The sequence below is a fragment of the Aeromonas sp. R7-1 genome (assembly GCF_040908115.1).
Taxonomy (GTDB): domain Bacteria; phylum Pseudomonadota; class Gammaproteobacteria; order Enterobacterales; family Aeromonadaceae; genus Aeromonas; species Aeromonas caviae.
Genome location: NZ_JBFODD010000021.1, coordinates 1 through 53,820, shown reverse-complemented (window position 1 = coordinate 53,820; position 53,820 = coordinate 1). Strand labels below are relative to the sequence as shown.

Below are 53,820 nucleotides of genomic sequence, written 5' to 3'. Positions count from 1 at the left end.
CAGCGGCTGGAGCAGTTGCTGCTGCAGTGCCGTCGCCAGAACGAGCAGAACGGCCGACTGCTGGCAGGCCAGATAGAGACCATCCACACCCTGCTGGGCCAGGAGTCATCCTATGGCAGGCAGGAGCACTTCCCCGACTGACCCTTTACGTTCCCTGCCGGGCACGATGACCCAGTGCGGCGAGTTCGTCGAGCTGCCGCTGCTCACCTGACTCCTGACGCTGACGGGCCTCCAGGGCCCGCTTGTCCAGCAACAGCTCCAGCCCCTTGACCCGACCGAACTGCCTGACGAGCTGCCCCTCGTGATGAGCCAGATCCTGGCTGGCGAGCGCACACTGCTGCAACTGGTGGGTCAGCAGGTGGCGAAGCTGCCCCTGCATCTGCTGCTTGTTCTGCCACAGCAGGGGATGAAAGCTCGACGAGCCCGGATGCATCGTCTCGATGACCTCCTGCAGCCTGAGGGCTCGGTGCTCCTCCTTCATCGCCACCTCGCGCAGACGCTGCCGCTCTTTGCCCATGGCCTCCAGGGCATCCTGCTGCAGACCGAGATAGGATTTCAGCACGCCGCCTCCTTACGCCCTGCCGAGCACATGCTTGAGACCGCCCAGCACCTGGGTGATGGGTGTCTCTTCCTGAATGCCCTGCTGCAGGAAGCTGGCGATGGCAGGATAGCGCTGGACCGCCTCGTCCATCTGGGGATCCGCCCCGGGCTGATAACCCCCCAGGGGCAGCAGCTCACGCACCTGCTGGTAACGGCCCCAGAGCTGGCGCAGATTCACCGCCAGCCCCTGCCATTCGGGAGAGACCACCTGAGGCATCACCCGGCTCACCGAGGCACCGATGTCGATGGCGGGATAGTGCCCCTCCTCCGCCAGGCGGCGGGTCAGCACAATGTGACCATCGAGAATGGCCCTGGCGGAATCCACCACGGGATCCTGCTGGTCATCCCCTTCCGCCAGCACGGTATAGAAGGCGCTCAGGCTGCCCTCGGGGTGCGTGCCGTTGCCCGCCCGCTCCACCAGCTGGGTGAGCAGGCTGAACACCGAGGGCGGATAGCCGCGGGTCGCAGGGGGTTCGCCGATGGCCAGCGCGATTTCCCGCTGGGCCTGGGCGTAACGGGTCAGGGAGTCCATCAGCAGCAACACATCCTGACCCTGTTCGCGGAAATATTCGGCGATGCGGTGGCACAGCTGGGCGGCGCGCAGCCGCATCAGGGGGGATTGATCCGCCGGTGCCGCGATCACCACGGCGCGGGCAAGCCCCTCGCTGCCCAGGCTGTGTTCAATGAACTCCCTCACCTCCCGGCCACGCTCGCCGATGAGCCCCACCACCACGATGCGGGCGCTGGTATTGCGGGTCATCATGCCGAGCAGCATGCTCTTGCCCACACCGGAACCGGCAAACAGTCCCAGACGCTGACCCTTGCCCACCGTCAGCAGGCCATTGATTGCCCGGATGCCCACGTCGAGCGGCTCGCGTACCGGGGTGCGCAACAGGGGATTGGGAGGGGAGGAAAACAGGGGAACCCGTTCCCCTTCCTCTTTCAGGGGACGGCCATCCAGCGGTTGCAGCAGGCCATCCACGACCCGGCCAAGCAGATGCTCGCCGACCCGGATGGTCTCCTCTCCGTCGACGGGCAGCACCCGGGCGCCGGCATAGAGACCGCTCATGGGCTGGAGCGGCATCAGGTAGGAAATGTCCCGGTTGAAGCCGACCACTTCCGCCAGCAGGGCGGCGCCGGTGGCGGTCTCCACCTCGCAGCGCTGCCCCATGATGAGCTGGCACCCCACGACTTCCAGAGTCAGGCCGGTCACGCGCACCAGCCTGCCATAACGACGATAGCCGGGCACCTCCTCCAGGCTATCGAGGGCACAGGTCAGCGCCTGTTGCAGCGCATCATGCATCCGAAGAGAGTTCCAGGGTCTGGTTGAGTTGTTCGATGCAGCGGCCGAGGCGCTCCCCCGTGTTGATCTCGACCACCGCGGCCCGTGTCTCGATGCGGGCGTCCCCCACGGCCAGTGCCGGGTCCACCTGCAACGGCCACTTCTCGCAGCGGGTCACCCCCTGCTCGGCCAGGCGCTGCCGGTCTCCTTCGTTGAGGTAGATCACCAGCTCTTCCGACTCGCTCGGCAGGCTGGCCATGGCCTGCTCCACCTGCTGGAGCACCTGCTGGGGATTGAGGGTGAACTCGGCCTGGATCACGCGCTTGGCCACCTGGGCCACCAGCTGGGCGACCAGGGCCTTCTGTTCCAGCATCCGGGCTCGGGTCAGGGATTCCCACTGCTGCTGCAACGTTGCAAAGGGCACCATGGCCTCATCGAAGGCAGCACGTCCCTCGGCCAGCCCCTGGGCCAGACCACGCACCTGTCCCTGTTGCAGCCCCTTGGCTTCCCCCTCGAACAGGCCACTGGCCAGCCCCTGCTGGTAACCGGCCTGATACCCTTCCGCCTGCCCCTGCTCCAGCCCCTGCTGGTAGCCGTATTCGAACTCTTCCTGCTGGCTTCTGGCCTCTTCCCCGCTCTGGCCCAGTGCCGGGAAGCGGTAGAGACGGGTGGCACCTGCCGCCAGTTTGCGCACATGCTGACTCATGCCTGTCTCCTGTTAACTGACGGTGGGCTCTTCGAACAGCTGGAACTCGATCTCGCCCTGCTCCACCAGCTCGCGCACCAGCTTCATGGCCTCTTCCCGGGCCTGCTCCACCTTGCGCAGGGAGACGCTGCCCTGATCCTGGATCTGGGCCTCCAGTGCCTGTGCCATCCGTTTGGGCATGGCGCCAAGCACCACCTTGCGAAAACCGGCATCGGTGTTCTTCAGGGCCAGGGCCAGCAGATCCGCCGGCAGCTCCTGCACCAGACGTTGCAGGGTATCGTCGCTCTGGCGACGCAGGGCCATGAAGTCGAACATGTTCTTCTCGATTTCGAGGGCCAGCTCACCATCGTGCTCCCGCAGCAGGGTGAGCATCTGCTCCTTGTTCCCCTGATAGCGATTGAGGATATCGGCCACCTGGCGCACCCCGTTGACCTTGGCGCCGGACTGATCGGCCACATAGGCGAGGCAGCGATCCAGGGTGAGCCGCAGCTCCCCCAGCACGTGCTCGCTGACCGAGCTGAGGCTCGCAACCCGCACCAGCAGATCGTCGTGCACCGACCCCGGCAGGGCATCGAGCACGGCAGAGGCGGTCTGGGGGGGCAGAAAGGCGAGCAAGACCGCCTGCATCTGGGGATGCTCATTGCGGAAGAAGCGGGCCAGCACATCCGCCGGCACCCATTGCAGGCGCTGGATGTCCTGGCTCATCGCATCGCCATAGAGGCTGTCGAGCAGGCTGCGGGAAAGCCGCTGGCCCAGCGCCAGATCCAGGGTCTGTTCCAGATATTCCCGGGAGGCGCTGCCGATGCCGCTCTGCTCGCGATACTGGTTGAAGAACTGCTGCAGCGTCCACTTGGCTTCTATCGAACTCACGCCGGAGAGGCTGGCCATCTTGGAGATGAGGCGCTGCACTTCGTCGCGGGACAACTTCTGCATCACCTTGGCCGCCGCCTCGGTGCCCATGCTCAGCAGCAGGATCGCGGCTTTTTCCAGATTGTCGATGTCGATGTCGACCGCGTTCTGATTCAGATTAACGTTGCTCATTGCCACTCACCCATTGTCTGACCACTTCCGCCACCCGGGCCGTGTCCTTGTCTACCAGCAGTTGCAGGTGCTTGAGCTGGACTTCCAGCTCGGAGCCCGGCTCCGGCAGCGCCTCCAGAGCCAGGGAGGAGAACTGGGGCTCGAGCCGGAACTCGGACTGAGACTGGGACAGGCTCTTGCCCGTCGCAGACTCTTCCAGTTCCCCATCCCCTTCCCGGCGCATGGAGAGGCCCATGGTTGGCTCCTGCTCCTCGTCCGGCTCCTGTGCGGCATCAGTGTCGGGATATTGCTGGGTACGCACCAGGTGCTTCACCAGAGGACGGATGCCGAAGAACACCAGGGTCAGCCCCAGCAAACCACCCACCAGGTAACGCAGGGAGTCTTGCCAGTAAGGGGTTTCCAGCCAGCTCGACGCTGGCGGCTCCACCGGCACCGCACCGGTGAAATCGAAGACCTGCAGACTGATCTGGTCGCCACGGGTGCCGTCAAAGCCCACCGAGCGCTCCACCATCTGGCGGATCTGCTCGAGCTGTTCCGGACTCCACCCCTCCTTGGGGGCGCTCTGCTGATTGAGCAGGATGGAGACGTTCATCTTCTCCAGTCGTCCCTGCTGATAGCGGGTATGCACTATGGTGCGGCTGCTTTCATACTGCCTGCTGACTTCCTGCCGCTCGGTGCGGGTATCGTTCTTGGCAGGCTCCTGGGCAGCATTCCCCTCGGTGGCGGCCTGATCGGTCTTGGGAGCGGTTTCGGGCGGTCGATTGGAGAGCGCACCGGGGATACCGAGGGCCAGGGCATCGATGGTCTTGTCCGATTTGTTGGACTCCCTGGTCACCACGGCATTGGGATCGAGCTGTTGCTGGGTCTCTTCCACCGCATTGAAATTGACGTCCGCGGCGATCTGCACCCGGAAGTTGCCCGTGCCCAGCATGGGGGAGAGCATGTCGCTGGCACGCTGGCGAATGTACTGCTCCAGCTTGCGCACATATTCCATCTGCTGGACGCTCTGCTTGCCGAAACCGGCCTTGTCGCCGAGCTCGGCACTCAGCAGCTGGCCGCTTTGATCCACCACGGTGACGGCCCCGGGCTTCATGCCGGAGATACTGCCCGCCACCAGGTTGGCAATCGCCTCGACCTGGCCCGGCTCCATGGTCTGGCCCGGTTGCAGATCCAGCATCACGGACGCGCTGGGTTTTTCCTCGTCGCGCCCCACGAACAGGGTCCGCTTCGGAATGGCCAGATGCACCCGGGCACTGCGCACCGCATCCAGGGAGATGATGGTTCTGGCCAGCTCCCCTTCCAGGGCATGGCGATAGCGCGCCCCTTCCATGAACTCGCTGGTGCCAAGGCCTGTGACGTTGTCGAGCCCCTCCAGGCCGGACGGCATGGCCGCCCTCACGCCCCGCGCGGCCAGCGCCATGCGGATGTGGGCCAACTGGCTTTCAGGCACCAGGATCTGGCCGGAACTTTTCTCCAGCCGGAAGGGTACCTGCTCCTTCTCCAGCATCTCCATGATGTTGGCGGTGTCGTAAAGCTCCTGCTTGCCGTAGAGGGGCACGTAATTCTTGCTGGAGGTCCAGAGGATGACCACTATGGTGGCGGCAACCACGGCGGCCAGCAGCGCGATGGTCAGAATGGATTTGTTGTCGCGAGACAGGGTACGCCAGTTGCGCACCCCGTCCTGCACCCGGGCCAGCAGGGAGCCCGGCGCCCCCGGTGCGGAGGATACCAGTTCAGTCATGATCAACCTCAGAGCGGCATGCGCATGATGTCATCAAAACCCGTCATCAGTTTGTTGCGCACCTGCATCAGGGCGGAAAAACTGAGACCGGCCTTCTGGCTGGCCACCATGGCCCCCACCAGATCGTCGCTCTGACCCGCATCGACGGCGGTCATCAATCGGGAGGCGATGTTCTGCTGCTCGTTGACGCGGCCGACGACGTCGCGCATGGCGTCGCTGAACGAGACGCCTGACGCCTCGTTCGGTTCGATGGAAGGGGGTTGACTGGCGACTCGCTGCATTTCCTGCATCTGCTGCAGGAGCGTCACCTGTGATGACATGATCTCAATCTTCACTCGGTTATCCCTTAGTTTTGTATCTGCTGCTCGACATCGATGCCCTGCTCGCGCATGGCAGCCAGCTTGTATCTAAGTGCCCGGGTCGTCATTCCGAGGGCTTCGGCCGTGCGTGTCCGGTGACCACGGAAACGGCGCAACGTCTCAAGGACGAATTGAAATTCAGCATGCCGCTTGGTCTCGCTGAGCCCCTCGGGGGCCGCAAGCGCCTGCGGTTGCGGGGTGTCGGCTTCGGCGGCGTAATGGGGCAACATCAGATCGACGGCCTGAATATGCAAGCCGCGAGCCATAATTAGCGCTCGCTGAATCACGTTGTCCAGCTCACGCACATTGCCAGGCCAGTCATAGGAGAGCAGTTGCTGACGGGCACTCTCGCCGAGGCGATACCCCTGCTGTGCGGCGTAGCGTTCGATGAAGTATTCCGCCAGAGGCAGGATGTCATCCCGCCTCTCTCGCAGTGCCGGCCAGCTCATGGGGAGCACGTCGAGCCGGTAGAAAAGGTCCTCGCGAAACGCGCCCTGCAGCACCAGCTCCCTCAGGTCCCGGTTGCTGGCGGCGATGATCCGCACATCCAGCGCGATCACCTGATGACTGCCGAGGCGTTCCACCTCTTTCTCCTGCAACACCCGCAGCAACTTGGCCTGCAGCGCCAGCGGCAGTTCGGAGATCTCGTCGAGCAGCAGGGTGCCGCCCTGGGCCAGCTCGAATTTTCCCTGCTGGTTGGCGGTTGCCCCGGTGAAGGCCCCCTTGCTGTGTCCGAACAGGATGGATTCGAGCATGGCTTCCGGGATGGCCGCACAGTTGATGGCCACGAAAGGCTTGCCGGCCCGGCTGGACATCTCGTGGATGTAGCGAGCCAGTCGCTCCTTGCCTGTCCCGGATTCGCCACCGATGAGGATGGTGGCCGATGTCTTGGCTGCCCGCCGGGCAAGCTGCAACACCTGCAGGCTCTGGGGGGACGTGGCGATCAGATTGGGAATGGCCTGGCGCAGGCGCAGGGCCCCTCTCACCACATCGAGGATCTGGCGCTGGCTGAAGGGCTTGATGATGTAGTCGATGGCGCCGGCCCGCATGGCTTCCGCCGCCAGGTAGGCCTGATGCTCGTTGACCAGAATGACGCAGTCGGTCCCTGCCAGCGTCTGCACCATGGCGGGCCCTGCCTCGGTCATGACCGCCATGTCGAGCAGAATGAGATCGACCGCATGGTTCGAGAGAAATTGCTTGGCCAGCGACACGGAATCGACACAGGAAACACGATAACCGGCACTGAGCAATATACGTTCAACATCGTTTCCATTTGATAACGAAGCGGAAACTAATAATAAATGAGCATGCATTTCAATACCGGTCGGTATTGAATTTTCCTTGCTAGATAAATCAGAAAACATATATCCCGAACCTGTGATTGCACATGAATCAATCAACAGAACTGATGCGTGAAAAATAAAGACACACAAATAGAGACCGCACCCGTTATTGAGTGAATGGTCTATATCGGTATAAAAACAAGGCGGGAAATCATGGCCTTGGTAACCCCGCTATCATTAGCATCAATGCTGTTAGACCGGAGGCTTTGCGTCCTGACTTTTCAGTTCAGTTTGCCTTTATCATGCGACGACCCGTATTTGGATGGCATGGCTACGTTGTCCCTGAAGCCATGTGATACATCCGACTATTTCTATTTTTTTCTTAACTGTCAGTATGTATCGCGTCAAAAGTCGTCACATGATAGCGGCTTTATATGACAATTCAAGCAGATATGCGGAATAGGCGCTTCCTGTCCCTGTGACGCCAAGGCAATTCCACTTCAGCCCAGAGTCCCGATGACTTCGACTCGCAAATCTTCCGGTATCTCGTTATAGGAGAGCACCTTGAGGCCTTTCGAGAAGGAACGGGCATAACGGGCTATCAGCGGTCTGAGCTGGGGCATCACCACCAGCACGGGCGCATATCCCTGTTGCTGAAGTTGCTCCTTCACCAGCGGCATGTTCTGCTGCAACTGCGCCAGCAACTGGGGATCCACCGGGAAGCTGTCCAGCTGGATCTTGCCCTGCTGCTGTGACTGGCTCATGGCCGTCAGCAGGGTCTGCTCCAGCCGGTCTTCCAGGGTGAAGGCCGCCAGCACGTCGCGGGACCCTATCGCCTGTCTGACGATCTGGCGCTTCAGTGCGCAGCGCACATCGGACGCCAGCAGGACGGGATCCTTGGTCAGCTCGCTCGCATCCAGCAAGGTGGTGGCGATGGTGCGGATGTCGGTGAGGCTGATCTGCTCCTTGAGCAACTGGCGGAAGACCCGCAGTTGCTGCATCTGGGTCAGGGCCAGATTGAGCTCTTCCGCAAGACGGGGGGACTGGGTCGCCAGATGCTGGCCCAGCTTGCCCACCTCGTCATGACCAAACAAGCCGTCGAGCTGCTCCCTGAGCAGCTTGCTGGCGTGAGTCGCGATGACGGTGGCGGAATCCACCACCGAGTAGCCCAGATTGAGGGCCTTGGCCTTGTTGTCCGGCGAAATCCAGACCGCACTCATGCCATAGGCAGGATCCTGTGTCAGCTCGCCATCCAGGGCGCCATAGGTCTCACCGCTGCTGATGGCCATCAACCGCTGGCAATCCACATTGCCCGAGGCCAAAGGGATGCCGGAGAGCTTGATGCGGTACTGATCCGGCTGCAATTGCAGGTTGTCCCTCACCCGGATCTCGGGCAGCAGGAAGCCGTACTGCTCGGAGAGTGTCTTGCGAATACCGCGCACCCGGGCCAGCAGCTCGGCCCCCTTGTCCGCCTCCGCCAGCGGTACCAGGCGATAACCCAGTTCGATGGCGACCGCGTCCACCGGGGGCAGGTCCTGCCACTCCAGTCCCTGAGGCTCCGGCTGCACCATCTGGCGCGTCAGCGCCTCGGCCGCATCCAGCGCGGGATCCTGCACCCGGCGCTTGCTGACGCTCCAGCCGGTCCAGGCCAGCACGGCCGCAAAGCTGAGGAAGGCCAGCATGGGCATGCCGGGAACCAGCCCCAGGATCAGCATGACGGTCGCCGCCGTGTAGATCACCCGAGGAGAGGCCAGGATCTGCTGGCCAACCTGATCCGACATCTCCCCTTCGTCACTCACGCGGGTGACGATGATGGCTGCAGCCGTGGACATCAGCAGGGAGGGGATCTGGGCGACCAGACCGTCACCTATGGTGAGCAGGGCATAGATGCGGAAGGCATCGGAAACCGGCAGCGAGTGCTGGAAGATGCCGATGGCCAGGCCCCCGACGAGGTTGATGATGAGCACCAGCAGACCGGCGATGGCATCACCACGCACGAACTTGGAGGCCCCGTCCATGGCCCCGTAGAAGTCCGCTTCCCTGGCGATCTCCTCACGTCTTGCCCGGGCCTGGTGCTGATCCAGGGTCCCCGCATTGAGGTCGGCGTCGATGGCCATCTGTTTGCCCGGCATGGCGTCCAGGGTGAAGCGGGCGGACACTTCCGAGATCCGCTCGCCCCCCTTGGTGATCACCACGAAGTTGATGATCATCAGAATGACGAAGACCACCAGACCCACCACGTAGTTGCCACCGATGACCACTTCGCCGAAGGCCTGGATCACCTTGCCGGCCGCTTCGTTGCCTTCATGGCCGTGCAGCAGCACCACCCGGGTGGAGGCGACGTTGAGGGAGAGCCGCATCAGGGTGGCCACCAGCAGCACGGTCGGGAAGACGGAGAAGTCGAGGGGCCGGCGGGCCGAGACGGAGACCAGCAGCACCAGCACCGCCAGCACGATGTTGAAGGTGAACAGGGCATCCAGCAGCCAGCCTGGCAGAGGCAGTATCATCATCGCCAGGATGGCCAGCAGCATCATGGGGATGGCTGTATAGGATTGGGTAAAGACACGCCAGTTCACAACTTACCTCTCAGGTTGACGTAATTCGGGCGGCACGTGCAGGGGGGCAAGGGGATTGGGTTTCCTGCCCTTGCCAGCCTCATAGGCCCGTAGCTGCAATACATGGTTCAATACATAGGCGACCGCGGTGTACAGACCCGCCGGCACTTCCTGATCCACCCGGGTGGAGTAGTAGATGGCCCGGGTCAGCTCGGGCAGGCTCATCACCCGCTTGTCATGGGCTTTGGCCACCTCGCGGATCCGCTCCGCCATGCCGTCCACCCCCTTGGCAATCACATAGGGGGCGTTGGCCCGCTCGGGATCGTACTTGATGGCCACCGCATAATGGGTCGGGTTCACTATGATGACATCGGCCTGGGGCACCCGCTGTTCGATGCGGGCCCTGGCCAGCATCCCCTGCACCTGGCGGATCCTCGCCTTGATCTCCGGACGCCCCTCGCTGTTCTTGTGCTCGTCCTTGACCTCCTGCTTGGTCATCTTCAACTGCTTGTTCAAGGACCAGCGCTGGTAGGGCACATCCAGCACCGCGATGAGCATCTGCACACTGCCTAGCAAGATGAATGCCTGGGAGAGGATCCGCAGCGCCTGTTCCATGGCCGCCTGGGGCGGCATGCGGTTCATCATCATCAGGGTGGGCCACTGGTGCTGGAGCATCATGGCCAGGGTGCCGCCGATCAGCAGCACCTTGAGCAGGGATTTCAGAAGTTCCATCAGACTGTGGGTGGAGAACATCCGCTTGAGCCCCTTGAGCGGGTTGAGCTTCTCCCCGCTTGGCATCAGCTTCTTCCAGACCAGCACCATGCCGCCAGGCACGCTACTGAGCAGCACCAGCAGCAGGGCCAGCACGCCGAACAGAGGCAGCAGCACCCACAGCATCCCGATCAGGGCGTCCGCGGTCCACTGGATCATCATCTGGGGATCCCGTGCCCCTTGCCAGTTGAAACGCTGAGGCTGCTTCATCAGCTCGGCAAAGAAGAGCCCGAAACTCGGTACCATCCACTGCATGACCAGACCGCCGACGAGCAGCAGGCCGGCCGAGCTCAACTCCCTGGAACGTGCAATCTGGCCCTCTTCCCGCGCCTTGCGCCGTTTCTGGGAAGAGGCCTCTTCGGTTTTGTCCTGGGCGCTGTGCTGGCTCATGTCGGCGTCAATGCCCTGAGCTGGGTCAGCACGTAACCGACCAGATCCAGATAGCGGGCCGGGACGCCGCTGATGGAGATGGCCATGGTGAGCAGCCCCAGCAGCAACGTCATGGGGAAGCCCAGAGAGAAGATGTTCAGGGAAGGGGCCGTGCGATTGAGCACCCCAAAGGTGAGGTTCACCATCAGCATGGCCACCACGGCAGGCAGGGTCAGGATGAGGGCGGCTCCGATGCTCCAGCCAAACAGGCCGATGACCCCCTTCAGATCGAGGACGTAGAGCGAGGTTCCCGGCGGCCAGGTCCGCAGGCTCTGCACCAGGACATCCAAAGTCACCAGATGGCCGTTCAGACCGAGGAACAACAGGGAGCAGAAGACCAGCATGATCTGGCTGACGATGGGCGCCGTGTCTCCGTTGGAAGGATCGTTCATCACCGCCATCCCCAACCCCATCTGCATGGAGAGGATCTGCCCCGCCATGGTCATCACCATGAACAGCATCTGTATGCAGAGCCCGAACAGCAGACCGAACAGCAACTGCTCCAGGGTCAGCACCATCATGCCGGCACTGAGGGGATCCAGCGCCGGCATGCCTTTCATCATGGGGGCGATCAGCAGACTGATGACGAAGGCCAGCAGGATGCGAACCTGTGCAGGCACCCGGCCGTCACCGAATACCGGCATCACCCAGAAGGCGGCCGCGATGCGAATGAAGGGCCACCACCACTGTCCCAGCCAGGCGGTCAGCTCGGCCGCACTGAACGACAGCAGGGAGTTCATCCGATAAGCCCGGGGATCTTCTGGAACAGGTCGGCGAACAGGGTGGTGATCTGCGACAGCAGCCAGTTTCCCGTGAAGATGAGGGTCAGCAGGGTCACGATGAAACGGGGCAGGAAGCTCAGTGTCTGTTCCTGGATCTGGGTCGCCGCCTGGAAGATGCTGACCACCAGCCCGACGATGAGACCGGGCACGATCAGCACCGAGACCATGATGACCACCAGGTTCACGGCCCCGCCCACCAGGGCCACACTCTGCTCGGGGGTCACGTCAGCCTCCCCCGCCGAAACTGGCCGCCAGGGTACCGACCGTCATGGACCAGCCATCCACCAGCACGAAGACCATCAACTTGAATGGCAGCGAGATGATGAGAGGGGAGAGCATCATCATCCCCATGGCCATCAACACGCTGGCGACCACCAGATCGATGACCAGAAAGGGGATGAACAGCATGAAACCTATCTGGAAGGCGGTGTTCAGCTCGCTCAGCACGAAGGCCGGCAACAGCACGCCGAACGGCACTTCGCTCTTGGCGAGGGTGGTCGGCTCTCCGGAGATGCGCAGCATCTGCTCGAGATCCGGCTCCCGGGTCTGGGCCAGCATGAATTGGCGCAGCGGTTTTTCGGCGCGGGCCAGCCCTTCCGTCAACGTGATTTCGTTCTGGTCGTATGGCACGAAGGCGTTCTGGTACATCTCGGTCCAGACCGGCCTCATGATCACCAGGGTCAGGATCAGGCTGATGCCGATCAGCACCCGGTTGGGTGGGCTCTGCTGCAATCCCAGGGCCTGACGCAGGATGGCCAGCACTATGATGATCCGGGTAAAACTGGTCATCATCAGCAGCAGGGTCGGCAGCAGACCCAGCAGGGTCATGAAGAAGAGGATCTGCAGCTTGACGCTGTAGTCCTCTCCCCCTGCTTCGCTCGGCGATACCGAGAACAGCGTCATGTCCGCGCCCCAGCTCGGCAACGCCAGCAGGAGCAGGGCAACCAGCAGGTAACGCATCAGTCGTTCATGCCGCCCAGCAATTTGGTGTCCACGACATCCACCAGCCGCAGCCCGTATTTGCCGTTGACCACCACCACCTCGCCCCTGGCCAGCAGGCGCCCGTTGACGCGGACATCCAGCGGCTCGCCCGCCAGCTTGTCCAGCTCGATGACGGCCCCCTCTTCCACCTTCATCAGCTCGCCCAGCGCCACCTCGGTGCTGGCCACTTCCAGGGTCACCTTGACCGGAATGTGGTGAAAGAAGGAGAGATCCCGCTGCTTGGTACTGCTGGTCGGCGCCATGTAGTCGGCCGCACTCGGCATGCTGATGTCGTCCCCAAACAGCTGATCCAGGCCATCCAGATCCAGCGGGTCATTCATGTTGTGCTCGTTCACGATTCGACTACTCCTCTACCACTGTTGCGACCTGGTACACCAGGCTGCCTTTATGTTCGGCAATGCGTCCATTGAAACAGGGGCGCTGGCCGATCAGGGCCGGCACCACCTCGGGTAAATCCAGCGAGAGCACGTCTCCCACCTTGAGGCATTCGAGATCCGCCAGCGTCATGGACATCTGCCCCATGACTACCCGCAGCCGCACCGGCACCTGGATCAGCGCCTCCTCCAGTTGCGCCACCTGCACACGCTGACCTTCAGCGATACCGGGCGCCTCTTCGGGGGGCGCCAGCCAGAACTGCCAATCGTGCTGGCTGCCACCGGCCAGCATACTGGCCTGCGCCTTCCAGAGCGGGCCTGCGGGCAGGGCCTCCCGGGAGATCAGATTCAGCTGCCAGGAGAGGTCTCCCTGACCCTGACAGGTCGACCAGATTTCCACCTGGTACTGGCACAGCCGCAGCAGCAGTCGCTGTTCGGTGTCGGTCAATCCCCTACCATGGGGTGCCGTGGCCCCCTTGTGTTGCAGAGTGCCGCCGAAAAACAGCACGGCAAGCCGATAGATGACCGCAGGAGAGATGGAGAAAAAGGCGACACGCTGGGCATCCAGAGGAGTACGGGCTTCGACCCAGACCTGATGATCATCCTCCTCTTGCGGCAACGCAGAAGAAAAGTCCTGGTAACCCAGATCGCAATCCGCCGCATTGAACAACTGGGCCATGCAGCCCGACGCCTGCTGGGAAAAGACGCTCAGTTGGGTGTTGAGTTGCCTGAGACGGGCCTGATTGGCCCTCTCGACCCCCAGCAAGTCATATTGAGGCAGGGCTCTGCCCCGCTCGGCACAGATCAACCGGGAAGGGGTGTGCATTACGCCGCTTGATGACATTACAAATCCACCTTTGCCATTTTCATCTCGTCCTGCTGCATGGAGACATGCCGGCTCCATGATCGATACCGATAGCCCAGACGACACAGAGCGACCGAAAGGGGGGAGAACTTTATTACAAAACCCCAAAAGGCGCCACGCGACCGCGTGACCAGCCGAAAATAAAAATCCCGGCACCAAAAGGTGCCGGGATTTCGAGGTAATCACTTACCAGAAAGAGGTCGGAGTCGGCCTGTAAGCCGGGTTCTGTACCGGGTTGCCCCGGGTAGCAATCATTCCTCTAGGCCAGCAATCGCTCGCTGGCTCAAGCAACCTACCCGCCCCCAACGCGGGCCGCGCCAATAGGGGCCTATTTGGTCTTGCTTCGGGTGGAGTTTACCGTGCCACGAACTGTTGCCAGTCGCGCGGTGCGCTCTTACCGCACCCTTTCACCCTTACCTGATCCCTTGCGGGCCATCGGCGGTCTGCTCTCTGTTGCACTGGTCGTAGGCTCGCGCCCCCCAGGCGTTACCTGGCACCCTGCCCTGTGAAGCCCGGACTTTCCTCCCCTCCGCCCGTCTGTCCCGAGGGACACAACGACGAAGCAGCGATTGCCCAGCCAACTCCGAGGCGCGGATTATAGCCTCGCGAGACGGACGGGGTAAACCGTCAATTCCGGTTTACGGCAATTAATAGTGCTCAAGACCGTATTTGTAGAGGGCGTTCTTCTTCACCCCGTGGATCTCGGCGGTGAGGGCTGCAGCCTTCTTGAGGGGCAGCTCGCTGACCAGCAGGCCCAGGGTGCGGATCGCCTCCGCAGGCAACTCGTCATCCACCTTGCTGGCACCGGCGACCACCAGCACGATCTCCCCGCGGCAACGGTTATCGTCCTCTCCGAGCCAGGCCAGCATCTCGGAGGCGGGCAGACCGTGGATGGACTCGAAGGTCTTGGTCAGCTCGCGGCACACCACCACCTGGCGCTCACCAAGGATGCGAGCAATCGCTTCCACCGTCTCCTGCACCCGGCGCGGCGATTCGTAGAACACCAGAGAGCGGGTGTCTTCGATGACGGCTTGCAGGCGATCATCCCGCCCCTTGGCCTTGGCCGGCAGGAAACCCTCGAAGGCGAAGCGGTCGGTGGGCAGCCCGGCGGCGGACAGCGCCGTGATGGCAGCGCAGGGTCCGGGCAGCGGCACCACCTTGACCCCGGCTTCACGACAACGGGTGACCAGGTGATAACCGGGGTCGCTGATGAGCGGCGTCCCCGCATCGGAGACCAGGGCCACGCTCTTGCCCTCCTTGATGCGGGCGATCAGCACATCCGCCTTTTGCTGCTCGTTGTGATCGTGCAGGGCAAAGGTCGGTACCGAGATCTGGTAGTGGCTGAGCAGGATCCCGGTATGCCGGGTATCCTCGGCAGCCACCAGATCGACGCTGCGCAGCACGTCCAGTGCTCGCTGGGTGATGTCGGCCAGATTGCCGATCGGAGTGGGGACTATATACAGGGTTGGGATGTCACTCATGGGAGCTCCGAGTGTCCCGACAATTGTGTCGCCATATTGGCCCGTTTACACTATGGAGAATTTCAACACTGGTCGGGGAATGAACTTGAACCGGGTTATAAAGCAGCTAAGTGTATCACGACTCTTCGGCATCCTACTCGCGGCAGTCCTGCTCGCCGCCTGTGCGTCGGAGCCCAATCAATCTTCCGGACAACCCGGCATGCCGTCAGCCTTCTCGGATCTGACCAAGAATGCCCAGTGGTATCTGGAGCAGGTGGATCCCGCCAAACCGGCAGAGGCCTTCGTGTGGCAGATGATGGCGGCGCGCAGCTATCTGGCGCTCGGCCAGGCCAAACCGGCTGCCGCCCTGTATCAGCAGTTGCAGAAGCAGGCGAAGAGCCCGGAGCAGCAGGCGCAGTTGCAACTGCTGCAGGCACACCTGCTGCTCGCCCAGGGCAACGCCAACCAGGCGCTGATCCTGCTGGAAGGCAAGCCGGATGTGGTGCTGGATGCCGATACCCAGAAGGACTGGTACCGCCAGCGCGTGGTGCTGCAGCTCGACATCAACAACAAGTTTGGTGCGGCCAAGTCGCTGATCCTGCTGGAACCTTATCTGGCCAAGAATGAGCTGGCCACCAATCACCAGCAGATCTGGTCACTGCTGAAAAGCATGACCCCCTCCACCCTGCAAGCGCTCGAAGAGGAGCCAGCTCCCGATGTGACCACCGGCTGGCTGCGTCTTGCTGCGCTGGTGAACGAATTCGGGGCACAGCCGAGCCAGCTGGCCCGCCAGCTTGCCGGCTGGAAGCAGAGCTTCCCTAACCACCCTGCCCAGAGCGACATGCCGGCCGGCCTTGGGGATCTCGCTACTACGGACAACGGTTCGCTGCAGCAGATCGCCGTCTTCCTGCCGCTCTCCGGCAACCTGGAAGCCCAGGGCGCCGCCATCCGCAACGGCATGTTGATGTCCTACAAAGAAAATCAGAGCCAGTTCACCCTGAACTTCTATGATACCCAGGGCAAGGCGATGGGGGACCTCTACAAGCAGGCCATTCAGGAAGGGGCCAACATGATCATCGGCCCCCTGCTCAAGGATCAGGTGGAGGAGCTGCTCAAGTCGAGTCCGACCGTGCCGGTGCTGGCCCTCAACGAGCTGGACAAGCCGATCGTCAACGACAACACCTTCTATTTCTCGCTCTCCGCCGCTGCCGATGCGAGCCAGGCGGCCCAGTACCTCTATGGTCAGGGCTACCGCAAGCCGCTGCTGATCGCGGCACAAGGCCGGATTGGCTACAGCAGTATCAAGGCGTTTGAACAGGCCTGGGCCGGCGTCAGCCAGGAGAAGCCCGTGGTTGCCACCTTCGGGGCGCGCAACGAAGTGCAGGGCATGGTCAAGAACGCTCTGAGCGGCCGTTCCACGGCTCGAGCCGGGGAGATTGTCCAGCTGTCCGATGCTGCGCCGCGCAGCATCGACGCCGTCTATGTGGTGGCCAACAGCCTGGAGACCCGGATGATCAAGCCCTATGTGGACATCTCGGTCAATCCCATGGGCAGCCTGCCCATCTACAGCAGCTCGCGGGGATACGACGGCGGGACGACCGAGGTAGCATCCGAGCTCAACGGCATGCATATCTCCGACATGCCACTGCTGCTGGGTGGCTTCGAGACGCAGCGTGAACAGATTGCCCTGCTCTGGCCCCAGACCCAGGGCGACCTGCTGCGCTTGTTCGCCCTCGGCTACGATGCCGTCAGCCTGGCAGGCAACCTGCCGCAAATGCGCAAGGTCAATGCCATGCAGCAACCCGGCATGAGCGGCCAGCTGAGCGTGGATCCCCAGGGCAACATAGTGCGCATGCTGGACTGGGCCACCTACCAGAATGGCAAGCTGGTCAGCGACAGCGCCGCCCCCCAGCTGGAGGATGCGACTCATGAAGAGGCTACTGACACAACTTCACCAGCAGTGGTTGAACCTGTTGCCGTCGGCAGCGACGAGCAAGGGACAACACTTTGAGCAAATAGCGGAACGCTGGTTGCAGGCACGAGGCCTGCAACCCGTTACCCGCAACTACCGCTGCCGTGGCGGCGAGATCGATCTCATCATGCGCCAGGGAGAGACCCTGGTGTTCGTTGAAGTGAGATATCGCGCCAACGCCACCCATGGCGGTGCAGCCAGCTCGGTCACCCGGCGCAAACAGCACAAGATCGTGCTGGCCGCGCGCCACTATTTCAAGCAACATGCCATCAATGAGGCCAACCAGGCCTGTCGATTCGATGTGATCGCGTTCGAGGGCGACCAGCCGGACTGGATCCAGAACGCGTTTTAAGAGGACCCCATGACTGATCCCATCAAAGAGAATTACACCGAAAGCATCCAGACCAAGATAGCTGCCGCCGAAGCACTGCCGGATGCCATCCATACGGCAGCCCAGATGCTGACCATCTGCCTGCTCAATGGCCACAAGGTGATGGCATGTGGCAATGGTCCTTCCTCGGCATTGGCACAGCTGTTCATTTCCGAACTGGTGAACTGCTATGAAACTCCTCGCCCCTCCCTGCCCGGTCTCGCCCTGACGCCCGACATGGCGACCATCAGCGCCATCGCCACGGATCACGGTTTCGAAGAGGTCTATGCCAAACAGATACGTGCTCTGGGACAACCAGGCGACATCCTGGTGGTCATCACCACGACAGGCAACAGCCGCAGCCTCATCAAGGCTGCGGAGGCCGCCCTCTCCCGCGACATGACCATCATTGTTCTCGGTGGCGGAGACGGGGGAGAGATCGCCGGTCTGCTGGGCCCCAATGACGTGGAGATCCGCGTTCCTTCCGCTCGCCGTCCTCGTATTCTGGAAGTGAACCTGTTGACCCTGCACTGTCTCTGTGATCTCATCGACCAGACACTTTTCCCGCAACAGGAAGACTGAAACCATGAAGAAGCCTATTCTCGCTCTTGCCCTGCTGACCGGCGTCCTGCTGCTGCAAGGCTGTGCTGCCGTGGTGGTCGGTGGCGCGGCTGGCACCGCCAAGGCGAGCGGCGATCGCCGCACCCTGGGTGCCCAGTGGGACGATCAGACCATAGAGCTGAAAGCCGCCAACCTGTTGGCCGACAACAAGCCCCTGAGCGCCGCCAGCAAGATCAGTGTCTACAGCAACAACGGCCGTGTGCTGCTGGTGGGTCAGACACCCTCTGACGCTTACAAACAGGAAGCGGGCAGAATCGTGAGCCGGATTGAAGGGGTTCGCCATGTCTACAACGAGCTGCGCCTTGGCAAACCAGTCAGTATCGGCGTGCGCAGCAATGACACCTGGATCACCTCCAAGGTGCGGGCCGACATGCTGGGCACCAAGAACTTCGACAGCGCCAAGGTGAAGGTTGTCACCGAGAATGGCGAGGTATTTCTCATTGGGCTGGTCACCCGCCAGGAAGGGGATCAGGCCGTAGAAATCGCCCGCCACGTCAGTGGCGTTAAGCAGGTGATCAAAGCCTTCGAGTTTGCCCAGAATTGACCATCTGGCAGGATGAAAAAACGCAGCCTTCAGGCTGCGTTTTTTATTTGATGACTTTCAGGGTCGGGCGACCGCTCGGGCGCGGTGGTTCCGGCTCGGGGTCAACCGACGTGGGTGTCTGTGCCTGTTCCAGCCAGAGGTCATACCCGGGCTCCGGCGGGAACAGGGTCCCCACTCCGTTCTCCCTGGCATGGATGGCCAGTACGGCCGCCATGGGGATATAGACCTGCTGCGATATGCCACCGAAACGGGCACTGAAGCTGACAGCGTCATTGTCCATGTGGAACTGGCCCACGGCCCGGGGGGCGATGTTCAGAACAATCTGGCCATCCTGTACGAACTGCATCGGTACCATCACATGGGGAATGTTGGCATTGACCACAAGATGGGGAGTCAGATCGTTATCCAGCAACCAGTCAAAAAACGCCCGCAGCAGATACGGGCGACTGGGTGTCATTGTCGGTTCCATGCTCATACGCCGGCACGGATCTCGCGCTCGGCCTCGGTCAGGGAAGCCTGGAAGGATTCACGCTCGAACAGGCGTACCATGTAAGCCTTCAGCTCTTTGGCGCCACGGCCGGTGAAATCGATGCCCAGGCTCGGCAGACGCCACAGCAACGGCGCCATGTAGCAGTCGACCAGACCGAACTCTTCGCTCATGAAGTAGGGCATCTCGCCGAAGATGGGAGCGATGGCCAGCAGGTTGTCGCGCAACTCGGCACGGGCGGCTTCGGTATCGGTGCCCGCCATGATCTTGTCGGCCAGAGAGTACCAGTCCAGCTCGATGCGGTGCATCATCAGACGGCTGTTGCCGCGCGCGACCGGATAAACCGGCATCAGGGGCGGATGCGGGAAACGTTCATCCAGATACTCCATGATGATGCGCGAGGTGTACAACGCCAGCTCGCGATCCACCAGAGTCGGTACAGTGTTGTACGGGTTCAGCTCGGCCAGCTCATCCGGCAGGTTGGCAGGATCAACCTGGCAGATATCCACGCTAACACCCTTCTCCGCCAGGACAATACGCACCTGATGGCTGAACATATCGTTGGCACCGGAAAACAGCGTCATTACCGAACGCTTATTGGCAGCTACAGCCATTGAACCCTCCCGTCATTAAAAAGCAGAAACGGCAATGAAGCATGTCTGTCTTCATTGCCGTGCGTCATATTACTCCGATCTGGTCGCTTAGTGAACGTCGCGCCAGAATTCCTTCTTCAACAGCACAGTGAAGATGAAGAAGATAGCGATGAATCCGAGTACCCAGAAGCCCATGCGTTCGCGCTCCTGCTGCACCGGCTCAGCCGAGTAGACCAAGAAGTTTACCAGATCCAGTACCGTCTGATCATATTCTTCGTTGTTCATTTCACCGTTGCCGTCAGATTTGATGCTGACGACTTGCTGCATCTCCACGCCATCCAGGGTGTGCGTCTCGAACTCGGCGCGGGGCGTCCCCTGCAACGGCTCCAGCACATGGGGCATACCCACGGACGGGAAGACGGCGTTGTTTACCCCGAATGGACGGGTCTCGTCCACGTAGAAGGATCGCAGATAGGTGTAGATCCAGTCTGCACCACGCACCCGGGCAACCAGGGTCAGGTCGGGGGGCGGCGCGCCGAACCAGCGCGCAGCATCCTTCTCGGACATGGCGCTCTTCATCAGGTCGCCGATCTTGGCGCCGGTGAAGACCAGGTTTTCCTTCATCAGATCGTCCGGAATGCCAATATCGGCCGCCACCCGGTTATAACGCTGGTACTGGGTGGAGTGACAGCCGGCACAGTAGTTCATGAAGGTGGCGGCCCCCCGTTGCAGGGATGCCTTGTCACTCAGATCGTACTCCGCCTTGTCGAGGGGGAAGCCACCGCCAGAGGCCAACACCAGACCTGGCAGCAGGGCCAGCACTGCAAAAATTATTCTTTTCATTTGAATGTCACCCTCTCCGGCAGCGGCTTGGTGTTCTCATTCTTGCTGTAGAAGAACAACAGGACGAAGAATCCGAAATAACCCAGAGTACAGAGCTGTGCAATCAGCGTCAGGGTCGGGGTTGATGGCAGCACGCCCAGCACCCCCAGGATAATGAAGCAGACCACGAACTGGGCGATGTTCAGCTTGTGCAGGGTGCTGCGGTAACGCACCGAGCGCACCTTGCAACGATCCAGCCAAGGCAACAGGAACAGCACCACGATGGAGAGGCCCATCATGATGACCCCCAGCAGCTTGTCCGGCACCGCACGCAGGATGGCGTAGAAGGGGGTGAAGTACCAGACCGGGGCGATATGCGCCGGAGTCTTCAGGCCATTGGCCACCTCAAAGTTCGGTTTCTCGAGGAAATAGCCCCACATGTCCGGCTTGAAGAAGATGATGGCACAGAAGAAGAACAGGAAACCGGCTACCCCGATCATGTCCTTCACAGTGAAATAGGGGTGGAACGCGACCGCATCCAGTGGCCAGCCGTTCTCGTCCTTGTGCTTCTTGATGTCGATGCCATCGGGGTTGTTGGAGCCCACCTCGTGCAGCGCCAGGATATGCATGGCCACCAGCATCACCAGCACCAGCGGCAGAGCGATGACGTGCAGCGCAAAGAAGCGGTTCAGGGTCGCACCCGAGATGACATAATCCCCCCGGATCCACAGGGTCAGATCGTCACCGATAACGGGGATGGCACCGAACAGCGAGATGATGACCTGGGCCCCCCAGAACGACATCTGCCCCCAGGGCAGCAGGTAACCCATGAAGGCCTCGGCCATCAGCACCAGGAAGATCAGCATGCCGAAGATCCACAGCAGTTCCCGTGGCTTCTGGTAAGAGCCGTAGATCATGCCGCGGAACATGTGCAGGTAAACCACGATGAAGAAGGCGGATGCCCCGGTGGAGTGCATATAACGCAGCAGCCAGCCATAATCCACATCCCGCATGATGTATTCCACGGAAGCGAAGGCACCTTCCGCCGAAGGGTTGTAGTTCATGGTCAGCCAGATGCCGGTGATGATCTGGTTGACCAGCACCAACATGGCAAGCGAGCCGAAGAAGTACCAGAAGTTCAGGTTCTTGGGCGCCGGATACTTGGCCATATGGTCGTTGTACATGGCCGTGAGCGGGAAACGATCATCGATCCAGCCCATGAGTTTGGCAAACATGGTCAGGCCTCCTTGCCATCGGCACCGACCAGAATGGTCGTGTCGCTAAGAAATTGGTATGGCGGAATGACCAGGTTCAGCGGTGCGGGGACGCCCTGGAACACTCGACCAGCCATGTCGAATTTGGAGCCATGGCAGGGGCAGAAGAAGCCGGAAGTTACCCCTTGAACCTGCTCGCCGAAGCTGTCGGGCAGATAGGAGGGGGAGCATCCCAGATGAGTGCAGATGCCAACGGCCACGAAGATCTCCGGTTTGATGGATCTGTAGCCATTGTGGGCATAGTCCGGTTGCTGTGGCTCGTCTGACGCAGGATCCCGCAGCTTGTCATCATGTGCAGCCAGAGCATCCAGCGTCTGCTTGGTGCGCTTCACCACCCAGACCGGTTTACCACGCCACTCGACGCGGATTAGCTGACCCGGCTCCAGCTTGCTGATATCCACTTCAACCGGGGCGCCTGCCGCCTTGGCTTTGGCACTCGGATTCCATGACTTAATAAACGGCACTGCGGTAAAAGCAGCTCCTACACCGCCAACGGCAACCGTTGACCAAGTAAGAAATCTGCGGCGACCGGTATCAACTGGCGCATTGCTCATCCAAAAACTCTCCCATGTGGACTCCGCTCATTCTTATAGTGTCCCTGTTTACTTCTCCTCTCCCTCTGACAACTGCAATGGAAGCGGAGTGGCAATTGACACAGAAAGACCATGGAAATTTTAAAGAAAAGATAACAATTTGACAAGAAAGGGAGTCGATGGGCAAAAACAATAAATACACAATTTTTTGTCTTTTGTGACGTATGCTTAGCATTGTCACATGTAACATTACCAATAAAAAAAGCCTGGCAAATTGCCAGGCTTTTTTGACACTCCTGAGAGTGCGTACCAAAAGCGAATTAACGCTTGGAGTACTGCGGACGCTTACGCGCTTTGTGCAGACCGACTTTCTTACGCTCAACCTTACGGGCATCACGAGTAACAAAGCCAGCTTTACGCAGTTCGGAACGCAGGGTCTCGTCGTACTGCATCAGAGCACGAGTGATACCGTGGCGGATCGCACCAGCTTGACCGGAGATGCCACCACCGTTAACGGTGATGTACAGATCCAGTTTCTCGGTCATCTCGACCAGTTCCAGCGGCTGACGAACTACCATGCGGGCAGTCGGACGGCCGAAGTATTGCTCCAGGGAGCGCTGGTTGATTACGATTTTACCGCTACCCGCTTTGATGAATACGCGAGCAGTGGAGCTTTTGCGACGGCCGGTACCGTAGTATTGATTTTCTGCCATGTTGCCAGTTCCCGTTAGATATCCAGTACTTGAGGTTGCTGAGCAGCATGAGCGTGCTCTGCGCCTGCGTAAACTTTCAGCTTACGGAACATGGCACGGCCCAGCGGGCCCTTCGGCAGCATGCCCTTGACGGCAGCTTCGATTACCATTTCCGGCTTACGCTGAATCAGCTTGTCGAAGCTGATGGACTTGATACCACCCGGGAAACCGGAGTGAGCGTGGTACATTTTGTCGGTAAATTTCTTACCGGTTACGTGTACCTTCTCAGCGTTTACAACGATGATGTAGTCACCGGTGTCAACGTGCGGAGTGTACTCGGCTTTGTGCTTACCACGCAGACGAGCAGCGATCTCGGTTGCGATACGACCCAGAGTTTTACCTTCTGCGTCCACAATGTACCAGTCACGTTTTACGGTTTCTGGCTTGGCAACGAAAGTTTTCATTAAGTTAAACCCAATTACCTGTTACAGACCCAATTGCTTATGGGGGCTCTCCCACAAACAACAAACGATGGCCTACCTGTACCCCTTCGAATACAAGTAAAGCTTAAAGTGTTGCTGTCTTATCGACAGCTGTAACGTGGGCCGGGCGATTATAAGTGAAGTTGCCTTAAATATCACCTGCTAATTTCACTGCCATGAAGCTAGCAAATGTCGCCCGGCCCTACCTGCCGCAGATGCCCATCCGACTGGCAGGCGCGGTATTGTGACTAAGGAAGGTGCACTCTGGCAAGGTATTCGTGCGATTGCATCTCCTGAAGCCGTGAAAGGCAACGCTTGAATTCGAAATTCAGCAAGCCTTCGCCATAGAGCCCGGTCATGGGGACCGCCGCCGATATGATGAGCTTTACATGCCGCTCATAAAACTCATCCACCATGGCGATGAAGCGGCGGGCCGCGTCATCCGTACCGCTGCCCATGGGTTGCACATTGGCCAGCAGGACAGTGTGGAACTCACGGGCCAATTCGATGTAGTCGCCCTGGGAGCGTGGAGTACAGCACAGCTGTTCAAACTCCATATAAAGCACCCCTTCCCCCACGCCCAGTGCACTCAGTTGGCGATGGTTGATTTCCAGTGCGGCGGCAGTCACCTGCCCAATCCCGGTCAACTGGCTGAAATAACGATCCAGGTTGCTCCTGGCCTGATCATCCAGCGGGAAGTGATAGATCTCTGCCTGTTCCAGGGTTCGCAGCCGGTAATCGACACCGCCATCGACATTGATCACCTCGCAGTGGCGCTCGATAAGCGCGATGGCAGGCAGGAAGCGAGCACGCTGCAACCCGTTGCGGTAGAGATCCTGAGGGGGGATGTTGGATGTGGCCACCAGCACCACGCCATGGCCAAAGAGTTCCTGGAACAGAGTGCCGAGCAGCATGGCATCCGTGATATCCGAGACGAAAAACTCGTCGAAGCAGATGACGTCGGTCTCGTCGGCCAGCTTGCGGGCGATCAGCTTGAGCGGATCGGACTGACCGGTCAGCCCTTTGAGCTCATCGTGCACCCGGTGCATGAAACGGTGGAAGTGGATGCGCAGTTTGCGCTCCCCCGGCAGGCTCTCAAAAAAAGTATCCATCAGCCAGGTCTTGCCTCTGCCCACACCGCCCCACATATATAACCCCTGGACGGGGTCACGGGTTTTCGGCTTTTGCAGCCAACCCAGCAGGCCACGGGATCTGGTCGGAGTCGGGCTTGCGCACAGATCCTGATAGAGTCGCTCCAGGCGGGCGACTGCCATGGCCTGGGCCGGATCGGCCACAAAGCCGGGGCGCTGCAAATCCTGCTGATATTTTTGCTGCGGGGTCATCCTGTAAACCGCCTCCAAGTCCCTGAATGAGGGACAAAATGGTATCACGCTCTCAGGGGGCACGGTATAGTGCCAACGAGGCGTTGCGGTCCATCCGACCGCTTCAAATTCATCGTGTTAGCTGTAACAAGGAGCTTCTATGACTCTGTTTAACGGGATCCTGCTGGCGATCGCCGCCCTGATCATCGGCGTGCTGATCGGCCGCTTCTCTGTCCGTAGCCGGGATGCCGGACGCCTGGAACAGGAGCTGAAAAAAGCCCACAAGGAGCTGGAAAGCTACCAGGGGCAGATCACCACCCACTTCGCCGACAGCGCCGCCCTGATGGAGCAACTGGCCGAACAGTACCAGACCCTTTATCGCCATATGGCGGAACAGAGCAAGTTCCTGGCCAAGGTACAGGAACCACTGTTCCGCGAACCCGAAGTGGAAGAAACAGGCGATGCCGCCAACAGCGAGGAGCCGGGCCTTCCTCCCCGCGATTACGCCGGTGCGTCCGGCCTGCTCAAGCAGCCGGGCTGATCGTCGGTTGAACTAATTACGCTTTATCGTGGTCAGACCTTGACGATTGCACTGCAACTTTTTCTGGGAGCTGTTTCTCATATGCGTAAATCTCTTTCTGTATTCAGTGTCTTAGCCCTCAGTGTCGGTATCGCCATGTCCTCAGCACCGGCGCAGGCCGCACTGCCCCTGATGGCGAACAACCAGGAGATGCCGAGCCTGGCCCCCGTCCTCGAGCAGGTGACCCCTGCCGTGGTCAACATCTCCGTCTCTGGCAAGAAGATCACCCGCCAACGCCTGCCGGAGCAATTCCGCTTCTTCTTCGGCCCCAACATGCCTGACGAGCAGGTGAGCGAGCAGCCCTTCCAGGCGCTTGGTTCCGGCGTCATCATCGATGCCAAGAAAGGCTACGTCATCACCAACGCCCACGTGGTCCACGAGGCGGACGAGATCAAGGTCAACCTGAAGGATGGCCGTGAGTATGCGGCCAAGAAAATAGGGGAAGACAAACAGTCGGATATCGCCCTGCTGCAAATCAAGGCCGAGGATCTGGTGCAGATCAAGTTCGCCGACTCCGACGAGCTGAGAGTCGGTGACTACGCGCTGGCCATCGGCAACCCGTTCGGCCTGGGCCAGACCGTCACCTCCGGCATTGTCAGCGCCCTGGGTCGCAGCGGCCTCAACATCGAAAATCTGGAGAACTTCATCCAGACCGATGCGGCCATCAACTCCGGCAACTCGGGCGGCGCCCTGCTCAACCTGCGCGGGGAGCTGATCGGCATCAACACCGCCATCCTGGGCCCCAACGGCGGCAACATCGGCATCGGCTTTGCCATCCCGTCCAACATGGTGCGCGATCTCTCCGAGCAGATCGTGAAATACGGCGAAGTGCGCCGTGGCCAACTGGGGATCACCGGCACCGAGCTCACCAGCGAAATCGCCAAGACCTTCGGCTACAACAAGAAGGACGGTGCCTTCGTCAACCAGGTCATGCCTGACTCCGCTGCCGCCAAGGCAGGCATCAAGGCAGGCGACATCATCATCAGCATCGATGGCAAGCCCATCCGCTCCTTCGGCGAGCTGCGTGCAAAGATCGCCACCATGGGGGCCGACAAGCAGGTCTCGCTCGGCCTCATCCGTGACGGCAAGGAGCAGACCGTCAAGGTCACCCTGAAGAAAGCGGATGACAGCGAGATCCTGGCCAGCGCCCTGCATCCGGCCCTGGAAGGGGCCAAGCTGAGCACCATCACGGACCCCGTGACCGGCGTGGCCGTCTCCGACATCGATCCCCGCTCACCGGCAGCCGCCTCCGGCCTGCAAAAGGGCGACATCATCATCGGGGTCAACCGCCAGCGCATCAACTCCATGGGTGAACTGACCAAGGTGTTGAAAAACAAGCCGGAAGTCCTGGCGCTGAACATCCAGCGCGGTGACTCCTCGCTCTATTTGGTGATCCGTTAAGCCCCTCACACCCGCGGCAACCGCCGCGGGTGATTTTTATCCATCGATAATGTTATTCTCTGCCCGCAGCCTGTACGGACGAGAAAGACATGAAAATCCCACCTCTGATCAGCTACTTGGGCAAGTCCGTCGGCTTTGGCCTCGCCATGGCTGCGCTTTTGTTGCTGGTGTTCCCCAATTTTCGTGGCGGCGCCCCCCTGCCGGGCCTCATCACCAATGCCCGCGAGCTGAGCTTCTCCTACGCGGCCCATCGCGCCGGCCCTGCCGTCGTCAACATCTACACCCGCAGCTTCGCCGGCAATCGCGGTGAAAAAGCCGAACTCAGACCCCAGGGGCTGGGGTCCGGCGTCATCATGAACCAGCGCGGTCACGTGCTCACCAACTATCACGTCATCGCCGATGCGGACCAGATCATCGTCGCCCTGCAAGATGGTCGGGTATTCAGTGCAGAGCTGGTCGGCACCGACAAACTGACCGATCTGGCGGTGCTCTACATCGAATCGGACAACCTGCCGGTGATCCCGCAGGACCCGGATCGTCTGCCGGACGTGGGAGACGTGGTGCTCGCCATCGGCAACCCCTACAACGTCGGCCAGACCATCACCCAGGGCATCATCAGCGCCACCGGCCGTATCGGCCTCTCCAGCATGGGGCCGGACAGCAATGGCAGACAGGATCTGCTGCAAACCGATGCCGCCATCAACGAGGGCAACTCCGGAGGCGCCCTGGTCAATGGCCGTGGCGATCTGGTGGGTATCAATACCGCCGCCTACCACCTCAACGGCAATCAGGAGAGCTATGGAATCAGTTTTGCCATCCCCTACAAGCTGGCCAAGCGCATCATGGACGAGCTGATCGCCAACGGCCGGGTCATCCGCGGCTACCTCGGCATCTCCAGCGTCGAGATCAATCCCATCGTCGCGCGCATGCTGAACCTGGGGGACTTGCAGGGGTTGGTGGTGGAGAGCCTGGATCCCAATGGCCCAGCCACCAAGGCCGGTCTCAAACGTGGGGATGTGCTGCTCAAGATCAACGGAGAGGCCATCACCGGCGTGCGTCCCGTCATGGACAAAATCGTCGAGAGCCGCCCCGGCACCAAGCTCACCATCTCGGTGATCCGCAACGGCAAGCCGCTGGACGTCGATGTCATCATCGAAGAGGACCTGCGCTACCAGAATCAGACCCTGCCGACCAGCAGTGCGGCACCCGCCACCTGAGAGGCGGATCCTCGCAGGGCCCGACAGAGCCCTTTTTTGTGCCCGCTTTCCTCCGGCTCCCACCTGTGCGTGAGACAGCTCACACATTGCGCCAATAAACGATCGGGCGAAGGCGACGTCAAAACGCGCCACCGATCACACTCCCTTGCCGCCAGTACGCTCCTTTCCTCTTCCTGAACGCCAAAAGGGCTTCTTTTGATGCCTTTCCCTCCGGATTTCCACTTCGAATCGGAAAAAACCTGCCTCCTCCCGCACTCTCCTCCGCTTTATGGTGAGCCCATCCTTTCTGCCAGCCTGGAGAGCAGACCTTGAATACCGACACCCATGACGCCCCCCTGACCCCGGACAGCCCGGCACTGCTGCGCAAGACCGACCTGACCCTGGCCCGCATTCACAACCTGCTGGCGGATCAGGGTATACACCCCAACGACGTGCAGCAGCAGATGCTGGCCTCCCACGTCAAGGCCATGGTGTGGCGCTCCTACAGCGGGGAGTCCCTGCCGGAGGTCGACCTCAGCCTGTTCGAGGAGATCTCCCCCCTCTCCCTGCGCCTGGCAGAGCAGGTCGTCGCCTGGCTCGACCGCCTCGCCTACGAGGAGGCGCACCTCTTGTCCGTCCATTTTGAAGTGGCCAAAGAAAACGAACTCAGCTCAGTAAAAGGAGAAAGCTAAATGACTGCCATCAAACTCGTGATTGGAGATCGTCTCGGCAAGGGTCAGAAAGTGGGGGCAGGCGCAGAAGCCGCCGGCGCCACCGTGACCGTCATCCCCGGCATGGCCGCCGACATGAAGCTCGGTGATGTGATGAACAAGGAGCAGGCCGACCTTGGCATCTCCTTCTGCGGCAGCGGTGGCGCGGGCGCCATCACGGCCCAGACCAAGTACGGCTACAAGTGCCGCTACGGCATGCGATCCATCGAAGAGGGTGTCACCGCCATCAACGAGGGGTGCGTGGTACTGGGCTTCGGCTTCATGGACAAGGAAGAGCTGGGCCAGAAGCTGATCGAAGCCTTCGCCAAGAAACACGGACGCGCCTGATGAAAGAGCACTTCACCACCCGGATCACGGTCAACGGCAAGGGGGCGACTCGCCAGCAGGCGTTCGCCGCCGCCCTCAGCCAGGTGCAACCCAGCCTGCTCAAGGAGAGCCCCAAGGTGATGCTGCGCATCGAACCCCTCGAAGTCGAGGTGCTCGAGGCCGAGGAGTCGGTACGGGTGGAGAAGTTCCTGTTCTTCTTCCTGCCACGCCAGCGCCATGAGTTCCGGGTCCGGCTGGCGATCACCGTCAAGGTCACCAGCCTGGATGTCGACAAGGTGGATTTCACCCGGGCCTGACCCCACAACCAAAAGGACAAGTTGGATGTTTCTAATCATTTTGATGAAGTCACTCATCATCGGCGGCCTGGTAGGCGTCGGGGTGGGGGCTGGCGCGGCGCGGATGTTCCACGCCCCGACCGTGCAGGGGATGGGCGCGTTCCGCACCCTGGGCGAACTCAACTCCTGCGAAGGGGACCCCGCCTCCCACTTCTCGTTCGGTCTTGGCTTCTTCTTCAACGCCTGGGCCTCCACGGTCGCGGCCGGCGCCTTCACTCAGGACGTGGATCACCGCATCCTGCCGAACTGGGGCGCGGCAGCCCTCATGATCAAGAACCGGGATCTCGCCACCACCCTCCATGACCCCAAAAAAATGGCCATCGCCTGCGGCATCATAGGTGCCATCGTGGTCGCCTTCCTCAACAGCACGGCCGCCGCCGTGCCAGCCGCCCTGCAGGTCACCGCGGTCAAGGTACTGGTGCCCGCCGCCAACCTGCTGGTCAACACCGTCATGCCGGTGATCTTCTGGCTGGCCGCCATCGAGGCAGGCAAGAAGTCCGGCTTCTGGGCCACCATCTTCGGCGGTCTGGCCCAGCTCATCATGGGCAACGCGGTACCAGGCCTGGTGCTTGGCATCCTGATCGGCAAGGGGGTGGAAGAGAGCGGCTGGAACCACGTCACCAAGGTGATGATGAGTGCCATCGTCCTGCTGTTCGTGCTGAGCGGCTTCTTCCGCGGCTTTGACATGAAACTCATTGAATCCTTCCACCTGGGCGTTCCCCTGTGGCTGGAAAACGTCCACAACCTCATGAGCGGCAAATAAGGAAGCACACCATGGATGAGAAACTGAGAAACAACTTCTGGTATGCCGACTGGTCCTTCCCCATCTTTGTCGGTCTGCTCTCTTCCGGCGTCTTCGCCGGTACCCACATGTTCTACCTCTACGGGGTCGGCGCCTTCAACGAGGTGGCCTTCGTCGCCATGCTGAAAGCCGGCATGGACACGGGGGCCTATGGTGCAGTCGCCGCCTTCGGTGCCAGCTTCCTGTTCGCCCGCATCATCGAGGGCTCCTTGGTGGGGATCCTCGACATCGGCGGCGCCATCCAGACCGGAGTCGGCCTCGGGGTGCCCGCCCTGCTGCTGGGGGCCGGCATCGTCTATCCGGTGGAAAATTTCACCGCTTCCCTGATCACCGGCATGGGGATTGGGATGGCCATCGGCTACGTGATCATCCTGGCGCGCAAGTTCACCATCAACCAGAGCAACTCCACCTACGGGGCGGACGTCATGATGGGGGCTGGCAACAGCTCGGGCCGCTTCCTCGGTCCCCTCATCATCCTCTCCGCCATGGGCGCCTCCATTCCCATCGGGATAGGCTCCCTGCTGGGTGCCCTGCTGTTCTACATCTGGGAGAAGCCCATCACGGGCGGTGCCATTCTGGGGGCCATGCTGTTCGGGACCTTCTTCCCCATCGCCCTGGCTTAATCCAAGGCCGTCTCTTGGGCGGCATTCAAGAACCTGTTTGCGCTCTGTCGCGAGAGGTCGTCAGCAAGGTGAAGAGCAACACATGAGCCTTGGAAGCGGTCTCGCAGTAAGAACGCAAGCAGGTTACAAGAGGGATATCAGCATGTACGACACGATCATCAGGGCGGGACGCCTGGGAAACGGGCAGCTCGTCGACGTCGCCATCAAGCATGGCAAGATAGCGGCGCTGGGTTCGCTGCCAGAAAGCACAGAGGCGAAGCAAACCCTCACTCTGGGCGGGCAGGTCCATGTGAGCGCCGGCTGGATTGACGGCCACACCCACTGCTACCCCGCCTCCCCCCTCTATCACGATGAGCCGGACAAGGTGGGCGTGGAATCCGGCGTCACCACCGTCATCGACGCCGGCAGTACCGGGGCCGACGACGTGGACGACTTCCAGCGTCTCGCCGCCGGCTGCAAGACCCGGGTGCACGCCCTGCTCAACATCTCCCGCATCGGCCTGCTGCGCCAGAACGAGCTGGCGGATCCGGCAGACATCGATCCCGCCCTCGCCCAGGCGGCCATCCGGCGCCATCCCAGCTTCATCGTCGGCATCAAGGCGCGCATGAGCGGCAGCGTGGTGGGTGAAAGCGGTCTGCAACCCCTACGCATGGCCAAGCAGATCCAGCAGGCCAATGGCAACCTGCCACTGATGGTGCACGTGGGCAACACGCCGCCGGATCTGGACGAGATCGTCGCCCTGCTGGGGGAGGGCGATCTGCTGACCCACTGCTTCAACGGCAAGCCCAACCGCATCCTGACCCCGGCGGGTGAACTGCGCCAGGCGGTACGCGAAGCGATGCGGCGGGGACTCTTGCTCGACATCGGCCACGGCGGCGCCAGCTTCAGCTTCGAAGTGGCGGAGCTGGCCATTGCCCAGGGCATCCTGCCCCACACCATCAGTTCAGACATCTACTGCAAGAACCGCATCAAGGGGCCCGTCTACAGCCTTGCCCACGTGATGTCGAAGTTCTTCGCCATCGGCATGACCCTGGAGCAGGTGCTCGCCTGCGTCACCCACCAGGCCGCCGATGCCCTGCGCCTGCCCGGCAAGGGGCGACTCGAGGTTGGCGCCGATGCAGACATCACCCTGTTCGAGGTGAGCTGCGGCCCCACTCTCTTTACCGATACCGAGGCCGGCGCCCGCAACGGTGACCGGCAACTGCTCCCTCTCGCCGCCCTGGTGGGCGGCGAACTGGTTCTGACTCACTACGGGAAATCACACCATGCCTTCTGTGTATGAGAAATACCGGCTCAAACCGGTGATCAACGCCTCCGGGCGCATGACCATCCTCGGCGTCTCCACCCCCGAGCAAGAGGTGGTCGATGCGGTCAACTTCGGCCTCGGCCACTACTTCGAGGTGAAGGATCTGGTCAACAAGACCGGCGCCTACCTGGCCGATCTGCTGGGCGTTGAAGATGCGGTGGTGGTCTCCTGCGCCAGCGCCGGCATCGCCCAGTCGGTGGCCGCCGTGATAGTGCGCGGCGACCCCTATCGCCTCGAGCAGTTGCATGCTCATGCCCACGACGTGCCGAGCGACATCGTGCTGCCCAAGGGTCACAACGTGAACTTTGGTGCCCCCGTCGGCACCATGGTCAACCTGGGGGGCGGCAGGGTGGTGGAGGCAGGCTACGCCAACGAGTGCTCATCCGCCCAGCTGGCCGCCGCCATCCATGCCAATACTGCCGCCATCCTCTACATCAAGTCCCACCACTGCGTGCAGAAGAGCATTCTGTCGGTGGCCGAGGCAGCCGAGGTGGCCAAGGCCCACGGGCTCCCGCTCATCGTCGATGCGGCGGCTGAGGAGGATCTGCGTCTCTACTACAACCAGGGGGCTGATCTGGTCATCTACAGCGGCGCCAAGGCCATCGAAGGGCCCACCAGCGGCCTGGTGCTCGGCAGGCGTCAGTATGTGGAGTGGGTCAAGCAGCAGGCTGGCGGCATAGGCCGTGCCATGAAGGTGGGCAAGGAGGGGATCCTCGGCCTCACTCACGCCATCGAGCGCTACCTGGCCAAAGAGAAGGAGAGCGGCACCGCCATGGTCGCCAAGATGACCCCCTTCATCGAGTGCCTCAACCAGCTGCCCGGCGTCACCGCCAAGGTGGTGTGGGACAGCGCGGGGCGCGACATCGCCCGCACCGACATCGCCTTCGACCACCAGCAGATCGGCATGACCACGGTGGAAGTGGTCTCCCGTCTGCAACAGGGCACGCCTGCCATCTACTGCCGCGGCTACAAGGCCAACGAGGGGCACATCGAGATAGACGTGCGCAGCGTCACCCTGCCCCAGCTCGACCAGATCCACTCCGCCATTGCCCACCTCGTTCAGGAGAACAACTGATGTCTCTTACCCCCAATTACTACCGCGATCGGGTCTGCCTCAACGTGCTGGCTGGTTCCAAAGAGAATGCCGTCGACATTTATGAGGCTGCCGAGGGCCACGTACTGGTCGGTGTGCTCTCCAAGAACTACCCGGACATTCCCTCTGCCGTCGCCGACATGGAGGCCTACGCCAAGCTTATCGACAACGCCCTCTCCATCGGGCTGGGAGCAGGTGATCCGCGCCAGTCCGCCATGGTGGCCGAGCTGGCCCGCCAGTTGCAGCCTCAGCATGTCAATCAGGTGTTCACCGGGGTCGGGGCCAGCCGGGCGCTGCTCGGTCAAGCTGACACCCTGGTCAATGGCCTTGTCTCCCCCACCGGCATCCCCGGCATGGTGAAGATCTCCACTGGCCCCCTCAGCGCACAGCAGGCTGACGGCATCGTCCCCATCGACACCGCCATTGCCCTGCTCAAGGACATGGGCGGCAGCTCGGTCAAGTTCTTCCCCATGGGGGGACTCGCCTGCCGCGCCGAATATCAGGCAGTGGCCGAGGCCTGTGCCCGCCACGGCTTCTGGCTGGAGCCCACCGGCGGCATCGATCTTGAGAACTTCGAGGAGATAGTGCGGATCGCGCTGGAGGCAGGAGTCGAGAAGGTGATCCCCCACGTCTACAGCTCCATCATCGACAGTGTCAGTGGCCAGACCCGCCCCGAGGATGTGCGTACCCTCCTCGCCATGGTGAAGGCACTGCTGGCATAACAATCCCACAGGCACCGGTCCGATCACTGGGCGGTGCCTGGCTTGTTAATGACCCCCTTGTTAACATCGACCCACCATGCGCGACAGGAGTCCTCACCCCCTCATGACCAAGCTGCCCCACCCCAGACTCCAGCAACTGCTCGCCCTGCTTCACGCCGAGCCTCTGCCACAGGAGGAGCTGGCCCGCCGTCTCAATGTTTCCACCCGCACGGTGCGCACCGACGTGGCGACCCTGAACGAGCTCATTGCCACCCGGGGCGCCCACCTGATCCATCAGCGGGGCAGCGGTTACCAGCTCAAGATCTACAATCAGGAACTGTTCGATGCGCTGCTGGCCGCCCAGGGGCAGGAGAGCCCTCTGCCTCGCACCAGCCGCGAGCGGGTGCTGCACCTCCAGGTCTTGCTGCTGACGGCGGAACAGGGGATCAAGCTCGACGAGCTGGCGGACACCTGGTATCTGAGCCGGGCGGCTTTGCAAGGGGACATGACGGAGGTGCGGGAGCGGCTCGCCCACTTCGGGCTCACCATCGACAGCAAACCCAGAGTGGGGATGCGCATTGCGGGAAGCGAGATGGCGATCCGCGCCTGCCTCACCCAACTGCTCTGCCAGGAGCTGCTGCACCAGCATCCGCTCCAGAGCCTGTTGCCCACCCTCTGCCCCAGCAAGACGCTGGAGGTAGTGGGCAACCACATTCACGAGCAACTCGGTCGCCATCAGCTACGCCTGGCCGACGAGAGCCTGCAGCAAGTCACCGTCTACTGTGCCGTCGCCCTGCTTCGCCAGGCGTCTGGCCACGAGTTGCGCCAGTTTGCCAGCGACGACATCACCCCGCCCCTGGCAGTGGTGGCCCGCGACATCTATGCCGAGCTGCCGACCCTGACTTCACCGGTGCAGGAAGAGATCGCCTGTCTCGCCATCCAGATCCAGGCTCGCCTCACAGCAGAGACGCCCCTGCTCAGCCCGGCCATGGCGGCCGAGAGCGAGCAGCTGACGGCGCACCTGCTGGGTTACATCCACCAGCACTACCCCTATGACCTGCGCGGCGACCCGCAATTGCGAGCCGACCTGCAGACCCACATCGGCGCCATGCTGCTGCGGGTCAAATACCAGATTGGTAGCCACAATCCCCTGGCGGACCACATCAAGCAGTATTACCCCCTCGCCTACGACATCACACTAGCGGCCATCTCTGAGTGGATCAGGCACACCCCCTACCGATTGACCCACCACGAGATCGGCTACCTGGTGATACACATCGGGGTCGGCCTGGAGCGCCACTACGACATCGGTTACACCCGGCGCCCCCAGGCGCTGCTGCTGTGCGATGCGGGCAACGCCACCTTCCGGGTGCTGGAAGCACGCATCCGGCGGGAATACCCCCAACTGCAGCTGACCACGCTGGAGTCGGTGCGGGACTATGAAGGACTGGTGCGAGTCGAGCAGGATTTCGTCATCAGCACCCTCAAGGTGAGCGAGAAGAATGCTCCCGTGGTACAGGTCTCCCCCTTCCCGACTCAGTACCAGCTGGAGCAGCTCGGCAAGCTGGTGCTCGTCGATCGCACCCGTCCCTATCTGCTCGACAAGTATTTCGATGCCGACCACTTCATGGTGCTTGATGAACCCATCAGCCAGGGGGTGCTGTTTGATCGCATCTGCAGCCAGCTTGAGGCGGAGGATCTGGTGGAGAGCGGATTCCGGGGATCCTTGCAGGAGCGGGAGCAGATCGTCTCAACCATGCTGGGGGACGGCATCGCTCTGCCCCACTCCCTCGGCCTGCTGGCGCGCCGCACCCTGGTCTATACCGTGCTGGCCCCCCAGGGGATCGACTGGGGCAACGGCGAGAGCGCTACCCTCATCTTCGTGCTGGCCATCGCCAAGGCGGATTATGAGGAAGCCATGGGACTTTATGATCTGTTTCTGGCACTGATGAACGAAAAAGCCAGCAGAAGTCTGCTGGCTTGTCGGGATTTTGCCGCTTTCAAGGCGCTGGCTCGCAGCGCACCTTGAGCACGCCGAGGCGTATTACTCCTCATTGAAGCCCGAGGTGAACAGCGCCACCACGGCGGCCAGGGCCTCCACCTCTTCGGGGCCCTCCACCTGCACCTCCACCTGTTTGCCCTGGGCGGAGTCCAACATCAGCAGGCCGATCACGCTGTCCGCGTCGGCCTCGACTCCCTCTTCGTTGCGCAGCAGCACGTGGGCATCGAACCCCTGCACCAGCTCGAACAGCATCATGGCCGGTCGGGCGTGAATGCCTAACTTGTTTTTGACTTCTACCGAGGCGGAAACGGTCATCTGAGCATCCTGTGGATCTGTCAGGCGGGGTTTGAACGCTTGTCCAACGTGCGATGGCGGATCTGCACGTTCTTGCCAAGCAACCGGAATGCGCTGGCCAGCCGCTCGGCGATGAACACCGAGCGGTGTTGTCCGCCGGTACAGCCGATCCCGACGGTCACATAGCTGCGATTGTTGCGCTCCAGGTGGGGCAACCAGGTCCCCAGCATATTCTCGATCTGCTGGATGAACAGCATGACATCCGGCTGGCTGGAGAGGTAGTTGGCCACGGGCTCATCCTTGCCGGTGAAGGGCTTGAGCTCCGGGATCCAGTGCGGGTTGGGCAGGAAACGGGCGTCGAACACGAAGTCCGCATCCTTGGGAATGCCGTACTTGAAACCGAACGACTCGAACACCAGCACCAGTTCGTTCTCTTTCTTGCCGAGCACCCGGGTTTTGATGAGCTCGCTGAGATCGTGGATGCTGAGGTTGGTGGTGTCGATGCGCAGGTCGGCGGTCGAGGAGAGCGGTGCCAGCAGGTGGGTCTCTTCCCGGATCGCCTCGTCCAGCGAAAGCTTGTTGCGGGACAGAGGATGCAGACGACGGCTCTCACCGTAGCGTTTGAGCAGGGTCGCGTTGTCCGCATCGAAGAAGAAGCTCGAAAACTTGACTCGCCCCTCGTTGCGCACCTGGCTCAGCAGGTTCTCCAGCCTGTCTGCCTGGGCAGGCAGGTTGCGCACGTCGATGCTGACCGCCAGCTTGTCATACTGACTCTCCACCGACACGATCAACTGGGGCAGCAGGTTGACCGGCAGGTTGTCCACGCAGTAGTACCCGAGATCCTCGAGCACCCTCAGGGCCACCGTCTTGCCGGAGCCCGAACGACCGCTTACTACAATTAACTGCATCTTGTCCCCTCACGCCAACGTGGCTGTGTCAGACCCGGCCTCAGGCCGACGTCATGATCTGATAGAGTTCTTCGTCGCTGGTCGCCTGGCGCAGCTGGCGGCAGACGGCCTTGTCACCCAGTTTGGATGCCATCAGGGAAAGAGTCTTGAGGTGCTGCTTGCACTCGCTTTCCGGCACCAGCAATGCAAAGAGCAGGTCAACCGGTTGATTGTCGATAGAATCGAAAGGGATGGGCTCGGAGAAGGTCATCAACACGGCGGTCGGCGCGAAGGCGTCGTCAATCCGGCCGTGGGGGATGGCGATACCGGCTCCGATCCCGGTACTACCCATCTTTTCTCGCGCCAGCAGGCTTTCAAACAGGACCTGGCGGGAAGCGCCGAGGCGCTCTGCGGCCAGTTCACTGATGATCTCGAGCGCGCGTTTCTTGCTGGTACAAGGGACCGCACTCTTGGTGCAGTCCCGACTCAGTATGTGTTCAAGTTGCATAGTTATTTTTGATTTAACTTATCTTTGTGCTTGATGATCTGCCGATCCAGTTTATCCAGCAGGGTATCAATCGCCGCATACATGTCGGCATGCTGCGAATTGGCGAACACCTCTCCCCCGCTGACATGCAGCTTGGCTTCGGCGATCTGGTTCAGTTTTTCGACGCTCAACACCACGTGTACGTTGTTGATATGGTCAAAGTGACGCTCGAGTTTGGCAAATTTGTTGTTCACATAATCACGCAGAGCTTCGGTAATCTCGACATGGTGTCCGGTCAGGTTAATTTGCATAACGTCTTCCTTTTGTTTGCCTAAACCAGGCGTTTGCGCTGATTGGATGGCGGGATCAACAAGGATTCACGGTACTTTGCGATCGTGCGTCTCGCCACCATAATACCCTGTTCGGCCAGCAAATCCGCGATCTTGCTATCACTAAGCGGCTTGGCGGGGTTTTCCGCCGTCACCAGCTTCTTGATCAGGGCGCGAATAGCGGTCGATGAGCACTCTCCTCCTCCCTCCGTATTGACGTGACTGGAGAAAAAAAACTTCAGTTCAAAAATGCCGCGGGGCGTATGCATGTACTTCTGGGTCGTGACCCGTGAAATGGTCGACTCATGCATCTCCACAGCTTCCGCGATGTCGTTGAGTACCATGGGTTTCATGGCCTCTTCGCCGTACTCGAAAAAGCCCTGCTGCTGCTCGACGATGCAGCTGGCCACCTTGAGCAGGGTGTCGTTACGACTCTCCAGGCTCTTGATGAACCACTTGGCCTCCTGCAAATGAGAACGGATGAACTGGGTATCCGTGCTGCTGCGGGCATTGCGCGCCATGGCCGCATAGGCCTCGTTGACACGGATGCGCGGAGCAGAATCCGGATTGAGTTCAACCACCCACTTGCTGCCCTTCTTGACCACGGACACATCCGGGATCACGTACTGGGATTCACTCTGGATGATGCCGTTGCCGGGTCTGGGCTCCAGTTGCTGGATGAGATCCAGCACCTCCTTGAGATCGCTCTCCTTGAGGCGGGTCTTGCGAGCCAGGGTGCGGTAGTCGCGATTGCCGAGCAGGTCCATGTGTTCGCGGATCACCTCTCTGGCTTCGTCGAGCCAGGGCAGGTCCGGCGAATACTGGCCGAGCTGGATCAGCAGACACTCTTGCACCGAACGGGCGGCGATGCCGACCGGATCGAAATGCTGCACCCGCTTGAGCACGGCTTCGATCTCATCCAGTTCGACTTCTACCTCCTCGCTGCTGACTGCAGCCTGAATATCCTCGAGGGTGGCAGTCAGATACCCGGATTCGTCGATGGCATCGATAATGGCAAGGGCGATGGCGGCATCCACATCACTGAACGGGGTGAGTCGCATCTGCCACAGCAGGTAGTCCTGCAGGTTCTCGGTGGTCTCCCCCTGATAGACGCTGTCTTCCCCGTCATGGATGGGGCCTGCACTCTGGGCCGTACCGGCCGAGTAGACCTCGTCCCAGGTGGTGTCCACCGGCAGTTCATCCGGCATGCTCTCCTGGGCCATGGCATCGCTGGAGTCGAGTTGACTGGCGTCCTGTGTCTCTGTCTGACTGGTTTCCTGCGCCTCGTTCTCCTCTTGCTCCAGCAAGGGGTTGTTGTCGAGCGCTTGCTGAATTTCCTGCTGGAGTTCCAGGGTGGAGAGCTGGAGCAGACGAATCGCTTGTTGTAATTGTGGCGTCATGGTCAGGGACTGACCGAGACGCAACTGTAATGTCGGCTTCATCTACGTCGGGATATCCTTATGTTCAGCGAGGCAGTCACCTAACAAAAATGAGGGGTGCCCCCTTACTATAGACTGAATTGATCGCCCAAATAGACGCGCTTGACCTGCTCATCGGCGAGGATATCGGCCGGCGCGCCCTCGGCAATCATCTTGCCGTGGCTGACGATGTAGGCCTTCTCGCACACATCCAGCGTCTCTCTGACGTTGTGGTCCGTTATCAGCACACCCAACCCGCGTTCTTTCAGATGCTGGATGATCTTTTTGATATCGATGACTGAAATAGGATCAACACCTGCGAAAGGCTCATCGAGCAGAATGAATCTCGGCTCTGCCGCCAGCGCCCGGGCGATTTCCACCCGGCGCCGCTCCCCACCCGAGAGGCTCTGGCCCAGGCTGTCGCGGATATGGGTGATATTGAACTCTTCCAGCAACTGTTCGACCTTATCCTCCCGCTCTTCGCGGCTCAACCCCTTGCGGGTCTGCATGACCCCCATCAAGTTGTCGAACACCGACAGGCGCCGGAAGATGGAGGCCTCCTGGGGCAGATAGCCGATGCCATTGCGGGCACGGATATGCATGGGCTGCAGGCTGATGTCCTGCTCGTCGATGGTGATGAGGCCGGCATCCCGCTGCACCAGGCCCACGATCATGTAGAAGGAGGTCGTCTTGCCCGCGCCGTTCGGACCCAGCAGACCCACGATCTGGCCCGTTCCCACCTCGAGGCTCACATCGCTGACCACCATGCGGCGCTTGTAGCTCTTTTGCAGACCCGTTGCTTTTAACACTGCCATGGCTGTTGTTTCCTACTTCTTCTGATCGGCGGGTTTGTCGAAGTTCTCCACCTGATCCGGCAGGAACACCGTCTTGACGCGCTGGGTGGGCCCCTTGCTCTCGGCAATCATCTTCTGCTTGACGATGTCGTAGCGAATGAGATCGCCGGTCACCTGGCTGTCTTCCTGCTTGAGCTGGCCATTGCCGGTGATGGTCACCAGCCGGTTCTTAAGCTCGTAGCGGATGCTGTTGCCATGGGCATTGACCGGTTTGCCGTTGTCCAGCACCTGGAAGAAAGTGGCTGGGTTGCCATACGCGGTCATGACCTCGGCGCCCTTGTCGCCGGAGCGGATCACCACCACCTTGTCGGCCTTAATCTTGATGGTGCCCTGGGTGATGATGACATCCTCGCTGAAGGTGATGCGGTTGTCCTGCATCTCGGCCACCTGCTTGACAGCATCCACATAGACCTTCTCGGCAAAATCGGACTCTTTGGCATTCAGGGAACCGCACAGCAACAGGGCCGTGAGGGCCAGATTAACGTTTTTCATTGAAATAAGTGGCATGGCCTTTATCCAGTAACTCGAAATATTTACGTTCCAGGTGACCCTTGAGGCCAACACCCTCGGTCTGGAACTCCTGGCCCACAATGCTGATGTGCTGGTTGCTTCTCATCCCCTGCGTCACCAGATCCAGCTCCAGATAGGAGGTATCCAGCGTGGAGATGAAAGAGGCGGGCAGCAGACCGTCCAGATGCACCTTGTCACGGAGGATCACATTGTCATCGGTGTTGAGCACCCCGGTCTCGGCCGTCAGCTTCCATTCGGCCGCGCCCTTGTCATCGAACATGTAGACCACCGGCTTGGTGAAAGTGGCCTGCTCGAGCACCTGGTAGTACTCCGCATATTCGGATTCCAGCCGCTCGGTGCGCTTGCCCTGCTCGTTGAAGCGGGTCGTCACCAACTCTCTGGCAGTGAAGTCCGGTTGAAAATTTTCCGTCTTGGTGGTCGGCTCGGGGACCAGCTCGATCTCCCCCAGCTGCCAAGCCGCCAGCGCAGCCAGAAACAGCAGGCCGAACAGCACAGTCTGTTTGTTCATCGCGACGCCTCGGGTTGATAGTCAGCCAATCCCTGGGCCTGCAAGATCAGGTCGCACACCTCGCGCACGGCCCCGACGCCACCGCCAAGCCGCGTCACCAGATCCGCCTTCGCCAGCACAAGCGGATGGGCGTCGGCAACGGCGATACCCAGGCCGCAAGCCTGCATCACCGGCAGATCGATGGTGTCATCTCCCATATAGGCGGCTTGCGATGCATCCAGCCCGAGCTTGGTCAACAAGGCCTCGAAGTGGGGCAGCTTTTTGTCTGCACCCTGCACCAGGTGCTGGACTCCCAGACTCTTCATGCGATCGCTGACGATGCGGGAGTTTCGCCCCGTGATGATGGCAATCTCGATGCCTGCATTGAGCAGGGCACGCATGCCGGCACCGTCACGGGTGCAGAAAGTCTTCAGCTCTTCGCCGTTATTGCCCATATAGATGAAGCCGTTGGAGAGCACCCCATCCACATCGCACACCAGCAGGCGGATCTGCGCCGCCTTCTCGTACTGGCTGCGCGTCACCGGACCATAGAGGGTCGGTACGTCTTGCATCAAATTACTCCGGCTTTCAGCAGGTCATGCATGTTGAAGGCACCCAGCGGGTGTCTCTCCCCATCCACAACCAACAACCCGTTGATTTTCCTGGTTTCCATCAGTTTGACGGCCTCTGCCGCCATCATCTCAGGCCCTACGGTAACACAGTTCACCGTCATGACGCGGCTGATGGGGGTGTGATGGATGTCCACCTGCAGGTCCAGAATGCGGCGCAGGTCACCATCGGTGAACAGACCGGCAAGCAGCCCTAGATCGTCCACCACCGCCGTCATGCCGAGCCCCTTGCGGCTCACTTCCAGCAGCGCCTGGCTGATGGTGGCATCTATCCCCACCTTGGGCAACAGCTCGCCGCTGTGCATCAGATCGCCCACTCGCAACAGCAACCGCTTGCCGAGGGACCCGCCCGGATGCGACAGCGCAAAGTCATCGGCGGTGAAGCCACGGGCCTCCAGCAGGGCCACGGCCAGCGCGTCCCCCATCACCAGGGTGGCGGTAGTGCTGGATGTCGGGGCCAGACCGAGGGGGCAGGCCTCTTTCTCCACCTTGATGCACAGGTGCACGTTGGCCTCTTTCGCCATGGTGGAAGCCGGATTGCCTGTCATGCAGATGAGTGGAATGCCGCGGCGCTTGAGCACCGGCAGCAGGGCCAGGATCTCGTCGCTCTCGCCAGAGTTGGAAATGGCGATGATGAGATCCCCGGCTGAGATCATGCCGAGATCCCCGTGGCTCGCCTCGCCCGGGTGCAGGAAGAAGGCGGGCGTTCCCGTGCTGGCCAGGGTCGCGGCAATCTTGTTGCCGATATGACCCGACTTGCCCATGCCGGTCACCACTATCTTGCCGCCACAGCGCAGCACCATCTCGCAGGCGCGCTCGAACGCCTCGTCAAGGTACTGGTAGAGTCCATCAATGGCTTGTTTTTCTATGTCCAGCACCGCTCGGGCGCTGCGACGGAAATCGAACAATTCAGACACTTTTTCAGGCTTTACAGACATAAAGGCACAGCTCCGGGCCGAAATTTGCTGCGGGATTATAAAAAAGTCTGCCGAGATAAGCGAATCGGATGCGGAATGGGCGGTCATTGACGCAGGTTGTTACATAAAACTGTCGCGTACTTGGGGGGGAAACCCGCTCAATAGTTGTTCCTCGCTGTTGCTTAGACCTAGACTAGCCCATAAAATTCGCTCTTCATTTATACCGGATGGACAATTGTTTGAACGATGACCTGATCACCATCTCCGACCTGACCTTCAGTCACGGGGATCGGCTGCTGTACGACAGGATCAACCTGACCATTCCCCGTGGCAAGGTCACCGCCGTCATGGGTCCGAGCGGGATCGGCAAGACCACCTTGCTGCGCCTGATCGGGGGCCAGCTCAAGCCTGAGTCCGGTCACATCCTGTTTGACGGGGAAGACGTTCCCACGCTCTCCCGTTCACGCCTGTATGAAGTGCGGAAACGGATGAGCATGCTGTTCCAGAGTGGCGCATTGTTCACCGGCATGACCGTCTTCGACAACGTGGCCTTCCCGCTGCGGGAGCACTCCGGCCTGCCGGAAGAGCTGATCCGCACCATCGTCATGATGAAACTGCAGGCTGTCGGTCTGCGCGGGGCGGCCAAGCTGATGCCGTCCGAGCTCTCCGGTGGCATGGCGCGTCGCGCGGCCCTGGCGAGATCCATCGCGCTGGATCCGGATCTCATCATGTATGACGAGCCCTTCGTGGGGCAGGACCCCATCACCATGGCGGTGCTGGTGAAGCTCATCAAGGAGCTCAACGATGCCCTCGGCATCACCTCCGTCATCGTCACCCACGACGTGAAAGAGGTGCTGAGCATCGCCGACTACGCCTACATCATCGCCAACCGCAAGGTAGTGGCACACGGCACACCGGAGCAGCTGCGCGAGGAGCACAATCCCGAAGTCGAGCAGTTCCTCAAGGGATTGCCCGACGGTCCTGTTCCGTTTCATTTTCCGGCAGGTGACCTGCTACAGGATCTGTGATGTTGACAAGTCAGATAAGCAAGCTGGGCCGCAGCGGTGTGCGTTTCATCAACGCCGTCGGCCGGGCAACCATCATGCTGTTTCATGCACTGGCAGGACGGCCCCAGCCACGCAAGCACTTCCCGCTGCTGGTGCAGCAACTGTATGTGGTGGGAGTGCAATCCGTCGCCATCATACTGGTGTCCGGCCTCTTCATCGGCATGGTGCTCTCCCTGCAGGGTTACAACGTATTGAAGGATTTCGGCGCAGAGCAGAGCCTGGGGCCTCTGGTTTCCCTCTCCCTGCTCCGTGAGCTGGGCCCTGTGGTCACAGCCCTGCTGTTCGCCGGTCGTGCGGGCTCCGCCCTCACCGCCGAGATCGGCCTGATGAAGGCCACCGAGCAGCTCTCCAGCCTGGAGATGATGGCGGTCGATCCGCTGCGTCGGGTCGTGGCGCCCCGCTTCTGGGCCGGAGTCATCAGCATGCCGCTGCTGGCCTTCATGTTCAGCCTGATCGGCATCTTTGGCGGCAAGCTGGTTGGTGTCGACTGGCTGGGGGTGGACGAAGGCAGTTTCTGGTCCGCCATGCAGGCCTCCGTCGACTGGCAGGACGACATCATGCAGGGCGCCATCAAGAGCCTGATCTTCGCCCTGGTGGTGACCTGGATAGCGCTCTTCAACGGCTATGATGCCAAACCGACCTCGGCCGGGATCAGTCAGGCGACCACCCGTACCGTGGTTCACTCATCCCTGGCCGTGCTCGGTCTGGATTTTATACTCACCGCAGTCATGTTTGGATAAGGGAAAGATGAAGTTCAGCAAAGTAGAATTTCTGGTTGGCGCCTTCATGCTGGCTGGCATCGCGGCCATTCTGGCATTGGCACTGCAAGTGGCGGGATTGAGTTTCAAACCGGAAGGAGAAACCTATACCCTGCGCGCCCATTTCGATAATATCGGCGGCCTGAAAGTACGCTCGCCGGTCAAGGTCGGCGGCGTCGTCGTCGGTCGTGTCAGCGACATCACCCTGGATCCCAAGAGCCAGGTCCCCATCGTTTCCCTGCAGATGCAGAAGAGTGCCGGCGAGTTCTCCGAGACCAGCACCCTCTCCATCCTGACTTCTGGCCTGCTCGGTGAGCAGTACATCGGTCTGGCACCGGGGTTCAGCGATGAGGAGATGGGCACCAGCATGCTCAAGGATGGCGACATGATCGAAGACACCAAGTCCGCCATCGTGCTGGAAGATCTGATTGGCAAGTTCCTCTACAGCCAGTCCTCTCCGGCCAACACACCCGCAACCAAGGAGTAACCATGTTCAAGAAGATCGCCCTGATGCTGGGTCTGATGACCAGCATGCTGTTCTCCCTCGTCGCCCGTGCGGATGTCAATACTTCGGACCCCTATGCCCTCGTGGATCAGGCCGCTCAGCAGACCTTTGCCCGCCTGAAAGCCGATCAGGCCCAGGTGAAGAGCAACCCCGATCACCTGCGCGTCATCATCCGCGAGGAGCTGCTGCCCTACGTGGACAACCGCTTCGCCGCCTACAAGGTACTCGGCAACCAGATCAAACAGACGACCCCTGCCCAGCGTGACGCCTTTGTGGACGTCTTCACCGAGTACATGGTGAGCTCCTACGCGGACGCACTGGCACACTTTGACAAGCAGACCGTCAAGGTCCAGCCCGGCAAAGCCGCCGAGAGCAACATCACCGCCGTCAACGTCAGCGTGAAAGAGGCCGGCAAGCCGGACATCTTCCTCGAGTTCAAGCTGCGCAAGAACAACAAGACCGGCGAGTGGAAAGCCTTCGACATGGTTGCCGAAGGGATCAGCCTGCTCTCCGCCAAGCAGAACGAGCTGGGCGGCCTCATTCGCCAGAACGGCATCGATGCGGTGATCGCCCAGCTGCGTGAACACAACGCCAAGCCGCTGGTGATCAAGTCATGATCCTGAGCGGTGACTTGCAGGCCCCGCAGGTCAACGATCTGTGGCAACGCCGCGCCGACTGGTGGCAGGACGACCGGCTCGAACTAGGTGCCGTCACTACCCTGGATTCCGCCGGCCTTGCCCTGCTGGTCAAGTGGGCCAAGGCGGCACTGGCACGGGGTGCCACTCCGACACTGGTGGGTGCCTCCAACGATTTCTATACGCTGGCCAACCTCTACGGGGTGGCCAGCCTCTTTCATTCAACCCCGCTCACAACTGAGGACTCATAATGCAAGTCTCTGAAATTGAAGCGATACTCCTCGAGGCTTTGCCATTGTCCGAAGTCCATGTCAAAGGGGACGGCAGTCACTACCAGGTGATCGCCGTCGGCGACATGTTTGACGGCATGAGCCGGGTCAAGAAACAACAGGCCATCTATGCCCCGCTGATGGACAAGATCGCCACCAACGAGATCCACGCTCTCTCCATCAAGGCCTATACCGACGCCGAGTGGAAACGCGAGCGTAAATTCCAGCTGCCCTCCTGATTTGGTAAAGAAGTAAACCATGGACAAATTCAAGATCACCGGCCCCTGCACCCTCTCCGGTGAAGTGACCATCTCCGGCGCCAAGAATGCCGCCCTGCCCATCCTGTTTGCCACCCTGCTGTGTGACGAAGAGGTTCAACTCTCCAACGTACCGCGCCTGAAAGACGTGGGTACCACCCTCAAGCTGCTGGAGATGCTGGGCGCCACCACCAAGGTCAACGGCAATGTGACCGTGCTGACCGGTGCGGTAAACAATCATGTCGCCCCCTACGAGCTGGTGAAGACCATGCGAGCCTCCATCCTGGCCCTGGGCCCGCTGGCAGCCCGCTTCGGTGCAGCAGACGTCTCCCTGCCCGGCGGCTGTGCCATCGGTGCCCGCCCGGTCAACCTGCATGTCCACGGCCTGGAGCTGATGGGCGCGAAGATCGTCATCGAAGAGGGCTACATCAAAGCCCGCGTCGACGGCCGCCTGAAAGGTGCCCACATCCTGATGGACATGGTTTCCGTGACCGGTACCGAGAACCTGATGATGGCCGCCACCCTGGCTGACGGTCGCACCGTGATCGAAAACGCCGCCCGTGAGCCGGAGGTGGTCGATCTGGCCAACTTCCTCAACGCGCTCGGAGCTAACATTCAGGGCGCCGGCACCGATACCCTGACCATCGACGGCGTAGAACGTCTGCACGGTGGCAGCTACAGCGTGCAGCCCGATCGCATCGAGACCGGCACCTTCCTGGTGGGCGCCGCCGTGACCGGTGGCAAGATCACCTGCCGCAACACCGACCCCAGCCTGCTGGAAGCCGTACTGGTCAAACTGGAAGAGGCTGGCGCCCTGATTGAAAAGGGTGACGACTGGATCACCCTCGACATGACAGGTCGCACCCTGAAACCTGTCACCATCAAGACCGCCCCCTACCCGGCGTTCCCGACCGACATGCAGGCACAGTTCACCGTGCTGAACGCGGTCGCCCAGGGTACCGGCATGGTCACCGAGACCATCTTCGAGAACCGCTTCATGCACGTGCCCGAGCTGGTTCGGATGGGTGCCGACATCGAACTGCAGGGCAATGTGGCCATCTGCCGCGACACCCAGCAGCTCAAGGGTGCCCAGGTGATGGCGACCGATCTGCGCGCCTCCGCCAGCCTGGTGCTGGCCGGCTTCGTGGCCGAAGGGGCCACCATCGTCGATCGCATCTATCACATCGACCGTGGCTACGAAGACATCGAGCACAAGCTGCAAGGCCTGGGTGGTCGCATCGAGCGCATCAAGGAATAAGCTGGCTTCACCATGAGCCGACGATAAAAAGGCCCCCTCGCAAAGCGAGGGGGCCTTTTTCATGGCCGTGTAGAGGGGATCAGTGCCCCGCCAGTTTCATCTGCTCGACCAGTACGGAGCCGGTCTTGAGGCTGGAACGCTCATCCTCATCACTGCCCACCGCCACGATATGGCTGAACATGTCGGCTAGATTGCCTGCAATGGTGATCTCCTCCACAGGATAGAGGATCTCGCCATTTTCAACCCAGAAACCGGCTGCGCCGCGGGAGTAATCACCATTGACGATGTTGACCCCCTGCCCCATCAGCTCGGTCACCAGCAGCCCGGTACCCATCTCCTTGAGCATGCCCTGGAAGTCCTGGCCGGTATTGGAGACCTGCCAGTTATGGATGCCCCCGGCGTGGCCCGTGGTGGTCAGGCCCAGTTTGCGGGCGGAGTAGGAGGTGAGCAGCCAGCTCATCAGCTCGCCGTTGCGGATGATGTCCATGTCGCGGGTGCGAACCCCTTCCCCGTCGAACGGGGTGCTGGCAAGTCCTCCCGGCAAGTGAGGGAACTCCTGGATGGTGAGCCACTCGGGCAGGATCTGCTTGCCCAGTTTGTCCAGCAGGAAGCTCGACTTGCGATAGAGGTTGCCCCCGCTGATTGCCATCACCAGATGGCCCCACAGACCGGCAGCGGTATCGGGGTGGAACAGCACAGGGGCATGGCGGGTGCTGATCTTGCGAGCCCCCAGGCGGGAAACAGTGCGCTCCACCGCCTCGTCAGCGATGCGCTGGGGGCTCCACAGCCCGTCCAGGGAGCGGCTGGAGGAGTAGCCGTAGTCGCGCTGCATGTCGCCATCCTGCTCGCCGATCAGTACGCAGCTCAGGGAGTTGCGCGATGCAGCATAGCCTTTGACGAAGCCGTGGCTGTTGCCATAGACCTTGACGCCCAGGTGGCTGGAGAAACTGGCTCCGTCAGAGTGCTTGATGCGGGCATCCCGTCCCAAGGCCAGCCGCTCGCACTCGATGGCCAGCGCGATGCCACGCTGGGGATCCAGCTCGATTTGGTGGCACAGTTGCAGGTCCGGGGCATCCCAGGCCAGCAGGTCCGCATCCGCAAGACCGGCGCAGTCATCGGGAGAGGTATGGCGGGCGATCTCCATGGCCGCTTCCACAGCGGCGCGAATGGCCGGCTTGGTCAGATCCGTGGTGGAGGAGGAACCCTTGCAACCGTCGCGATAGACGGCGATGCCGAGTGCGCCATCCTTGTTGAATTCGATGCTTTCCAGCTCGCAGCCCCGGGTGTTCACCGAGAGGCCGGTCTGTTTGCTGATGGAGACTTCGGCAAGCCCGGCGCCCAGCCCTTTCGCTATCTCAAGGGCCTCGGCGACCACGGCCTCGAGATGGGATTGATCCTGGCGGATTTGATCTTGCTGGTCCATAACTCACATCTGTATGAAGGGAAGGAAAGGGGCTAAGCATATCAGACCCCTGCGCCCAGCGGGAGAAGCTGGTAACATATCCGCCAAACGTGAATGACAGGAATACAGAGACCGATGAGTCAATATCAAGACGACAACGAGTGGGAAGACTGGGGCCCCAGCAAGAGCCAGCTCAAGCGTGATGCCGAGGCCTTGCAGAAGATGGGGGAAGAGATCGTCTCCCTGAGTCACAGCGAGCTGGAGAAGATCCCCCTGGATGAAGAGCTCGCCGAAGCGGTCGAGCTGGGTCGCAAGCTCAAGCCGAAGAAGGATGAGTCCTTCCGTCGCCATCTCCAGTTCATCGGCCGTCTGATGCGTAGCCGCGATGTGGCCCCCATCGAAGAGGCCCTCTCCATCATCAAGATGCGTCACTCCACCGTGAACGCCCGCCTGCACCGCCTCGAACAGTGGCGCGAGCGGCTGATCACCGAAGGCGACAGCGCCCTCAACGAGCTGATGTCCCAGTTCCACGAGTTGGATCGCCAGAAGCTGCGTCAGCTGATCCGCACCGCCAACAAGGAGCGGGAGCTGAACAAGCCGCCGGTAGCCTATCGCGAGATGTACCAGTACCTGCGCGGTGAAATTGAAGATCTGTTGTAAGTGATGACTCACGTCCGCCTCAGGGCGGCGTGCAGTACACAATCAAACGGGGCCGAAATGGCCCCGTTTTTTCATGCGATTTCCGCTCAACTGCCCGCCATGCACTGGGTGTGAGTAGCGGGTTGCAGATAGGGGACCAGCAGGGGGGCCATCCCCTTGAGCACCTGTACAGGCAGCGCCGACGTGAAGCGGAACTTGTCGGACTGGCTGCCGGGTACATAGGCCGTCAGCGTGCCGAAGTGATCATCCCCGATGTAGAAGACGAAAGTCGCAGTCCGGTTGCGAGCCAGTGAACTGGTCACATTGCCGTAGCGACCGACCGTCTCGATCCGGTTGTCCCCGGTCCCCGTCTTGCCCCCCAGGGCCAGGACAGTACCATCCTGCAAGGCGAAGGCCCCGGCGATGCGCCGCGCCGTCCCCCCTTCCACCACCTTGGAAAGTGCATTGCGCAAGGCGTTGGCCACCTCGGCAGGCATCACCCGCTCCCCCTGGGTGTTCGCCGGCTCAAAGACGGTGGCGAAGGGGGTCCCCTTGGCAAAGGAGAGGTGCTCGATGCGCAAGGTCGGTGCACGAATGCCGCCGTTCTGGATGATCCCCATCAGCTCGGCCAACGCTGCAGGACGATCGCCCGAGCTGCCCAGTGCGGTCGCCAGGGACGGAACCAGGTGATCGAACGGGTAGCCCAGGCGAGCCCAGCGCTGATGGATGTCGAGGAAGGCCTCAACCTCCAGCATGGTGCGGATCCGGCTATCCCGGGCACTGCGATGACGGGTCTTGAACAGCCAGCTGTAGACCTCCTGACGCTCGTCACGGCTGGCGGTTACCGCATCGGTAAAGGTGGCCTTGTCAAACTCCTTGAGATAGGCAAGCAACCACAGCTCAAGTGGATGCACCCGTGCGATATAACCTTGATCCGGCAGAGAATATTTACCGGGGCCGTAATTGGTATAGAGCTGCTCTATGCGCTTCTCGGTCAATTTCTCCCGCGGCAGGCGCTTGGCCAGGAAAGCGGCAAAGTCGGCCTGGGAGGCTTCCGGCATCAGATAGCGATGCACCGCGGCGAGACGCACCGCGCTGGGTTTGAGACCATCGAGGAAGGTATCGAGCTGCTCTTCTGCACTCTTGCCGCGATATTTGCGCCAGAACCTCAGCAGATAGGTCTGCCCCTCCTTGTCGGCAAACTTGGCGAGATACTCGGTACGGCGAGGATCCCTGTCATCTTTCAACAACTGGGCACGATTTCCCTCCTTGTAGAGGCTGTAGCGGACGATGTCCCGCATCAAGCGCACGAAGGGCAGGTTGATGGATTCCCGCAGCGCATCGCGAATGGGCGGGATGCGACCGTTGTCTTCCTTGCGGAAGTTGTTGAAGGTGTGCATGCCACCGCCGGTAAAGAAGCCTTCATAGGGACTTGCGGAATACTTGCGGTCCAGTGCGGCCTCCAGCATCACCGGCAGGCTTCTGTCCTTGGCGCTCATCAGATAGGCGATGGCCCAGCGGCTGATGTTGTCCTGATCGGACACTTCGATCTTTCGCAGGCTCTCCACCGGCATATTGCCGTAGCTGTCATGCAACTCGGTGACAATCTCGAGATAGGTCGTCAGCACCCGCAACTTGGCGGTGGATCCCAGTTCAAGCTTGCTGCCCTCATTGATGTCGAACGGCTGGTCCGTGTTGTCGGTCTGCACCCTCACCTTGACCCCTTCCGGCGTCTTCTCGAACAGGGTAAAGCTGTACTTCACATCACCCGTCTTCTCCGGCGAGAGCAGGCGCTCACCAAACAGGCCCACCTGGGCTGCGAATGCAGGGTCTGCCAGTTGCTGCAGATACCGTGACACCTCGTTCTGCAGCGGCATATTGAGGGTGGTGTTGGCCGTCAGATCCATGCGGTCCAGATCATAAAGCTGCACCCCGAGCTGACGACTGAGACGAGTGCGAGCCACCTGCAGCCCCTTGTTGTTGTTGACTCGAGTGATGGCAGGTGCCTGCAGGAAATCGCGGAAGACCAGCTTGGCCTTGAGAGCCGACTCCATCAGGGGGGGCGTGATCATTCCCTCCTGCACGAAGAGTCGCAGATAGCTGTCTGTCAGGGTAGACAGTGCTTCTCTACCCTGCGCCAGGTAATAGGAAGGACGGCGGTGGGCGATCATCAGGGAGACAACCTGGCGCAAGGCAAGGCCCTGCTCGGCCAGGGTAGAATCCTGGTTGCGAGCGGGATCCAGCAGTCGATTCACCTCATCGACATTGGCGCCAAACCAGACCCAGAGGCCATCACCGAGACCGTGCACCTCGCCATAACCGGGCGCCGCAGAGAGCGGGACCGAGTTGAGGTAGGCCCAGGCAACCAGCTTGCGGGCCTCCAGGGTCTCGGGCCCCAGCCGATAGGCACGAACGCTGGCCGAGACCATCTGGCGGATCTTCTCGGTCGGCGAAACGGTCAGTCCATCGGGAGAATGACGATACTTCTCCACCTGGGTCGCCAGGGTACTGCCGCCAGCAGATTGATCCTGCATATCCAGCGCCTTGCCCACCTGAGACAGCGCCGCCTTGGCAAAGCGCGGCCAGTCTACGGCCGGGTTGGCCAGCGGTTCCTTGTTGCTCAGGAGCTCACGGTTCTCGATAAACAGCAGAGACTGGATGACCAGGGGCGGTATGGCATTGAAATCCGGATAGTAATGAGTCGGATACTTGTACTGGTAGAAAGGCTCGGCACGGCAGTCATAGAGTGTCAATCCTGCCTGGACCTTCTCGGTATAAGGCACGAAGAAACCGTGGCTGGCGTAGTTGTAGAGCGCATCGGAAAAACGGACCTGTTCGCTCACCTGGTAGCCACGCTGAACGAGACGTTCCTGGATCATGGGCATCAGCACATAACCGAGTCGCTTGTCGAACGGGCCGTCGTCGGGGAAGGCAATTTGCTTGCTGGGGCCGGGTTCGATCTGATAGGTCAGGGTGGCCGCATAGCGGGAGATCTCCTGTGACTGCAGTCGGGAGGTCTTCATTTCATAACCCACCAGGGCGATCGCGGCAGCCAGGCAAAGCAAAAAGATAAAACAGAACAACCAGCGCCACCAGGGTCGGCGTTTACGCTGTTGTTGCCCGTCCGTATTAGGTACGGATGAATCCTGAGATGCCACTTTATTTGAATCCGTCTGTTTTGATGCGCCCATATCAGCCCCACCATGGTTGCGCAATTTATTGTCTTTCAATCAAGCTTAGTCGTTTCAAGTCAAGGGCTTGAAATCTATTGACCGCTTTGCAGCGATGTTAACAGGGCGATTGTGAAAATGGGAGCCGATTGTTGCAACGCGGCAAGAGATCCGAGCTGCGCCATGAAAATGAAACACCGGCCAGAGGCCGGTGTTGACGAGAGCGGGGTGGGGTTATTTGCTGGTGCTCATACTCTTCAGCTTGGTACTCAGCTCCTTGCGCTCCTTGGAAAGCTCGGCATTTTTGATGATATGGTCATCTACGCGCTCTTCATAATCGGTCCGCATGTTGGCGATGATGGCCTGAACCTCGTCAATGCTCATGCCGGGCTTGATATAGTCACTCAGGTTGTCGAGCAACAGTACCCGCTTCTGGTTGTCACGGATCTTTTTCTCGTTGTCCGCGATTTCACGCTTGAGCTTGTTCTGACGACGGGACATACGCACATATTCCAGCACATCGTTGAAGGTTGACTTGTTTACTTGTTCCATATCGGTACCACTGAGTGAAGGTGAATGAAAACAGGCGGAGAGTCCCATACCAGAAAAAGAAACCGAAACCATGGCACGGACCAACCCGGAATGCCCCTTACTCTACCGAGTTATGATTCAGATACAACCCCAATCGCAGCGCGGGCGGCGGGTTTAGACAGAACGGCTCCGACTGGGTTATTACGCTAAAAATGATGAAAACAAAGAGAGCCAACATGTGGGTTCAATGCGGCCAGAGCAGCCGCAACCTTTTCCGGTACAGGCAGGCAACAAGTGAACGACGAACAGCACCATAGTGCCCGCTTGCCCTCCAGTGAGGGCTGAATTTCAGGCAATAAAAAACCCCGCTCGAGTGAGCGGGGTTCTTCGTGTTGGGTGCCTGGCAGTGTCCTACTCTCGCATGGCGAATGCCACAC

Annotated in this window: 61 protein-coding genes, 1 other RNA gene and 1 riboswitch (1 of these 63 only partly in view); of the genes, 25 read left to right on the top strand and 37 right to left on the bottom strand. The window is 60.7% G+C overall.

The window, feature by feature from the left end; translation table 11 throughout:
• Positions 1–141: the 3' end of a flagellar protein FlgN gene (flgN, locus tag AB5Y51_RS03775; protein ID WP_042015073.1), read on the top strand. The gene continues 303 nt to the left of window position 1, outside the view; the window shows 141 of its 444 coding nt (coding positions 304–444); its start codon lies off the left edge, out of view; the stop codon is at positions 139–141.
• A 4-nt stretch (positions 142–145) separates the two neighbouring features.
• On the opposite strand, the gene lfiJ is transcribed toward flgN, so the two are convergent.
• From lfiJ to rsmI, 16 genes are all read right to left on the bottom strand, one after another.
• A complete protein-coding gene (lfiJ, locus tag AB5Y51_RS03770) occupies positions 146–562 on the bottom strand; it encodes a lateral flagellar protein LfiJ (RefSeq protein WP_324018549.1) in 417 nt (138 codons plus the stop codon).
• 9 nt (positions 563–571) lie between these two features.
• Complete coding sequence (lfiI, locus tag AB5Y51_RS03765; RefSeq protein ID WP_041214019.1) at positions 572–1,903, bottom strand: lateral flagellar FliI-like assembly ATPase LfiI; 1,332 nt, start codon at positions 1,901–1,903, stop codon at positions 572–574.
• The gene (gene lfiH, locus AB5Y51_RS03760) at positions 1,896–2,588 is read right to left on the bottom strand and encodes a lateral flagellar assembly protein FliH (protein ID WP_041211826.1); all 693 of its coding nucleotides are present in this window, start codon (positions 2,586–2,588) and stop codon (positions 1,896–1,898) included. The genes lfiI and lfiH overlap by 8 nt, the downstream gene beginning before the upstream one ends.
• Positions 2,589–2,600: 12 nt before the next feature.
• Complete coding sequence (gene fliGL / locus AB5Y51_RS03755; protein ID WP_041211827.1) at positions 2,601–3,629, bottom strand: lateral flagellar motor switch protein FliGL; 1,029 nt, start codon at positions 3,627–3,629, stop codon at positions 2,601–2,603.
• A complete protein-coding gene (gene fliFL, locus AB5Y51_RS03750) occupies positions 3,616–5,370 on the bottom strand; it encodes a lateral flagellar M-ring protein FliFL (protein ID WP_368178070.1) in 1,755 nt (584 codons plus the stop codon). Before fliFL ends, fliGL begins: the two co-directional genes overlap by 14 nt.
• An 8-nt stretch (positions 5,371–5,378) precedes the next feature.
• On the bottom strand, positions 5,379–5,705 hold the full coding sequence (lfiE, locus tag AB5Y51_RS03745; RefSeq protein ID WP_080767903.1) for a lateral flagellar hook-basal body complex protein LfiE: 327 nt from the start codon (positions 5,703–5,705) through the stop codon (positions 5,379–5,381).
• 11 nt (positions 5,706–5,716) lie between these two features.
• Entirely contained in the window at positions 5,717–6,979 is a 1,263-nt protein-coding gene (gene lafK, locus AB5Y51_RS03740; RefSeq protein WP_269475233.1) for a lateral flagellar response regulator transcription factor LafK, read from the bottom strand.
• A 251-nt stretch (positions 6,980–7,230) separates the two neighbouring features.
• Positions 7,231–7,318, bottom strand: a riboswitch (cyclic di-GMP riboswitch).
• 194 nt (positions 7,319–7,512) lie between these two features.
• On the bottom strand, positions 7,513–9,588 hold the full coding sequence (gene lfhA / locus AB5Y51_RS03735; RefSeq protein ID WP_368178069.1) for a lateral flagellar biosynthesis protein LfhA: 2,076 nt from the start codon (positions 9,586–9,588) through the stop codon (positions 7,513–7,515).
• A gap of 3 nt (positions 9,589–9,591) precedes the next feature.
• Positions 9,592–10,728, bottom strand: coding sequence for a flagellar biosynthesis protein FlhB (gene flhB, locus AB5Y51_RS03730; protein WP_041214022.1), 1,137 nt, complete (start codon positions 10,726–10,728; stop codon positions 9,592–9,594).
• Positions 10,725–11,507 carry a lateral flagellar biosynthetic protein LfiR gene (gene lfiR / locus AB5Y51_RS03725; RefSeq protein WP_104452187.1) on the bottom strand — a complete coding sequence of 261 codons (783 nt, stop codon included), beginning with the start codon at positions 11,505–11,507 and terminating at the stop codon, positions 10,725–10,727. The genes flhB and lfiR overlap by 4 nt, the downstream gene beginning before the upstream one ends.
• Positions 11,504–11,773 carry a flagellar biosynthesis protein FliQ gene (fliQ, locus tag AB5Y51_RS03720; RefSeq protein WP_041211832.1) on the bottom strand — a complete coding sequence of 90 codons (270 nt, stop codon included), beginning with the start codon at positions 11,771–11,773 and terminating at the stop codon, positions 11,504–11,506. Before fliQ ends, lfiR begins: the two co-directional genes overlap by 4 nt.
• Before the next feature lies 1 nt (position 11,774).
• Positions 11,775–12,509, bottom strand: a complete 735-nt coding sequence (gene fliP, locus AB5Y51_RS03715; protein WP_041211833.1) for a flagellar type III secretion system pore protein FliP — start codon at positions 12,507–12,509, stop codon at positions 11,775–11,777.
• Positions 12,509–12,886 (bottom strand): lateral flagellar motor switch protein LfiN, encoded by a 378-nt coding sequence (gene lfiN, locus AB5Y51_RS03710; protein WP_041211834.1) that lies wholly within the window; start codon positions 12,884–12,886, stop codon positions 12,509–12,511. Before lfiN ends, fliP begins: the two co-directional genes overlap by 1 nt.
• A gap of 7 nt (positions 12,887–12,893) precedes the next feature.
• Positions 12,894–13,769 carry a lateral flagellar motor switch protein LfiM gene (gene lfiM, locus AB5Y51_RS03705; protein ID WP_183148999.1) on the bottom strand — a complete coding sequence of 292 codons (876 nt, stop codon included), beginning with the start codon at positions 13,767–13,769 and terminating at the stop codon, positions 12,894–12,896.
• Positions 13,770–13,988: 219 nt separating this feature from the next.
• Positions 13,989–14,375: RNase P RNA component class A (gene rnpB / locus AB5Y51_RS03700), an RNA gene on the bottom strand.
• A gap of 62 nt (positions 14,376–14,437) precedes the next feature.
• Positions 14,438–15,271, bottom strand: a complete 834-nt coding sequence (gene rsmI, locus AB5Y51_RS03695) for a 16S rRNA (cytidine(1402)-2'-O)-methyltransferase (RefSeq protein WP_041211835.1) — start codon at positions 15,269–15,271, stop codon at positions 14,438–14,440.
• 199 nt (positions 15,272–15,470) lie between these two features.
• Between rsmI and AB5Y51_RS03690 the strand changes: the two genes are divergently transcribed.
• The 4 genes from AB5Y51_RS03690 to dolP are packed head-to-tail and all read left to right on the top strand — an operon-like array spanning position 15,471 to position 18,757.
• Positions 15,471–17,261 carry a penicillin-binding protein activator gene (locus AB5Y51_RS03690; RefSeq protein ID WP_045522195.1) on the top strand — a complete coding sequence of 597 codons (1,791 nt, stop codon included), beginning with the start codon at positions 15,471–15,473 and terminating at the stop codon, positions 17,259–17,261.
• A complete protein-coding gene (locus AB5Y51_RS03685) occupies positions 17,179–17,574 on the top strand; it encodes a YraN family protein (RefSeq protein ID WP_080770042.1) in 396 nt (131 codons plus the stop codon). The genes AB5Y51_RS03690 and AB5Y51_RS03685 overlap by 83 nt, the downstream gene beginning before the upstream one ends.
• 9 nt (positions 17,575–17,583) lie before the next feature.
• Complete coding sequence (locus tag AB5Y51_RS03680) at positions 17,584–18,174, top strand: SIS domain-containing protein (RefSeq protein WP_010675848.1); 591 nt, start codon at positions 17,584–17,586, stop codon at positions 18,172–18,174.
• A gap of 4 nt (positions 18,175–18,178) precedes the next feature.
• Entirely contained in the window at positions 18,179–18,757 is a 579-nt protein-coding gene (gene dolP, locus AB5Y51_RS03675; RefSeq protein WP_010675849.1) for a division/outer membrane stress-associated lipid-binding lipoprotein, read from the top strand.
• Positions 18,758–18,800: 43 nt separating this feature from the next.
• Here the strand turns inward: dolP and AB5Y51_RS03670 are convergent, their stop codons facing one another.
• From AB5Y51_RS03670 to zapE, 8 genes are all read right to left on the bottom strand, one after another.
• Positions 18,801–19,232, bottom strand: coding sequence for a ClpXP protease specificity-enhancing factor (locus AB5Y51_RS03670; RefSeq protein WP_041214025.1), 432 nt, complete (start codon positions 19,230–19,232; stop codon positions 18,801–18,803).
• Entirely contained in the window at positions 19,229–19,858 is a 630-nt protein-coding gene (gene sspA, locus AB5Y51_RS03665) for a stringent starvation protein SspA (protein ID WP_039040485.1), read from the bottom strand. The genes AB5Y51_RS03670 and sspA overlap by 4 nt, the downstream gene beginning before the upstream one ends.
• Before the next feature lie 87 nt (positions 19,859–19,945).
• Complete coding sequence (locus AB5Y51_RS03660; protein WP_039040484.1) at positions 19,946–20,680, bottom strand: cytochrome c1; 735 nt, start codon at positions 20,678–20,680, stop codon at positions 19,946–19,948.
• Positions 20,677–21,894 (bottom strand): cytochrome bc complex cytochrome b subunit, encoded by a 1,218-nt coding sequence (locus AB5Y51_RS03655; RefSeq protein ID WP_010675853.1) that lies wholly within the window; start codon positions 21,892–21,894, stop codon positions 20,677–20,679. The genes AB5Y51_RS03660 and AB5Y51_RS03655 overlap by 4 nt, the downstream gene beginning before the upstream one ends.
• 2 nt (positions 21,895–21,896) lie before the next feature.
• Positions 21,897–22,487 (bottom strand): ubiquinol-cytochrome c reductase iron-sulfur subunit, encoded by a 591-nt coding sequence (petA, locus tag AB5Y51_RS03650; RefSeq protein WP_010675854.1) that lies wholly within the window; start codon positions 22,485–22,487, stop codon positions 21,897–21,899.
• A gap of 299 nt (positions 22,488–22,786) precedes the next feature.
• Entirely contained in the window at positions 22,787–23,179 is a 393-nt protein-coding gene (gene rpsI, locus AB5Y51_RS03645) for a 30S ribosomal protein S9 (protein ID WP_005336286.1), read from the bottom strand.
• Positions 23,180–23,193: 14 nt separating this feature from the next.
• Positions 23,194–23,622 (bottom strand): 50S ribosomal protein L13, encoded by a 429-nt coding sequence (rplM, locus tag AB5Y51_RS03640; RefSeq protein ID WP_005336289.1) that lies wholly within the window; start codon positions 23,620–23,622, stop codon positions 23,194–23,196.
• Positions 23,623–23,888: 266 nt separating this feature from the next.
• Positions 23,889–24,983: a cell division protein ZapE gene (gene zapE, locus AB5Y51_RS03635; RefSeq protein ID WP_039040483.1), complete on the bottom strand. Its 1,095-nt coding sequence runs from the start codon at positions 24,981–24,983 to the stop codon at positions 23,889–23,891.
• Positions 24,984–25,122: 139 nt separating this feature from the next.
• Here zapE and AB5Y51_RS03630 point away from each other — a divergent pair, with 139 nt between their 5' ends.
• The 12 genes from AB5Y51_RS03630 (at position 25,123) to AB5Y51_RS03575 (ending at position 36,086) form a co-directional block, all read left to right on the top strand.
• Positions 25,123–25,503: a YhcB family protein gene (locus tag AB5Y51_RS03630; protein ID WP_010675856.1), complete on the top strand. Its 381-nt coding sequence runs from the start codon at positions 25,123–25,125 to the stop codon at positions 25,501–25,503.
• Between the two features lie 81 nt (positions 25,504–25,584).
• Positions 25,585–26,943 (top strand): Do family serine endopeptidase, encoded by a 1,359-nt coding sequence (locus AB5Y51_RS03625; RefSeq protein WP_029314844.1) that lies wholly within the window; start codon positions 25,585–25,587, stop codon positions 26,941–26,943.
• Positions 26,944–27,032: 89 nt separating this feature from the next.
• Positions 27,033–28,160: an outer membrane-stress sensor serine endopeptidase DegS gene (gene degS / locus AB5Y51_RS03620; RefSeq protein ID WP_010675858.1), complete on the top strand. Its 1,128-nt coding sequence runs from the start codon at positions 27,033–27,035 to the stop codon at positions 28,158–28,160.
• 308 nt (positions 28,161–28,468) lie between these two features.
• Positions 28,469–28,831, top strand: a complete 363-nt coding sequence (locus AB5Y51_RS03615) for a transcriptional regulator (protein ID WP_042880188.1) — start codon at positions 28,469–28,471, stop codon at positions 28,829–28,831.
• Positions 28,832–29,197, top strand: coding sequence for an SFCGS family glycine-rich protein (locus AB5Y51_RS03610; protein ID WP_010675860.1), 366 nt, complete (start codon positions 28,832–28,834; stop codon positions 29,195–29,197).
• Entirely contained in the window at positions 29,197–29,493 is a 297-nt protein-coding gene (locus tag AB5Y51_RS03605; RefSeq protein WP_041211841.1) for a DUF4312 family protein, read from the top strand. Before AB5Y51_RS03610 ends, AB5Y51_RS03605 begins: the two co-directional genes overlap by 1 nt.
• A gap of 25 nt (positions 29,494–29,518) precedes the next feature.
• Entirely contained in the window at positions 29,519–30,295 is a 777-nt protein-coding gene (locus AB5Y51_RS03600) for a DUF4311 domain-containing protein (RefSeq protein ID WP_010675862.1), read from the top strand.
• Between the two features lie 11 nt (positions 30,296–30,306).
• The gene (locus AB5Y51_RS03595; protein ID WP_041211843.1) at positions 30,307–30,957 is read left to right on the top strand and encodes a DUF4310 family protein; all 651 of its coding nucleotides are present in this window, start codon (positions 30,307–30,309) and stop codon (positions 30,955–30,957) included.
• A 142-nt stretch (positions 30,958–31,099) separates the two neighbouring features.
• Positions 31,100–32,239, top strand: a complete 1,140-nt coding sequence (locus AB5Y51_RS03590; RefSeq protein WP_368178068.1) for an amidohydrolase/deacetylase family metallohydrolase — start codon at positions 31,100–31,102, stop codon at positions 32,237–32,239.
• Positions 32,223–33,338, top strand: coding sequence for a DgaE family pyridoxal phosphate-dependent ammonia lyase (locus AB5Y51_RS03585; protein WP_368178067.1), 1,116 nt, complete (start codon positions 32,223–32,225; stop codon positions 33,336–33,338). The genes AB5Y51_RS03590 and AB5Y51_RS03585 overlap by 17 nt, the downstream gene beginning before the upstream one ends.
• A complete protein-coding gene (locus tag AB5Y51_RS03580) occupies positions 33,338–34,078 on the top strand; it encodes a KDGP aldolase family protein (RefSeq protein WP_201890398.1) in 741 nt (246 codons plus the stop codon). The genes AB5Y51_RS03585 and AB5Y51_RS03580 overlap by 1 nt, the downstream gene beginning before the upstream one ends.
• 103 nt (positions 34,079–34,181) lie before the next feature.
• Positions 34,182–36,086, top strand: a complete 1,905-nt coding sequence (locus AB5Y51_RS03575; protein ID WP_368178066.1) for a transcription antiterminator — start codon at positions 34,182–34,184, stop codon at positions 36,084–36,086.
• Between the two features lie 15 nt (positions 36,087–36,101).
• On the opposite strand, the gene npr is transcribed toward AB5Y51_RS03575, so the two are convergent.
• From npr to AB5Y51_RS03525, 10 genes are all read right to left on the bottom strand, one after another.
• Positions 36,102–36,374 (bottom strand): PTS phosphocarrier protein NPr, encoded by a 273-nt coding sequence (gene npr / locus AB5Y51_RS03570; RefSeq protein ID WP_010675868.1) that lies wholly within the window; start codon positions 36,372–36,374, stop codon positions 36,102–36,104.
• Between the two features lie 20 nt (positions 36,375–36,394).
• Complete coding sequence (rapZ, locus tag AB5Y51_RS03565) at positions 36,395–37,261, bottom strand: RNase adapter RapZ (protein ID WP_010675869.1); 867 nt, start codon at positions 37,259–37,261, stop codon at positions 36,395–36,397.
• 40 nt (positions 37,262–37,301) lie between these two features.
• A complete protein-coding gene (gene ptsN / locus AB5Y51_RS03560; protein WP_010675870.1) occupies positions 37,302–37,748 on the bottom strand; it encodes a PTS IIA-like nitrogen regulatory protein PtsN in 447 nt (148 codons plus the stop codon).
• 2 nt (positions 37,749–37,750) lie between these two features.
• Entirely contained in the window at positions 37,751–38,038 is a 288-nt protein-coding gene (gene hpf / locus AB5Y51_RS03555) for a ribosome hibernation promoting factor (RefSeq protein ID WP_005305957.1), read from the bottom strand.
• Between the two features lie 20 nt (positions 38,039–38,058).
• Complete coding sequence (locus tag AB5Y51_RS03550) at positions 38,059–39,498, bottom strand: RNA polymerase factor sigma-54 (RefSeq protein WP_039040474.1); 1,440 nt, start codon at positions 39,496–39,498, stop codon at positions 38,059–38,061.
• Positions 39,499–39,563: 65 nt separating this feature from the next.
• Positions 39,564–40,289: an LPS export ABC transporter ATP-binding protein gene (gene lptB, locus AB5Y51_RS03545; RefSeq protein ID WP_010675872.1), complete on the bottom strand. Its 726-nt coding sequence runs from the start codon at positions 40,287–40,289 to the stop codon at positions 39,564–39,566.
• Between the two features lie 12 nt (positions 40,290–40,301).
• On the bottom strand, positions 40,302–40,820 hold the full coding sequence (lptA, locus tag AB5Y51_RS03540; RefSeq protein ID WP_010675873.1) for a lipopolysaccharide transport periplasmic protein LptA: 519 nt from the start codon (positions 40,818–40,820) through the stop codon (positions 40,302–40,304).
• Positions 40,807–41,367, bottom strand: a complete 561-nt coding sequence (lptC, locus tag AB5Y51_RS03535; protein WP_039040473.1) for an LPS export ABC transporter periplasmic protein LptC — start codon at positions 41,365–41,367, stop codon at positions 40,807–40,809. Before lptC ends, lptA begins: the two co-directional genes overlap by 14 nt.
• Positions 41,364–41,918, bottom strand: coding sequence for a 3-deoxy-manno-octulosonate-8-phosphatase KdsC (gene kdsC / locus AB5Y51_RS03530; protein ID WP_042864828.1), 555 nt, complete (start codon positions 41,916–41,918; stop codon positions 41,364–41,366). Before kdsC ends, lptC begins: the two co-directional genes overlap by 4 nt.
• Positions 41,918–42,913, bottom strand: a complete 996-nt coding sequence (locus AB5Y51_RS03525; protein ID WP_323917277.1) for a KpsF/GutQ family sugar-phosphate isomerase — start codon at positions 42,911–42,913, stop codon at positions 41,918–41,920. Before AB5Y51_RS03525 ends, kdsC begins: the two co-directional genes overlap by 1 nt.
• A gap of 206 nt (positions 42,914–43,119) precedes the next feature.
• On the opposite strand from AB5Y51_RS03525, the gene mlaF reads away from it, so the two are divergent.
• Genes mlaF through murA form a run of 7 tightly spaced genes read left to right on the top strand, consistent with a single transcriptional unit; the run spans position 43,120 to position 47,641 of the window.
• Positions 43,120–43,920 carry a phospholipid ABC transporter ATP-binding protein MlaF gene (gene mlaF, locus AB5Y51_RS03520; RefSeq protein ID WP_029314846.1) on the top strand — a complete coding sequence of 267 codons (801 nt, stop codon included), beginning with the start codon at positions 43,120–43,122 and terminating at the stop codon, positions 43,918–43,920.
• Positions 43,920–44,699 carry a lipid asymmetry maintenance ABC transporter permease subunit MlaE gene (gene mlaE / locus AB5Y51_RS03515; protein WP_010675878.1) on the top strand — a complete coding sequence of 260 codons (780 nt, stop codon included), beginning with the start codon at positions 43,920–43,922 and terminating at the stop codon, positions 44,697–44,699. Before mlaF ends, mlaE begins: the two co-directional genes overlap by 1 nt.
• A gap of 7 nt (positions 44,700–44,706) precedes the next feature.
• A complete protein-coding gene (gene mlaD / locus AB5Y51_RS03510; protein ID WP_010675879.1) occupies positions 44,707–45,204 on the top strand; it encodes an outer membrane lipid asymmetry maintenance protein MlaD in 498 nt (165 codons plus the stop codon).
• Positions 45,205–45,206: 2 nt separating this feature from the next.
• Positions 45,207–45,839, top strand: a complete 633-nt coding sequence (mlaC, locus tag AB5Y51_RS03505; RefSeq protein ID WP_039040470.1) for a phospholipid-binding protein MlaC — start codon at positions 45,207–45,209, stop codon at positions 45,837–45,839.
• Positions 45,836–46,108: a lipid asymmetry maintenance protein MlaB gene (locus tag AB5Y51_RS03500; protein WP_039040469.1), complete on the top strand. Its 273-nt coding sequence runs from the start codon at positions 45,836–45,838 to the stop codon at positions 46,106–46,108. Before mlaC ends, AB5Y51_RS03500 begins: the two co-directional genes overlap by 4 nt.
• Positions 46,108–46,365 carry a BolA family iron metabolism protein IbaG gene (gene ibaG / locus AB5Y51_RS03495; RefSeq protein WP_010675882.1) on the top strand — a complete coding sequence of 86 codons (258 nt, stop codon included), beginning with the start codon at positions 46,108–46,110 and terminating at the stop codon, positions 46,363–46,365. Before AB5Y51_RS03500 ends, ibaG begins: the two co-directional genes overlap by 1 nt.
• 19 nt (positions 46,366–46,384) lie before the next feature.
• A complete protein-coding gene (murA, locus tag AB5Y51_RS03490; RefSeq protein WP_041211853.1) occupies positions 46,385–47,641 on the top strand; it encodes a UDP-N-acetylglucosamine 1-carboxyvinyltransferase in 1,257 nt (418 codons plus the stop codon).
• A 79-nt stretch (positions 47,642–47,720) separates the two neighbouring features.
• Here the strand turns inward: murA and pmbA are convergent, their stop codons facing one another.
• Complete coding sequence (pmbA, locus tag AB5Y51_RS03485; protein WP_010672690.1) at positions 47,721–49,064, bottom strand: metalloprotease PmbA; 1,344 nt, start codon at positions 49,062–49,064, stop codon at positions 47,721–47,723.
• Between the two features lie 114 nt (positions 49,065–49,178).
• Here pmbA and yjgA point away from each other — a divergent pair, with 114 nt between their 5' ends.
• A complete protein-coding gene (gene yjgA, locus AB5Y51_RS03480) occupies positions 49,179–49,703 on the top strand; it encodes a ribosome biogenesis factor YjgA (RefSeq protein WP_010672689.1) in 525 nt (174 codons plus the stop codon).
• An 86-nt stretch (positions 49,704–49,789) separates the two neighbouring features.
• Here the strand turns inward: yjgA and AB5Y51_RS03475 are convergent, their stop codons facing one another.
• Positions 49,790–52,873: a transglycosylase domain-containing protein gene (locus AB5Y51_RS03475; protein ID WP_319905398.1), complete on the bottom strand. Its 3,084-nt coding sequence runs from the start codon at positions 52,871–52,873 to the stop codon at positions 49,790–49,792.
• Positions 52,874–53,086: 213 nt separating this feature from the next.
• On the bottom strand, positions 53,087–53,404 hold the full coding sequence (gene tmaR / locus AB5Y51_RS03470; RefSeq protein WP_010672687.1) for a PTS system regulator TmaR: 318 nt from the start codon (positions 53,402–53,404) through the stop codon (positions 53,087–53,089).
• Positions 53,405–53,820: the final 416 nt, after the last annotated feature.

Excerpts from the sequence above, each read along its gene's own strand:
- hpf (WP_005305957.1), bottom strand. The coding sequence starts at position 38,038 with ATGCAAATTAACCTGACCGGACACCATGTCGAGATTACCGAAGCTCTG.
- AB5Y51_RS03605 (WP_041211841.1), top strand. The coding sequence starts at position 29,197 with ATGAAAGAGCACTTCACCACCCGGATCACGGTCAACGGCAAGGGGGCG.
- AB5Y51_RS03475 (WP_319905398.1), bottom strand. The coding sequence starts at position 52,873 with ATGGGCGCATCAAAACAGACGGATTCAAATAAAGTGGCATCTCAGGAT.
- AB5Y51_RS03525 (WP_323917277.1), bottom strand. The coding sequence starts at position 42,913 with ATGTCTGTAAAGCCTGAAAAAGTGTCTGAATTGTTCGATTTCCGTCGC.
- AB5Y51_RS03575 (WP_368178066.1), top strand. The coding sequence starts at position 34,182 with ATGACCAAGCTGCCCCACCCCAGACTCCAGCAACTGCTCGCCCTGCTT.
- fliFL (WP_368178070.1), bottom strand. The coding sequence starts at position 5,370 with ATGACTGAACTGGTATCCTCCGCACCGGGGGCGCCGGGCTCCCTGCTG.
- AB5Y51_RS03610 (WP_010675860.1), top strand. The coding sequence starts at position 28,832 with ATGACTGCCATCAAACTCGTGATTGGAGATCGTCTCGGCAAGGGTCAG.
- AB5Y51_RS03660 (WP_039040484.1), bottom strand. The coding sequence starts at position 20,680 with ATGAAAAGAATAATTTTTGCAGTGCTGGCCCTGCTGCCAGGTCTGGTG.
- AB5Y51_RS03580 (WP_201890398.1), top strand. The coding sequence starts at position 33,338 with ATGTCTCTTACCCCCAATTACTACCGCGATCGGGTCTGCCTCAACGTG.
- AB5Y51_RS03550 (WP_039040474.1), bottom strand. The coding sequence starts at position 39,498 with ATGAAGCCGACATTACAGTTGCGTCTCGGTCAGTCCCTGACCATGACG.
- mlaE (WP_010675878.1), top strand. The coding sequence starts at position 43,920 with ATGTTGACAAGTCAGATAAGCAAGCTGGGCCGCAGCGGTGTGCGTTTC.
- yjgA (WP_010672689.1), top strand. The coding sequence starts at position 49,179 with ATGAGTCAATATCAAGACGACAACGAGTGGGAAGACTGGGGCCCCAGC.
- flhB (WP_041214022.1), bottom strand. The coding sequence starts at position 10,728 with ATGAGCCAGCACAGCGCCCAGGACAAAACCGAAGAGGCCTCTTCCCAG.
- pmbA (WP_010672690.1), bottom strand. The coding sequence starts at position 49,064 with ATGGACCAGCAAGATCAAATCCGCCAGGATCAATCCCATCTCGAGGCC.
- lfiM (WP_183148999.1), bottom strand. The coding sequence starts at position 13,769 with ATGTCATCAAGCGGCGTAATGCACACCCCTTCCCGGTTGATCTGTGCC.
- npr (WP_010675868.1), bottom strand. The coding sequence starts at position 36,374 with ATGACCGTTTCCGCCTCGGTAGAAGTCAAAAACAAGTTAGGCATTCAC.
- rsmI (WP_041211835.1), bottom strand. The coding sequence starts at position 15,271 with ATGAGTGACATCCCAACCCTGTATATAGTCCCCACTCCGATCGGCAAT.
- AB5Y51_RS03585 (WP_368178067.1), top strand. The coding sequence starts at position 32,223 with ATGCCTTCTGTGTATGAGAAATACCGGCTCAAACCGGTGATCAACGCC.
- lptA (WP_010675873.1), bottom strand. The coding sequence starts at position 40,820 with ATGAAAAACGTTAATCTGGCCCTCACGGCCCTGTTGCTGTGCGGTTCC.
- lptC (WP_039040473.1), bottom strand. The coding sequence starts at position 41,367 with ATGAACAAACAGACTGTGCTGTTCGGCCTGCTGTTTCTGGCTGCGCTG.
- tmaR (WP_010672687.1), bottom strand. The coding sequence starts at position 53,404 with ATGGAACAAGTAAACAAGTCAACCTTCAACGATGTGCTGGAATATGTG.
- degS (WP_010675858.1), top strand. The coding sequence starts at position 27,033 with ATGAAAATCCCACCTCTGATCAGCTACTTGGGCAAGTCCGTCGGCTTT.
- AB5Y51_RS03685 (WP_080770042.1), top strand. The coding sequence starts at position 17,179 with ATGAAGAGGCTACTGACACAACTTCACCAGCAGTGGTTGAACCTGTTG.
- sspA (WP_039040485.1), bottom strand. The coding sequence starts at position 19,858 with ATGGCTGTAGCTGCCAATAAGCGTTCGGTAATGACGCTGTTTTCCGGT.
- murA (WP_041211853.1), top strand. The coding sequence starts at position 46,385 with ATGGACAAATTCAAGATCACCGGCCCCTGCACCCTCTCCGGTGAAGTG.
- fliGL (WP_041211827.1), bottom strand. The coding sequence starts at position 3,629 with ATGAGCAACGTTAATCTGAATCAGAACGCGGTCGACATCGACATCGAC.
- lptB (WP_010675872.1), bottom strand. The coding sequence starts at position 40,289 with ATGGCAGTGTTAAAAGCAACGGGTCTGCAAAAGAGCTACAAGCGCCGC.
- AB5Y51_RS03600 (WP_010675862.1), top strand. The coding sequence starts at position 29,519 with ATGTTTCTAATCATTTTGATGAAGTCACTCATCATCGGCGGCCTGGTA.
- AB5Y51_RS03500 (WP_039040469.1), top strand. The coding sequence starts at position 45,836 with ATGATCCTGAGCGGTGACTTGCAGGCCCCGCAGGTCAACGATCTGTGG.
- lfiI (WP_041214019.1), bottom strand. The coding sequence starts at position 1,903 with ATGCATGATGCGCTGCAACAGGCGCTGACCTGTGCCCTCGATAGCCTG.
- AB5Y51_RS03630 (WP_010675856.1), top strand. The coding sequence starts at position 25,123 with ATGACTCTGTTTAACGGGATCCTGCTGGCGATCGCCGCCCTGATCATC.
- AB5Y51_RS03655 (WP_010675853.1), bottom strand. The coding sequence starts at position 21,894 with ATGTTTGCCAAACTCATGGGCTGGATCGATGATCGTTTCCCGCTCACG.
- lfiR (WP_104452187.1), bottom strand. The coding sequence starts at position 11,507 with ATGAACTCCCTGCTGTCGTTCAGTGCGGCCGAGCTGACCGCCTGGCTG.
- fliP (WP_041211833.1), bottom strand. The coding sequence starts at position 12,509 with ATGCGTTACCTGCTGGTTGCCCTGCTCCTGCTGGCGTTGCCGAGCTGG.
- AB5Y51_RS03690 (WP_045522195.1), top strand. The coding sequence starts at position 15,471 with ATGCCGTCAGCCTTCTCGGATCTGACCAAGAATGCCCAGTGGTATCTG.
- mlaF (WP_029314846.1), top strand. The coding sequence starts at position 43,120 with ATGGACAATTGTTTGAACGATGACCTGATCACCATCTCCGACCTGACC.
- rplM (WP_005336289.1), bottom strand. The coding sequence starts at position 23,622 with ATGAAAACTTTCGTTGCCAAGCCAGAAACCGTAAAACGTGACTGGTAC.
- ibaG (WP_010675882.1), top strand. The coding sequence starts at position 46,108 with ATGCAAGTCTCTGAAATTGAAGCGATACTCCTCGAGGCTTTGCCATTG.
- AB5Y51_RS03590 (WP_368178068.1), top strand. The coding sequence starts at position 31,100 with ATGTACGACACGATCATCAGGGCGGGACGCCTGGGAAACGGGCAGCTC.
- zapE (WP_039040483.1), bottom strand. The coding sequence starts at position 24,983 with ATGACCCCGCAGCAAAAATATCAGCAGGATTTGCAGCGCCCCGGCTTT.
- dolP (WP_010675849.1), top strand. The coding sequence starts at position 18,179 with ATGAAGAAGCCTATTCTCGCTCTTGCCCTGCTGACCGGCGTCCTGCTG.
- AB5Y51_RS03595 (WP_041211843.1), top strand. The coding sequence starts at position 30,307 with ATGGATGAGAAACTGAGAAACAACTTCTGGTATGCCGACTGGTCCTTC.
- ptsN (WP_010675870.1), bottom strand. The coding sequence starts at position 37,748 with ATGCAACTTGAACACATACTGAGTCGGGACTGCACCAAGAGTGCGGTC.
- petA (WP_010675854.1), bottom strand. The coding sequence starts at position 22,487 with ATGAGCAATGCGCCAGTTGATACCGGTCGCCGCAGATTTCTTACTTGG.
- mlaD (WP_010675879.1), top strand. The coding sequence starts at position 44,707 with ATGAAGTTCAGCAAAGTAGAATTTCTGGTTGGCGCCTTCATGCTGGCT.
- AB5Y51_RS03670 (WP_041214025.1), bottom strand. The coding sequence starts at position 19,232 with ATGAGCATGGAACCGACAATGACACCCAGTCGCCCGTATCTGCTGCGG.
- mlaC (WP_039040470.1), top strand. The coding sequence starts at position 45,207 with ATGTTCAAGAAGATCGCCCTGATGCTGGGTCTGATGACCAGCATGCTG.
- rpsI (WP_005336286.1), bottom strand. The coding sequence starts at position 23,179 with ATGGCAGAAAATCAATACTACGGTACCGGCCGTCGCAAAAGCTCCACT.
- lfiH (WP_041211826.1), bottom strand. The coding sequence starts at position 2,588 with ATGAGTCAGCATGTGCGCAAACTGGCGGCAGGTGCCACCCGTCTCTAC.
- AB5Y51_RS03625 (WP_029314844.1), top strand. The coding sequence starts at position 25,585 with ATGCGTAAATCTCTTTCTGTATTCAGTGTCTTAGCCCTCAGTGTCGGT.
- rapZ (WP_010675869.1), bottom strand. The coding sequence starts at position 37,261 with ATGCAGTTAATTGTAGTAAGCGGTCGTTCGGGCTCCGGCAAGACGGTG.
- kdsC (WP_042864828.1), bottom strand. The coding sequence starts at position 41,918 with ATGCAAGACGTACCGACCCTCTATGGTCCGGTGACGCGCAGCCAGTAC.
- AB5Y51_RS03680 (WP_010675848.1), top strand. The coding sequence starts at position 17,584 with ATGACTGATCCCATCAAAGAGAATTACACCGAAAGCATCCAGACCAAG.